This window comes from Rhizobium sp. NPDC090275 (assembly GCF_044772225.1).
GTDB lineage: Bacteria > Pseudomonadota > Alphaproteobacteria > Rhizobiales > Rhizobiaceae > Rhizobium.
This window is the reverse complement of record NZ_JBIVYL010000003.1, coordinates 1-56938: the sequence shown is the minus strand read 5'-3', so window position 1 is coordinate 56938 and position 56938 is coordinate 1. Positions and strand designations below refer to the sequence as shown.

At 61.6% G+C, this 56938-nt stretch carries 52 protein-coding genes and 1 pseudogene (1 of these 53 cut by a window edge); 35 read left to right on the top strand and 18 right to left on the bottom strand.

Annotation, left to right across the window (positions count from 1 at the left end; translation table 11 throughout):
• Window positions 1-2984: the 3' portion of a PAS domain-containing hybrid sensor histidine kinase/response regulator gene (locus ACIQUB_RS08135; RefSeq protein WP_113239673.1), read on the top strand. It extends 520 nt beyond the left edge of the window; the window shows 2984 of its 3504 coding nt (coding positions 521-3504); the start codon falls outside the window, past its left edge; the stop codon is at window positions 2982-2984.
• Here ACIQUB_RS08135 and ACIQUB_RS08130 read toward each other — a convergent pair.
• Entirely contained in the window at window positions 2941-3537 is a 597-nt protein-coding gene (locus ACIQUB_RS08130; protein ID WP_113239672.1) for a TetR/AcrR family transcriptional regulator, read from the bottom strand. The two genes, ACIQUB_RS08135 and ACIQUB_RS08130, sit on opposite strands and share 44 nt — an antisense overlap.
• A gap of 139 nt (window positions 3538-3676) precedes the next feature.
• On the opposite strand from ACIQUB_RS08130, the pseudogene ACIQUB_RS08125 reads away from it, so the two are divergent.
• A pseudogene (locus tag ACIQUB_RS08125) lies at window positions 3677-4875 on the top strand (MFS transporter).
• Between the two features lie 84 nt (window positions 4876-4959).
• Here ACIQUB_RS08125 and ACIQUB_RS08120 read toward each other — a convergent pair.
• The 4 genes from ACIQUB_RS08120 to ACIQUB_RS08105 form a co-directional block, all read right to left on the bottom strand.
• A complete protein-coding gene (locus ACIQUB_RS08120) occupies window positions 4960-5169 on the bottom strand; it encodes a cold-shock protein (RefSeq protein ID WP_018898356.1) in 210 nt (69 codons plus the stop codon).
• 278 nt (window positions 5170-5447) lie between these two features.
• Window positions 5448-7664, bottom strand: coding sequence for an FAD-dependent oxidoreductase (locus ACIQUB_RS08115; protein WP_402929168.1), 2217 nt, complete (start codon window positions 7662-7664; stop codon window positions 5448-5450).
• 147 nt (window positions 7665-7811) lie between these two features.
• The gene (locus ACIQUB_RS08110; protein WP_113239563.1) at window positions 7812-9020 is read right to left on the bottom strand and encodes an acetyl-CoA C-acetyltransferase; all 1209 of its coding nucleotides are present in this window, start codon (window positions 9018-9020) and stop codon (window positions 7812-7814) included.
• A gap of 37 nt (window positions 9021-9057) precedes the next feature.
• A complete protein-coding gene (locus ACIQUB_RS08105; protein WP_113239564.1) occupies window positions 9058-10854 on the bottom strand; it encodes an acyl-CoA dehydrogenase C-terminal domain-containing protein in 1797 nt (598 codons plus the stop codon).
• A 233-nt stretch (window positions 10855-11087) separates the two neighbouring features.
• On the opposite strand from ACIQUB_RS08105, the gene ACIQUB_RS08100 reads away from it, so the two are divergent.
• From ACIQUB_RS08100 to ACIQUB_RS08085, 4 genes are all read left to right on the top strand, one after another.
• The gene (locus ACIQUB_RS08100) at window positions 11088-12581 is read left to right on the top strand and encodes a CHASE3 domain-containing protein (protein ID WP_113239565.1); all 1494 of its coding nucleotides are present in this window, start codon (window positions 11088-11090) and stop codon (window positions 12579-12581) included.
• Window positions 12578-13015 (top strand): response regulator, encoded by a 438-nt coding sequence (locus tag ACIQUB_RS08095; protein WP_047507275.1) that lies wholly within the window; start codon window positions 12578-12580, stop codon window positions 13013-13015. Before ACIQUB_RS08100 ends, ACIQUB_RS08095 begins: the two co-directional genes overlap by 4 nt.
• A gap of 16 nt (window positions 13016-13031) precedes the next feature.
• Complete coding sequence (locus ACIQUB_RS08090; RefSeq protein ID WP_113239566.1) at window positions 13032-14054, top strand: histidine kinase dimerization/phosphoacceptor domain -containing protein; 1023 nt, start codon at window positions 13032-13034, stop codon at window positions 14052-14054.
• A 130-nt stretch (window positions 14055-14184) separates the two neighbouring features.
• The gene (locus ACIQUB_RS08085) at window positions 14185-14556 is read left to right on the top strand and encodes a hypothetical protein (RefSeq protein WP_081619891.1); all 372 of its coding nucleotides are present in this window, start codon (window positions 14185-14187) and stop codon (window positions 14554-14556) included.
• 28 nt (window positions 14557-14584) lie between these two features.
• On the opposite strand, the gene ACIQUB_RS08080 is transcribed toward ACIQUB_RS08085, so the two are convergent.
• Window positions 14585-15868, bottom strand: coding sequence for a cystathionine gamma-synthase family protein (locus ACIQUB_RS08080; protein WP_112979817.1), 1284 nt, complete (start codon window positions 15866-15868; stop codon window positions 14585-14587).
• Window positions 15869-16015: 147 nt separating this feature from the next.
• Here ACIQUB_RS08080 and ACIQUB_RS08075 point away from each other — a divergent pair, with 147 nt between their 5' ends.
• The gene (locus tag ACIQUB_RS08075) at window positions 16016-16450 is read left to right on the top strand and encodes an Lrp/AsnC family transcriptional regulator (protein WP_018898347.1); all 435 of its coding nucleotides are present in this window, start codon (window positions 16016-16018) and stop codon (window positions 16448-16450) included.
• A gap of 372 nt (window positions 16451-16822) precedes the next feature.
• Window positions 16823-20632, top strand: a complete 3810-nt coding sequence (locus ACIQUB_RS08070) for a peptidoglycan-binding protein (RefSeq protein ID WP_402929163.1) — start codon at window positions 16823-16825, stop codon at window positions 20630-20632.
• 99 nt (window positions 20633-20731) lie between these two features.
• Here ACIQUB_RS08070 and ACIQUB_RS08065 read toward each other — a convergent pair whose 3' ends face one another.
• Window positions 20732-21631: an NAD(P)/FAD-dependent oxidoreductase gene (locus tag ACIQUB_RS08065; protein ID WP_113239569.1), complete on the bottom strand. Its 900-nt coding sequence runs from the start codon at window positions 21629-21631 to the stop codon at window positions 20732-20734.
• A gap of 118 nt (window positions 21632-21749) precedes the next feature.
• On the opposite strand from ACIQUB_RS08065, the gene ACIQUB_RS08060 reads away from it, so the two are divergent.
• Window positions 21750-22226 (top strand): Rrf2 family transcriptional regulator, encoded by a 477-nt coding sequence (locus ACIQUB_RS08060; protein WP_113239570.1) that lies wholly within the window; start codon window positions 21750-21752, stop codon window positions 22224-22226.
• A 125-nt stretch (window positions 22227-22351) separates the two neighbouring features.
• A complete protein-coding gene (locus ACIQUB_RS08055; RefSeq protein WP_113239571.1) occupies window positions 22352-22981 on the top strand; it encodes a TerC family protein in 630 nt (209 codons plus the stop codon).
• 18 nt (window positions 22982-22999) lie between these two features.
• Here the strand turns inward: ACIQUB_RS08055 and ACIQUB_RS08050 are convergent, their stop codons facing one another.
• Complete coding sequence (locus tag ACIQUB_RS08050; RefSeq protein ID WP_113239572.1) at window positions 23000-23584, bottom strand: DUF922 domain-containing protein; 585 nt, start codon at window positions 23582-23584, stop codon at window positions 23000-23002.
• Window positions 23585-23879: 295 nt separating this feature from the next.
• Here ACIQUB_RS08050 and ACIQUB_RS08045 point away from each other — a divergent pair, with 295 nt between their 5' ends.
• From ACIQUB_RS08045 to ACIQUB_RS08035, 3 genes are all read left to right on the top strand, one after another.
• The gene (locus tag ACIQUB_RS08045; RefSeq protein ID WP_018898341.1) at window positions 23880-24800 is read left to right on the top strand and encodes a sulfite exporter TauE/SafE family protein; all 921 of its coding nucleotides are present in this window, start codon (window positions 23880-23882) and stop codon (window positions 24798-24800) included.
• On the top strand, window positions 24800-25606 hold the full coding sequence (locus tag ACIQUB_RS08040) for a TIGR02186 family protein (protein WP_113239573.1): 807 nt from the start codon (window positions 24800-24802) through the stop codon (window positions 25604-25606). The genes ACIQUB_RS08045 and ACIQUB_RS08040 overlap by 1 nt, the downstream gene beginning before the upstream one ends.
• A gap of 130 nt (window positions 25607-25736) precedes the next feature.
• Window positions 25737-26321, top strand: coding sequence for a transglycosylase SLT domain-containing protein (locus tag ACIQUB_RS08035; protein WP_113239574.1), 585 nt, complete (start codon window positions 25737-25739; stop codon window positions 26319-26321).
• A 60-nt stretch (window positions 26322-26381) separates the two neighbouring features.
• Here ACIQUB_RS08035 and ACIQUB_RS08030 read toward each other — a convergent pair whose 3' ends face one another.
• The gene (locus ACIQUB_RS08030) at window positions 26382-26843 is read right to left on the bottom strand and encodes a carboxymuconolactone decarboxylase family protein (protein ID WP_018898338.1); all 462 of its coding nucleotides are present in this window, start codon (window positions 26841-26843) and stop codon (window positions 26382-26384) included.
• Between the two features lie 21 nt (window positions 26844-26864).
• Window positions 26865-27365, bottom strand: a complete 501-nt coding sequence (locus ACIQUB_RS08025; protein ID WP_113239575.1) for an Rrf2 family transcriptional regulator — start codon at window positions 27363-27365, stop codon at window positions 26865-26867.
• A gap of 181 nt (window positions 27366-27546) precedes the next feature.
• Between ACIQUB_RS08025 and ACIQUB_RS08020 the strand changes: the two genes are divergently transcribed.
• Window positions 27547-28302 carry an ABC transporter substrate-binding protein gene (locus ACIQUB_RS08020; protein WP_113239576.1) on the top strand — a complete coding sequence of 252 codons (756 nt, stop codon included), beginning with the start codon at window positions 27547-27549 and terminating at the stop codon, window positions 28300-28302.
• Here the strand turns inward: ACIQUB_RS08020 and ACIQUB_RS08015 are convergent.
• Window positions 28296-29270, bottom strand: coding sequence for an alpha/beta hydrolase (locus ACIQUB_RS08015; RefSeq protein WP_402929157.1), 975 nt, complete (start codon window positions 29268-29270; stop codon window positions 28296-28298). The genes ACIQUB_RS08020 and ACIQUB_RS08015 overlap by 7 nt on opposite strands.
• 127 nt (window positions 29271-29397) lie before the next feature.
• Between ACIQUB_RS08015 and ACIQUB_RS08010 the strand changes: the two genes are divergently transcribed.
• Together ACIQUB_RS08010 and pdeM are read left to right on the top strand one after the other, a co-directional pair.
• A complete protein-coding gene (locus ACIQUB_RS08010; protein WP_402929452.1) occupies window positions 29398-31908 on the top strand; it encodes a ligase-associated DNA damage response DEXH box helicase in 2511 nt (836 codons plus the stop codon).
• 179 nt (window positions 31909-32087) lie between these two features.
• A complete protein-coding gene (pdeM, locus tag ACIQUB_RS08005; RefSeq protein ID WP_111561657.1) occupies window positions 32088-32813 on the top strand; it encodes a ligase-associated DNA damage response endonuclease PdeM in 726 nt (241 codons plus the stop codon).
• 3 nt (window positions 32814-32816) lie between these two features.
• On the opposite strand, the gene ACIQUB_RS08000 is transcribed toward pdeM, so the two are convergent.
• Both ACIQUB_RS08000 and ACIQUB_RS07995 read right to left on the bottom strand, forming a co-directional pair.
• Window positions 32817-33452: a YitT family protein gene (locus tag ACIQUB_RS08000; RefSeq protein WP_018898332.1), complete on the bottom strand. Its 636-nt coding sequence runs from the start codon at window positions 33450-33452 to the stop codon at window positions 32817-32819.
• A gap of 195 nt (window positions 33453-33647) precedes the next feature.
• A complete protein-coding gene (locus ACIQUB_RS07995) occupies window positions 33648-34580 on the bottom strand; it encodes a methyltransferase (protein WP_113239147.1) in 933 nt (310 codons plus the stop codon).
• 143 nt (window positions 34581-34723) lie between these two features.
• On the opposite strand from ACIQUB_RS07995, the gene ACIQUB_RS07990 reads away from it, so the two are divergent.
• From ACIQUB_RS07990 to ACIQUB_RS07980, 3 genes are all read left to right on the top strand, one after another.
• Window positions 34724-34990, top strand: coding sequence for a DUF6460 domain-containing protein (locus tag ACIQUB_RS07990; protein WP_018898330.1), 267 nt, complete (start codon window positions 34724-34726; stop codon window positions 34988-34990).
• A 1-nt stretch (window position 34991) separates the two neighbouring features.
• Window positions 34992-35489: a CAP domain-containing protein gene (locus tag ACIQUB_RS07985; RefSeq protein ID WP_047507248.1), complete on the top strand. Its 498-nt coding sequence runs from the start codon at window positions 34992-34994 to the stop codon at window positions 35487-35489.
• A 95-nt stretch (window positions 35490-35584) separates the two neighbouring features.
• Entirely contained in the window at window positions 35585-36880 is a 1296-nt protein-coding gene (locus ACIQUB_RS07980; RefSeq protein ID WP_113239146.1) for an MATE family efflux transporter, read from the top strand.
• Here the strand turns inward: ACIQUB_RS07980 and ACIQUB_RS07975 are convergent.
• The gene (locus tag ACIQUB_RS07975) at window positions 36856-37944 is read right to left on the bottom strand and encodes a quinone-dependent dihydroorotate dehydrogenase (protein ID WP_113239141.1); all 1089 of its coding nucleotides are present in this window, start codon (window positions 37942-37944) and stop codon (window positions 36856-36858) included. The genes ACIQUB_RS07980 and ACIQUB_RS07975 overlap by 25 nt on opposite strands.
• On the bottom strand, window positions 37941-38294 hold the full coding sequence (locus tag ACIQUB_RS07970; protein ID WP_402929154.1) for a DUF952 domain-containing protein: 354 nt from the start codon (window positions 38292-38294) through the stop codon (window positions 37941-37943). The genes ACIQUB_RS07975 and ACIQUB_RS07970 overlap by 4 nt, the downstream gene beginning before the upstream one ends.
• Window positions 38295-38404: 110 nt before the next feature.
• On the opposite strand from ACIQUB_RS07970, the gene ACIQUB_RS07965 reads away from it, so the two are divergent.
• The 5 genes from ACIQUB_RS07965 to ACIQUB_RS07945 all read left to right on the top strand — a co-directional run bounded on the left by ACIQUB_RS07965 (window position 38405) and on the right by ACIQUB_RS07945 (window position 41531).
• A complete protein-coding gene (locus ACIQUB_RS07965; RefSeq protein WP_402929153.1) occupies window positions 38405-38803 on the top strand; it encodes a hypothetical protein in 399 nt (132 codons plus the stop codon).
• A gap of 91 nt (window positions 38804-38894) precedes the next feature.
• On the top strand, window positions 38895-39542 hold the full coding sequence (locus tag ACIQUB_RS07960; protein WP_113239139.1) for a response regulator transcription factor: 648 nt from the start codon (window positions 38895-38897) through the stop codon (window positions 39540-39542).
• A gap of 104 nt (window positions 39543-39646) precedes the next feature.
• Window positions 39647-40312, top strand: coding sequence for a helix-turn-helix transcriptional regulator (locus tag ACIQUB_RS07955; RefSeq protein WP_018898323.1), 666 nt, complete (start codon window positions 39647-39649; stop codon window positions 40310-40312).
• 11 nt (window positions 40313-40323) lie between these two features.
• Window positions 40324-41064, top strand: a complete 741-nt coding sequence (locus ACIQUB_RS07950; protein ID WP_113239138.1) for a thermonuclease family protein — start codon at window positions 40324-40326, stop codon at window positions 41062-41064.
• A 53-nt stretch (window positions 41065-41117) separates the two neighbouring features.
• Window positions 41118-41531, top strand: coding sequence for a tellurite resistance TerB family protein (locus ACIQUB_RS07945; protein WP_047507238.1), 414 nt, complete (start codon window positions 41118-41120; stop codon window positions 41529-41531).
• 5 nt (window positions 41532-41536) lie between these two features.
• Here ACIQUB_RS07945 and ACIQUB_RS07940 read toward each other — a convergent pair whose 3' ends face one another.
• Window positions 41537-42412, bottom strand: coding sequence for a transporter substrate-binding domain-containing protein (locus tag ACIQUB_RS07940; RefSeq protein ID WP_047507236.1), 876 nt, complete (start codon window positions 42410-42412; stop codon window positions 41537-41539).
• A gap of 53 nt (window positions 42413-42465) precedes the next feature.
• On the opposite strand from ACIQUB_RS07940, the gene ACIQUB_RS07935 reads away from it, so the two are divergent.
• Both ACIQUB_RS07935 and ACIQUB_RS07930 read left to right on the top strand, forming a co-directional pair.
• Entirely contained in the window at window positions 42466-44400 is a 1935-nt protein-coding gene (locus ACIQUB_RS07935; protein WP_402929151.1) for a glycosyltransferase family 2 protein, read from the top strand.
• Between the two features lie 233 nt (window positions 44401-44633).
• Window positions 44634-46646 carry a methyl-accepting chemotaxis protein gene (locus ACIQUB_RS07930; protein ID WP_113239143.1) on the top strand — a complete coding sequence of 671 codons (2013 nt, stop codon included), beginning with the start codon at window positions 44634-44636 and terminating at the stop codon, window positions 46644-46646.
• Window positions 46647-46743: 97 nt separating this feature from the next.
• On the opposite strand, the gene ACIQUB_RS07925 is transcribed toward ACIQUB_RS07930, so the two are convergent.
• Complete coding sequence (locus ACIQUB_RS07925; protein ID WP_018898317.1) at window positions 46744-46932, bottom strand: hypothetical protein; 189 nt, start codon at window positions 46930-46932, stop codon at window positions 46744-46746.
• Window positions 46933-47376: 444 nt separating this feature from the next.
• Here ACIQUB_RS07925 and ACIQUB_RS07920 point away from each other — a divergent pair, with 444 nt between their 5' ends.
• From ACIQUB_RS07920 to ACIQUB_RS07895, 6 genes are all read left to right on the top strand, one after another.
• Window positions 47377-48159 (top strand): hypothetical protein, encoded by a 783-nt coding sequence (locus ACIQUB_RS07920; protein ID WP_113239137.1) that lies wholly within the window; start codon window positions 47377-47379, stop codon window positions 48157-48159.
• Window positions 48160-48713: 554 nt separating this feature from the next.
• Window positions 48714-49667, top strand: coding sequence for a hypothetical protein (locus ACIQUB_RS07915; protein WP_402929149.1), 954 nt, complete (start codon window positions 48714-48716; stop codon window positions 49665-49667).
• A 368-nt stretch (window positions 49668-50035) separates the two neighbouring features.
• Window positions 50036-50755, top strand: a complete 720-nt coding sequence (locus tag ACIQUB_RS07910; RefSeq protein ID WP_402929148.1) for a hypothetical protein — start codon at window positions 50036-50038, stop codon at window positions 50753-50755.
• A gap of 214 nt (window positions 50756-50969) precedes the next feature.
• Window positions 50970-51746, top strand: coding sequence for a hypothetical protein (locus ACIQUB_RS07905; protein ID WP_402929146.1), 777 nt, complete (start codon window positions 50970-50972; stop codon window positions 51744-51746).
• Between the two features lie 126 nt (window positions 51747-51872).
• Window positions 51873-52454 carry a hypothetical protein gene (locus ACIQUB_RS07900; protein WP_402929145.1) on the top strand — a complete coding sequence of 194 codons (582 nt, stop codon included), beginning with the start codon at window positions 51873-51875 and terminating at the stop codon, window positions 52452-52454.
• A 14-nt stretch (window positions 52455-52468) separates the two neighbouring features.
• Complete coding sequence (locus ACIQUB_RS07895) at window positions 52469-52837, top strand: DUF3768 domain-containing protein (protein WP_402929143.1); 369 nt, start codon at window positions 52469-52471, stop codon at window positions 52835-52837.
• A 24-nt stretch (window positions 52838-52861) separates the two neighbouring features.
• On the opposite strand, the gene ACIQUB_RS07890 is transcribed toward ACIQUB_RS07895, so the two are convergent.
• Window positions 52862-53131, bottom strand: a complete 270-nt coding sequence (locus ACIQUB_RS07890) for a helix-turn-helix domain-containing protein (protein ID WP_402929449.1) — start codon at window positions 53129-53131, stop codon at window positions 52862-52864.
• Window positions 53132-53265: 134 nt separating this feature from the next.
• Between ACIQUB_RS07890 and ACIQUB_RS07885 the strand changes: the two genes are divergently transcribed.
• The 3 genes from ACIQUB_RS07885 (at window position 53266) to ACIQUB_RS07875 (ending at window position 56805) form a co-directional block, all read left to right on the top strand.
• Window positions 53266-53607 (top strand): hypothetical protein, encoded by a 342-nt coding sequence (locus tag ACIQUB_RS07885; RefSeq protein ID WP_402929141.1) that lies wholly within the window; start codon window positions 53266-53268, stop codon window positions 53605-53607.
• Complete coding sequence (locus tag ACIQUB_RS07880; protein WP_402929139.1) at window positions 53607-54809, top strand: hypothetical protein; 1203 nt, start codon at window positions 53607-53609, stop codon at window positions 54807-54809. Before ACIQUB_RS07885 ends, ACIQUB_RS07880 begins: the two co-directional genes overlap by 1 nt.
• A gap of 496 nt (window positions 54810-55305) precedes the next feature.
• Window positions 55306-56805 (top strand): hypothetical protein, encoded by a 1500-nt coding sequence (locus ACIQUB_RS07875; protein WP_402929137.1) that lies wholly within the window; start codon window positions 55306-55308, stop codon window positions 56803-56805.
• Window positions 56806-56938: the final 133 nt, after the last annotated feature.

The window sequence follows — 56938 nt, the reverse complement described above, 5'->3', positions numbered from 1 at the left end:
CCTGCTTCGCCATCATGTTCGGCACCCGCCACACCGATGCGACCGAGCATCAGGACGGATTGATCCTCGCAGTGGCGATGGAATCGGTGGTGAAGCTGTTTGCGTTTCTGACGGCAGGGGTCTGCGTCGTCTGGTTTTTGTTCGACGGGCCGGCCGACCTCTGGCGGAAGGCGGCGGAGAACGAGCTTGTGCTGTCGGCGCTGCATTATCAGACGCCGATCAGCCGCTGGCTGACGCTGACCGTTCTTTCGGCCTTCGCGATCGTCATGCTGCCGCGGCAGTTTCATGTGACCGTGGTCGAGAACCGGACGGCGAAGGAGCTGCGGCTGGCCGGGTTCCTGTTCCCGCTTTACCTCATCGCCATCAATCTCTTCGTGCTGCCGATGGCGATCGCGGGCCTGCTGACCTTCGGCGGCAACGGCAATGCCGATCTCTACATGCTGTCGTTGCCGATTGTCGGGCAGATGCCCGTGATGTCGCTGATCACCTTCATCGGCGGCTTTTCGGCGGCGACGGCGATGGTGATCGTCGCCTCGGTGGCGCTGTCGATCATGGTTTCCAACGACATCGTCATGCCGATCTTCCTGCGCCGTCGGCTTGCCGGGCGCGGCGGCCAGCGCGACGATTTCGCCAAGACGCTGCTCAACATCCGCCGCAGCGCCATCTTCGCCGTGCTGCTGCTCGGTTATGCCTATTACCGCTCGACGGACAGCACGACGGGCCTGGCCTCGATCGGCCTGCTATCGTTTGCCGCCATCGCGCAGATGGCGCCGTCACTCTTGGGCGGGCTGATCTGGCGGCGGGCGAATGCGCGCGGTGCGATCCTCGGCCTTTCGTCCGGATTCGTGATCTGGATCTACCTGCTGTTCTTGCCCTCGCTTGGCGGGCCGGATTATTCGGCGGTGGCGAGCGCCGTCTTGGGCTTCGTATTTCCAGGGGTCACCGTCTTCACCGACAATGCCGACCCGCTGGTCAACGCCACGGTCATGAGCCTGCTCGTCAACACCGGTTTCTTCGTGATCGGCTCGATGACGCGCAATGCGCGGCCGCTCGAGCGCATCCAGGCGGGCATCTTCGTCAAGCGGCAGTCGCGCTCGCAATTTGCCACGCGCGGCTGGAAAACGCGGATCAGCGTCGGCGACCTGAAGGCGACGATCTCGCGCTATCTCGGCGAAGAGCGGATGGAGCGGTCGTTCCAGACCTATCAGCAGAACTCCGGCCGCAAGCTGGAGGACGACCAGCCGGCCGATATGGCGCTCATCCATTTCACCGAGCAGCTGCTCGGCAGCGCCATCGGCTCGTCTTCGGCGCGGCTGGTGCTGTCGCTGATCCTGCAGAAGGTGGAGGATGCCTCGGCCGACACCGCCTGGCTGCTCGACCAGGCGAGCGAGGCGCTGCAATATAACCAGGACATGCTGCAGACGGCGCTGTCGCAGATGGATCAGGGCATCGCCGTGTTCGACAGCTCGAACCACCTGACGATCTGGAACCGGCGCTTCCGGCAGTTGCTGGATCTGCCGGAGACATCGGGACAGGTCGGGTTTCCGCTTGCCGATATCGTCGCCATTCTCAGCCAGCGCGGCGATATCCCCGTCTCCGAAGTCAGCCAGACGGTTCGGCATTTCCTGACGCTCGATAAGCCTTTCGCGCTGGTGCTCGGGCGCGGGGAACGCATCATCGAAGTGCGCTCCAACGCCATGCCCGACAAGGGCATCGTCGCGACTTTCACCGACATCACCCAGCGCGTGGCCGCCGACCAGGCGCTGAAGCAGGCCAACGAAACGCTCGAGCAGCGGGTGGCGGAGCGCACGGCGGAGCTTACCCGCGTCAACCACGAGCTCGGCGAAGCACGCGCCTCGGCCGACGAGGCGAACCTTGGGAAGACGCGCTTCTTTGCCGCCGCCGGACACGACATCCTGCAGCCGCTCAACGCCGCCAGGCTCTATTCCTCGGCGCTGGTCGAACGGATGGGACAATCGGAGAGCAGCGCCATCGTGCGCAATATCGATTCGGCGCTGGAATCGGTGGAGAGCATTCTCGGCGCCGTGCTCGACATTTCCAGGCTCGACACCGGGGCGATGCGCCCTCGCCTTGCCTCGGTTCCGCTTGCCGATCTGCTGGAGCGCATCCAGACCGACTTCGCGCCGATCGCACGCGAGAAGGAGCTGAAGCTGGTGGTGATGCCGACGTCTCTGCGCGTGCGGTCCGACCCCAATCTGCTGCGGCGGCTGGTGCAAAACCTGGTGTCGAACGCGATCAAATATACGCTGACGGGCAAGGTGCTGGTGGGTGCGCGCCGGCGCGGCAATCAGGTGGTGATCCAGGTGATGGATTCCGGCATCGGCATTCCGCCATCGAAATTCCGCACCGTGTTCAAGGAGTTCGCGCGGCTGGACGAAGGCGCGAAGACCGCATCGGGCCTCGGGCTTGGGCTGTCGATCGTCGATCGCATCGCGCGCGTGCTGAGCCACCCGGTGGAGCTGCATTCGACACATGGAAAGGGGACCGATTTCCGCATCGTCATGCCGCGCGATATCTCGCCGGTGGCCGAAGCGCCGATCACAGCTGCGCCAGCCGAGCGCTCGGCGCAAAACCTGAAGGGGCTGAAGGTGCTCTGCATCGACAACGAGCCGCATATTCTCGAAGGGATGCAGCTGCTGCTGAGCGGCTGGGGCTGCGCGGTGCAATCGGCGGATTCGCTGTCGGGTGTCGCGGCGCTCGACGTGCGGGAGGGTGCGCCCGATCTCGTCATCGCCGACTACCATCTTGGAGACGGGACCGGCGTGGCCGCGATCCTCTCCGTGCGCGAGCGCTTCGCCAGCTATGTTCCAGGTCTCTGCATCACCGCCGACCGGACGCTGGAGGTGCGCGCCGATGCCGAGCGGCATGGGATCGGTATCCAACACAAGCCGGTGCGGCCGGCCGCGCTGCGCGCCTATATCACCCAGATATCGGCGCAGAAGCGGGCTGCCGCGGCCGAGTAGGCGAGGCTGCCAGGACGTTCGTGACGAGGTCGCGCACGCGCTCGATCGAGGGCTGGTCGCCAAAGAGGATGCGGTAGATGATGGGGGCGACGACGCCGTCCATGACCGCATCGATATCGGGAAACGCCTCGCCACGGACATGCGCGCGCTCCGCGATCAACGCGATCTGTTCGCGGGTGAAGGCATCGCACTTGCAGGCGTTGGCGTTGTCTTGGGCCGCCAGCACGTCGCGCATCATGTCGCGGCCGATGCCAGAGGACATTTCCTCGCAATATTGCTCCGTCCACACCTCCAGATCGCCACGGGCGCTACCGGTATCAATCGGCAGCATGTCGGGGCGAAGGCGCTCGACGGCGACATCGGCCAGAAGCTCCTGCAGCTCGCCCCAGCGGCGGTAGATCGTCGATGGCGTCACGCCTGCCTCGGCCGCGATCAGCGGGATGGTGACGTCGGCGCGGTCCATCGTCTTCAGAAGCGAGCGGACGGCACTGTGGACGGAGGCCTGAACGCGGGCGCTGCGCCCGCCGGGGCGGAGATTTTCTTTTGCTGGCATTGACTAACCGACCTTTGGCCTCCCGAGCGCGCCATGGTTCAAAAACTTTGAGCGATCCATTAACGCAAATTATTTGCTTTTAGCGCGCGCCTGCCCTACATCAGACTAACGCAACGACTTAGCTTTAAGGAGCTTATATATGCCCGCGCCCGGCAAATCCATAGAGACGAGGTCAAACCCCATCCGTTTTCACGCGGTGACGCTTGCCACCTTCTTCGGCGCCTCGGCGGCGCCGACGCCGCTTTACCGGATCTACCAGGAGAACTTTGCCGTCTCTCCCGTGCTGATCACGGTCATCTTCGCGGTCTATGCCTTCGCGCTGCTGCTTGCGCTATTGATCGCCGGCTCGATCTCCGACCATCTCGGCCGCAAGCCGGTGATCTTTTCGGCGCTGGTGCTCGAGATCATCGCCATGGCGCTGTTTGCCGCCGCCAGCGGGCCTGCGTGGCTGATCGCGGCGCGGATCATGCAGGGCTTGGCGACGGGCATCGCCGGCGCTTCGATCGGCGCCGCGCTCGTCGATGTCGATAAGGCCAAGGGGCAGCTGGTGAATTCGATCGCGCCGCTATCCGGCATGGCGATCGGCGCTTTCGGAACCAGCGCGCTATCCAGTATGGGCCGTTTCCGCTGCATCTCGTCTACGCGATCCTGCTCGTCGCCTTCGTCATCCAGGCCGGCGCGATCTGGGCAACCAGCGAGACGGCATCCACCCGCCCAGGTGTCTGGGCTTCGCTGAAGCCGCGCGTCGCCATCCCGCCGCAGGTGCGGCGGCCGCTGACGCTGGTCACGCCGATCAACATCGCCAACTGGACACTTGGAGGCTTCTATCTCTCGCTCGTGCCGTCTCTGGTGGTGAGCACGACCGGCAGCCACGCGCCGCTGACGGGCGGATCGGTGGTGACGGCGCTGATGGTCTCGGGGGCGGTCGCCGTCTATCTGAGGCGCACCAAATCGGCCAACGGCAACCTCGCCTTCGGCACGATGGCAACCACGCTCGGCGTGCTGACTGTCGTTGCGGGCGTGCACCTTGCCAGCGTGCCGCTGCTGCTTGTCGGCACCGTGCTGACCGGCGTCGGCTTCGGCACGAATTTTCTGGGCGCGATGGGCACGATCATGCCGCTCGCCAAGCCGGACGAGCGCGCCGAACTCTTGTCGGCCTTCTATATCCAGAGCTATCTCGCCTTCAGCCTGCCGGCCATTCTCGCCGGTTTCCTGGCAAAGTCGCTCGGCTACCAGCTGACCACGGATATCTACGCGACGGCGATCATTCTGGTCACCTGGATCGGCTTTCTCGGCCTGCGGGCGGATCGCGCGAAGGCGGAGCGGATCGCCGCCTGAACCGCAAAAGCGGGCAACAAAAAAGGCCGGGCGAACCCGGCCTTTCGTTCGTCCCGGCGAACCGGAGACAATATATTCGAAAACTTAAGCAGCCTGCAGACGGTCTGCGGACATCTTGCCCGAACGCTTGTCGGCAACGAGCTCGTAAGACAGCTTCTGGCCGTCCTTGAGTTCGCGCATGCCGGCGCGCTCAACAGCAGAGATGTGAACGAAAACGTCGGCAGAACCGTCGTCCGGCTGAATGAAGCCGTAGCCCTTGGTTGCGTTGAACCACTTAACAGTACCTGTGCTCATGACGATATCCTTTTATAAATCGTACATAGATGGTGCACACCGAACAAAGCCAGCATGCGATGGAAACCGATTTTGGAGGAAGTTCGCGAGCAACAGCACGAGCGGCCGTAACAAAGTTCATCTAGCAAGATCGATGCGAGGCTTTTACGTGGTAATTGTGTCTCTGGCAAGGCAACTTTAGCGACCAGAGATGCCCGGATCGATGAATTCATCGATGAATTCTGGGGGCGACCGGGCAGGCTGAAAAGCCAGCCCGATCATACGCATGGAAAGGCCGGTCAGGCCGCAGCCTTCGCGCCTGCATAGGGGTCGAATCGGCCGTAGAAAGTCTCGCCCTTCGCCGCCATGTCCTTGAGCAGCGCGGTCGGCGCGAAGTGGGATCCGTAAGAGGCGGCTAACCTCTCGCAGAGCGCCACGAAATTTTTCACGCCCATGCCGTCGATGTAGGAGAGCACGCCGCCGGTATAGGGCGCAAAACCGAAGCCGAGGATGGAGCCGACATCGGCCTCGCGCGGATCGGTGACGATGCCTTCTTCAATCGTGCGCGCGGCCTCGAGCGCGATGGTGACGAGGAAGCGCTGTTTCAGCCCCTCGACATCGATCTCGTCGGCCTTCTTCTGCGGATAGAAGGTCTTCAGTTCCGGCCAGAGCGACTTCTTGGCCGGCTTGGCCGGATAGTCGTAGAAGCCCTTGCCGTTCTTGCGGCCGCGGCGATCGAGTTCGTCGACCATCTTGTTGATCAGCGCCAGGTGCCTCGGATCGACGGCTGCCTCGCCGAGATCGGCAACGGTTGCCTTCAGGATCTTCTGGCTGAGATCGATTGCCACCTCGTCGTTGAGCGACAGCGGACCTACCGGCATGCCGGCCATCTTGGCGGCGTTTTCGATCATCGCCGGCGGCACGCCTTCGATCAGCATGTCATAGGCTTCGTGGATGTAGCGGAAGACGCAGCGGTTGACGAAGAAGCCGCGCGTGTCGTTGACCACGATTGGCGTCTTCTTGATCGCGGCGACGTAATCGAGTGCTACGGCCAGCGCCTTGTCGCCGGTTTCCTTTCCGAGGATGACTTCGGTCAGCATCATCTTTTCAACCGGCGAGAAGAAATGCACACCGATGAAATCGACCGGCCGCTTCGAGTTTTTCGCGAGGCCAGAGATTGGCAGCGTCGAGGTGTTGGAGGCGAAGATCGCGCCTTCGGGCAGCACCGCCTCGACAGCCTCGATCACGGCCTTCTTGACGTCGCGATCCTCGAACACCGCCTCGATAACGAGATTGACGTCGGCGAGATCGGCATAATCCGCCGACGGCGTGATGCGCGCGAGAAGGGCTGCGCCCTCATCCTGCGTCAGGCGACCCTTACCGACCGAGTCCTTAACCAGGCCCTCGGAGACCGACTTGCCCTTGGTCGCGGCTTCCATGTCGCGGTCGATAAGGGTGACGGGAATGCCGGCGGCGGCGGTCACGTAGGCGATCGACGCCCCCATGAAACCGGCGCCGACGACACCCACCTTCTTCAGCTCCGTTTTTGCGATGCCGGCGGGGCGGCGGGCCCCTTTGCCGAGCTCCTGCATGGAGATGAAGAGGGAACGGATCATCGAGAATGCTTCGGTGGTCTGCAGCACCTGCGTGAAATAGCGCTGCTCGATCTTCAGCGCCGTATCGAAGGGAACCTGCAGGCCCTCGTAGACGGATTTCAGGATAGCGAGCGCGCCGGGATAGTTGCCCGCGGTTTCGCGGCGCAGGATCGCGGGTGCAGCCGGCCAGAGCTGGGCTGCCGCCGGCGTCCAGATGCCGCCGCCGGGGGCCTTGAAGCCTTTTTCGTCCCAGGGGGCGATCGGCTTCAGGCCGTCCTTGATCATCTGCTTGGCGGCGGGGATCAGCTGATCCGGCTCGACCACCTTATGGATCAGGTTCATCGCCTTGGCGCGCGAAGCCGTCAGCGACTGGCCCGTCGTCATCATCTGCAGGGCCGACTGGGCATCCGCCAGGCGCGCGACACGCTGCGTGCCGCCGGCACCCGGGAAGATGCCGACCTTGACCTCGGGAAGCGCGATCTTGACCGACTTGGCATTGGAGGCGACGCGGCCGTGGCAGGCGAGCGACATCTCCAGCGCGCCGCCCATGCAGGTGCCGTTGATCGCCGAGACCCAGGGCTTGCCGGATGTTTCCAGCTTGCGGAACAGACCGGTCATGCGGCCGACGAGATCGAAGAGCTTTTGCGCGGCGGTCGACGGATCCTTGACCTTCTCCTCGTTGTAGAAGGTGAACATCGCCTTGATCATCGAGAGGTCGGCGCCGCCGGAGAAGCTCGACTTGCCCGAGGTGATGACCACGCCCTTGACGGCGCTATCGGCGACCGTCTGGTCGATGATCGCATTCAGTTCGTCCATCACCTCGGAGGTGAAGACGTTCATCGACTTGCCGGGCATGTCCCAGGTGACGAGGGCAATGCCATCGGCGTCGGTCTCGACGGTGAAATTGGTGTAGGTGGTCATGATGGGATTCCTCTTCCCGTGGAATTCTCTGTTGTGCGCGGGTTAGCCCCTCCCCCTTGTGGGGAGGGGTTGGGGAGGGGAATTTGCCGCAAAGACCCCTCCCGCCTGCCGGCCACCCTCCCCACAAGGGGGGAGGGTTGAACCCGATCACACCCTCTCGATCACAGTCGCAGTACCCATGCCGGCGCCGATGCAGAGCGTCACCAGCGCGGTGTTGAGATCGCGGCGTTCCAGCTCGTCCAGCACTGTGCCGAGGATCATCGCGCCGGTGGCGCCGAGCGGGTGGCCCATGGCAATCGCGCCGCCGTTGACGTTGATCTTGTCGTGGCCGATGTCGAAGGCCTGCATGTAGCGCAGCACGACGGCGGCGAAGGCTTCGTTGAGCTCGAAAAGATCGATATCGGCGAGCGTCATGCCCGAACGCTTCAAGAGCTTTTCGGTGACGTCGACCGGGCCGGTCAGCATCAGCGCCGGGTCGGAGCCGATATTGGCGAAGGCCTTGATGCGGCCGCGCGGCTTCAGCCCCATGCTCTCTCCACCCGCCTGGGAGCCGAGCAGCACGGCGGCGGCGCCGTCGACGATGCCCGACGAGTTGCCGGCGTGGTGGACGTAGTTGATCCGCTCGATCTCCGGATGTGCCTGGATACCGACAGCTTCGAAGCCGCCCATCTCGCCCGGCATCTGGAAGGACGGGTTGAGCGATGCCAGCGCCTGCATGTCGGTGCCGGGGCGCATGTGCTCGTCGCGGTCGAGGATCACGAGGCCGTTCTGGTCCTTCACAGGGATGACGGAGTTCTTGAAGTAGCCTTTCTCCCAGGAATTGGCAGCGCGCTTCTGGCTTTCGACGGCATAGGCGTCGACGTCATCGCGGCTGAAGCCGTACTTGGTGGCGATGAGATCGGCCGAGACGCCCTGCGGCATGAAATAAGCAGGGAAGTTGACAGACGGGTCCATGAACCATGCGCCGCCGGACATGCCGAGACCGACGCGCGACATGCTCTCGACGCCACCGGCAATCACGATGTCATCGGCGCCCTGGGCGATCTTGGCGGCAGCGAAATTCACTGCGTCGAGGCCGGACGCGCAGAAACGGGAGATCTGCATGCCCGGCGCCTTGATGGAATAGCCCGCCTCGAAGGCCGCGCCACGCGGGATGACGGCGCCGGCTTCCATGACGGGATCGACGCAGCCCATGATGATGTCATCGACCGTTTCGGTGTTCAGCCCGTTGCGGTCGCGCAGCGCTTCCAGCGTTTTCGCCGCAAGGCGCACCGACGGCACCTCGTGCAGCGAGCCATCCTTCTTGCCGCGGCCGCGCGGCGTGCGGACGTGATCGTAAATGAAAACTTCGGTCATCCTGTCTCGTCTCCCTGGCGGCTGTTGGCCGCGAACCTCAAAACGCCTCGGCGCTCAATGCCATCATCGTTTCCGCGCCGGTCTCGATGCGCGCCTTGCGCAGCGTCGTTTCCGGCATGATCCGCTCCATGAAGAAGCGGGCCGTGATCAGCTTGTTGCGCAGGAAAGCCTCGCGATCGGTTTCTCCCGCGGCCAGTCCGTCATTGGCGGCCTTGGCCATCTTCGCCCACATATAGCCGAGAATGACGAGGCCGAAGAGATGCATGTAGTCGGTCGAGCCGGCGCCGGCATTGTCGGGCTTTGCCATCGCATGCTGCATGAACCACATGGTCGACGCCTGCACGTCGTTCAAGCCCTTCTTCAGGTTCTTGGTGAAGAAGGACATCTGCTCGTCGCTGCGGTTTTCCTCGCAGAAATCGCCGATCTCCTTGAACAGCGCCATGACCGCGCGGCCGCCATTCTGGCCGAGCTTGCGGCCGACGAGATCGAGCGCCTGGATGCCGTTGGCGCCTTCATAGATCATGGCGATACGGGCATCGCGGACATACTGGCTCATGCCCTGCTCTTCGATATAGCCGTGGCCGCCGAAGACCTGCTGGGCCATGACGGCATGGTCGAAGCCCTTGTCGGTCATCACACCCTTCAGGATCGGGGTGACGAGACCGAGAATATCGTCGGCCGTCTGGCGTTCCTTCTCGTCGGTGGCGCGGTGGGCGATGTCGGATTTCAGCGCGGTCCAGAGCAGGAAGGCGCGGCCGGCTTCGTTGAACGAGCGGATGGTCATCAGCGCGCGGCGAACATCGGGATGGACGATAATCGGATCGGCCTTCTTGTCCGGCGCTTTCGCGCCAGAGAGCGCCCGGCCCTGGATGCGCTCGCGGGCATATTCGGCGGCGTTCTGATAGGCGATCTCGGCGATCGCCAGCCCCTGCAGGCCGACGCTGAGGCGCGCTTCGTTCATCATCACGAACATGGCGGCCAAGCCCTTGTTCTCGGCGCCGATCAGGAAGCCGGTCGCCTCGTCGTAGTTCATCACGCAGGTGGCGTTACCGTGGATGCCCATCTTGTGCTCCAGCGCGCCGCAGGACACGCCGTTGCGTTCTCCAGCCGTACCATCGGCACCGACCATGAACTTCGGCACGATGAAGAGCGAGATGCCCTTGGTGCCCTCGGGCGCGCCTTCGATGCGGGCGAGAACGAGGTGGACGATGTTGCCGGACATGTCGTGTTCGCCGGCGGAGATGAAGATTTTCTGGCCTGATATCTTGTAGCTGCCATCGGCTTGCGGAACGGCCTTGGTGCGCAACAGGCCGAGATCGGTGCCGCAATGCGGCTCGGTCAGGTTCATGGTGCCGGACCATTCGCCGGAGACCATCTTCGGCAGATAGGTCTTCTTCTGCTCGTCGGATCCGTGAACGATGATGGCAGCGATGGCGCCCTGGGTTAGACCCGGATACATCATCAGCGACATGTTGGCGGCCGAGGTGTATTCGCCGACGGCGGCGTGCAGCGTGTAGGGCAGCCCCTGGCCGCCGAACTCCTCCGGCACGGCAAGCCCCGTCCAGCCGCCCTCGCAATAGGCGTCATAGGCCTGTTTGAAGCCCTGCGGCGTCGAAACCGAGCCGTCTTCCTTGCGCGTGCAGCCTTCCTGGTCGCCGGAGTAATTCAGCGGGAAAAGCACTTCCTCGGCGACCTTGGCGGATTCACCGAGAATCGCCTCGATCATATCAGGCGTGGCGTCGGCGAAGCCCGGCAGGTTGTTGTGGCGCTCCAGACCCAGCACATCGTTCAGCACGAAAAGCGTGTCGTTTACCGGGGCCTTGTAGACTGGCATCGTTCGAATTCCTCCAATTCGTCAGCCGGGCGGACCGGCCTGTGCATGTGTCTTACAAAATATTGACGTTTGCGTAAACGTCAAATTTTATTGCATCGCAAATTTGTGAGCCGAGAGGGCCGCGTACGAGACCTGTGCGCCACGGGAACCGCCGCAGGAACACACTGTAAGGGTGCTATCTTTCGCACACAGCTGTGTGTACATGTCTAAAATCTGATCCAAACGGATGCCGTATGACCTCCACAGCCGCTTTCTTCCGCTCCAGCCTGATCATGCTTGCCGTGGGTGTCCTCATCCTGCTCGGCATCGTCGGCTCGTCGCTCTGGCTTGTCCAGGCGAACCGCGAATATTCCGACGAGACGGCCTCGCTGCGCCGCGTGCGCAGTTCCATCGTCGGTGTGCTCACCACCGTGCAGGACGCGGAGACGGGCCAGCGCGGATACCTGCTGGCGAACGACATCGTTTACCTCGCGCCGTACACGTCCGCGCTGGAGAGCCTGCCGAAGCGCCGCCAAGCGCTGGTCGACAACGTCAAGGCGCTGCCGAGCTACGCGATGCAGCTCGATGCGCTGAACGCGGCGATCGACGGAAAGATGAACGAACTCGCCAAGACGGTCGCGCTGACGCGCGAAGGCAAGACGGCGGAAGCGGTGGCGATCGTTCGCGACGATGCCGGGCTTGTCTACATGGACAAGATCCGCGCGATCATCGGCGACTTCCTCGACCAGACCGACAACCGCCTGAGGGTTCTGGTGGAAAAGCAGCTTTCAGCGGCCAGCACGCTGCAACTGGTAACGATCGGTGGCGCGCTGGCGATCCTCGTCGTGCTCGGCGGAGCCATCCTGATCATCGTGCAACACGTGCGCGACCTTTCGCTCGCCACCAAGGAGGTCGAGGTCCTCAATGTCGGGCTTGAGGCGCGCGTCAACGAGCGCACCGAAGACCTGATGCGCGCCAACCAGGAAATCCAGCGCTTCGCCTATATCGTCACCCACGACCTGAGGGCACCGCTGGTCAACATCATGGGCTTCCTGAGCGAGCTCGATACCGCGATGAAGTCGGTCTCGACCTATGTGCTCGCCGACAACAAGACGCTAAGCGAGCAGGATATCCAGGATGCGCGGCTGGCGGTCGAGGAAGACTTGCCGGAAGCGCTCGGCTTCATCCGCTCGTCGACCCGCAAGATGGATGCGCTGATCAACGCGATCCTGAAGATCTCGCGTGACGGACGCCGCAAGCTGCAGCCTGAACGGATCGACCTGAAGGCGATGATCGATACGGTTGCCGCCAACGTTCACCACCAGCTGGTGGAGACGGGCGGGACGACCGAGACCCGCGTTCGCATCGGCAACATCGTCAACGACCGCTTCTCGCTCGACCAGATCTTCGGCAACCTGTTCGACAATGCGGTGAAGTATCAAATGCCGGGACGGCCGCTTAAAATCGATGTCGACGCCTATCCCGATGGGCCCGGGCGTGTCAGGATCGATGTGAAAGACAATGGCCGCGGCATCGCCAGCAACGATCTCGAACGGGTTTTCGAGCTGTTTCGCCGGGCCGGCGAACAGGATCAGCGCGGCGAAGGTATCGGCCTTGCGCATGTGCGTTCGTTAATCCGAAATTTGGGCGGAGACATTACGGTCCAATCCGAACTGGGACAGGGCAGTACGTTCATTCTGACGCTACCCGCGGACCTCACGAAAATCGTACGGAGTATGGAACTATGAAAGCGACCGGTCAGGAAGTCACGATCGTGATGATCGAGGATGACGAGGGCCATGCCCGCCTCATCGAAAAGAACGTGCGCCGCGCCGGCGTCAACAACGAGATCGTGCCCTTCACGCTCGGCAAGGGCGCGCTCGACTATATCCTCGGACCGGATCGCGACGGGTTGGTCAGCAAGGATCGCTATCTGCTGATCCTGCTCGATCTCAACCTGCCTGACATGTCCGGCCTCGACATTCTTGAGAAGATCAAGACCAACGAACACACGCGCCGCATGCCAGTCGTCGTGCTGACCACGACCGACGACGAGCGCGAGATCCAGAAGTGCTACGATCTGGGCGCCAACGTCTATATTACCAAGCCGGTGGACTATGACGGCTTCTCTACCGCGATCCGCAATCTCGGCCTGTTCTTCTCCGTCATCCAAGTCCCCTAACGAGTAGCCAAAATCTGTGCGCATCCTTTATGTCGATGATGATCCGGCCCTAGCCCGCCTCGCAACGCGGGTGCTTGCGCGCAGTGATTTCACGGTCGTTCATGCTCCGTCCATCGAAATCGGGCTTGAGCTTTTCGCGGCCGAGACCTTCGAGGCCGTCGTTCTCGACCACTATTTCGAGAACCAGACGGGCCTGAACTTCCTCGAGGCTATCGCCGAGATCGGCAAGCCGACGCCGGTGCTCTACGTCACCGGATCGAGCGACGCCGATGTCGCCATCCGGGCGCTGAAGGGCGGAGCGGCGGATTACGTCGTGAAGACAGCGACGGACGATTTCTTCCCGTTGCTGATCAGCGCCCTCAATCAGGCGATGGAAAACTCGCGACTGCGCAGCGAAAAGGAAGAGGCCGACCGGCAGCTCGTTGTCGCCAAGGAACGCGCCGAGCTGCTGCTGGCGGAAATGAACCACCGGATCGCCAACAGCCTGTCGCTGGTTTCGGCGATGATCCGCATGCAGATGCAGATCGCCGGCAGCGAAGAGACGAAGACAGCGCTCAACGAGACGCAGAACCGCATCACGGCAATCGCCGGCGTGCATCGCAGCCTCTACACCTCGGAGATCATCGGTGAGGTCGAGCTCGACGTCTATCTCGGACCGCTGCTGGCCGAACTGCATGGCAGCAGCACGATCGCCCGCGGCATCACGCTGAAATCGCAGCTGTGTCGGATCTCGACCACGGCCGACAAGGCCGTCGCGCTGGGTGTCATCCTGATCGAGCTCGTCACCAACGCAACGAAATACGCCTATACGGCTGGCACCGGCGAAGTGCGCGTCGTGCTTGATGCCACCGACGATGGCTTCGCGGTGCTTTCGGTCGAGGACGACGGGATCGGCTATGACCGCACTGTCGGCCCGAAGGGAACCGGCCTCGGGACACGGTTGATCAACGCCATGGGCACCACGCTGGGCGCCGAGATAAGCTACGGGCGTGACGGCAAGGCTGATGGCACCTATGTCGCCGTGCGCTGGCAGCAATAAGACATCCCACTCCTGAAACAGCTTGCGGCCGGCCGTCGATGGGACGCGCTGCAGGTATCGTTTGCTTCCTGCCGAAGACGCGCTAAACTTCGTTGGCTAACCGACGAAAAAGCTTAGGAGGAGCGATTTCATGAGACGGATGTGGCCCGAAGAGTTCAACTTCGTTCTGGACAACGCAGAAGAAGTAACACTCGATCTTCCCGCGATAGAACATGAGGACGGCTCGCGCAGCGAGGCAATCAGCCGGCAGGCGTTGAAAGTCCGCATTCCGATGGAGGATTACGAGCGCATCTGGCCGCTGGCGGAAGCGCGCTATCGGCTCGACGGCAGAAACCTCGGCAAGGCGGTGACGCTGATCACCACCAATCCGCACTACCACGCCTGGCACCCCGCCGATGGCGGCTCGGTCGACAACGTCACCGAAGGCGGACGCCATTTCACCACCAAATATGTCGTCGTGCACTTCCTGCTCGACGATGTGAGGGAGACGGCGGCGGCCTGAGCCGCCACCCTTTCCTCGCCCGCGGTGATCAGGCCGCGTCCAGCGCCTGGGTCAGATCGGCAATGAGATCGTCTGGATGCTCAATGCCGATCGACAGGCGAATGGTGGAATCCAGAACGCCGATCCTTTGACGCACATCGGCCGGAACGCCGGAGTGCGTCATCGTCGCCGGATGGCTGGCGAGCGATTCCGTACCGCCCAAGCTGACGGCGAGCTTGAAGATTTGCAGCGCGTTGAGGAACTTGAACGAGGCCGGCTGGCCGCCTTCGATATCGAAGGAGAAGGTCGATCCGGCGCCGGTGCACTGCGCGGCGAAGGTGCGGCCGAGCGGCGATGACGGCTCGTGATACGGAAGATAGTGGATCTTCTTCACCTTCGGATGCGCGCGCAGGAAGTCGGCCACCGCGAGCGCGTTGTTGTTGGCGCGCTCCATGCGGATCTGCAGCGTTTCCAGCGAGCGGCCGAGCATCCAGCAGGAATGCGGATCGAGCTGCGTGCCGATCGCGCCTCTCAGCGCCTTGACCTGCTTCATCACTGCCTTGCTGCCCAACGCCGCGCCGGCGATCAGGTCGGAATGCCCGCCCACATATTTGGTCAGCGAATAGAGCGAGATATCGGCGCCATGCTCGATCGGGCGCTGGAAGACGGGACCGAGCAGCGTGTTGTCGCAGGCGACGATCGGCGTGTGGCCCTGCTTTCTACCGATCTCATCGGCAATCCGGCGCATCATCGCGACGTCGACGAGGCTGTTGGTCGGGTTCGCCGGCGTTTCCACGAGGATCATCGACACACGGCCCTTGGCCATCGCCTGTTCGGCGGCGGCGCGCACCGAGTTCTCGTCGACACCATCGGCAAAGCCGACGGCTGCGACGCCGAGATTGAGGAAGGTCTTGGCGAGCAGGGTTTCCGTACCGCCATAAAGCGGCTGTGAATGCAGCACCGCATCACCGGGACGCACGAAGGCGAGCAGCGTCGTGGCGATGGCCGACATGCCCGACGAGAACAGCGCGCAGCTTTCCGTGCGCTCGTAGACGGCAAGGCGATCCTCGACGATCTCGCTGTTGGGATGATTGAAGCGCGAATAGACGAGGCCGGCGCCCTGCCCTGCCGGCGGCTCACGACGGCCGGAGACATAGTCGAAGAAATCGCGGCCATCCTCGGCGGACTTGAACACGAAAGTCGAGGTCAGGAAGACCGGCGGCTTGACCGCGCCCTCGGACAGTTCGGGATCGTAGCCATAGTTCAGCATCTGCGTTTCGGGATGCAGGGCGTGATTGCCGATATGGGTCTTGGAGGGATGCGGCGCGGTCATGGTCGTCTCCTGCTTCAACGATGGATTGATGACGGCAAATTATATCGAAATGCGCTTGGTGTTATTGCTATTTGGAGCGCGGCTGCGATGTTGGAAGCAACATCATGCGAGAGCGGAGAAGATTTCGTGCAGAAAGTTGCGGATGAGATGGATCGGCGGATTCTCAAAGAGTTGGCCGGCGACGCGCGGCTTGCCAACAACGAACTCGCAGAACGCGTCGGCCTCTCCGCTTCCGCCTGTCTGCGTCGCCTGCGGCGGCTGGAAGAGGCCGAGATCATCCAGGGATACACCGCGCTGATCGATCCCGCCGTCAACGGCTGGACGATGACGGCGCTCGCCTCGATCCGCCTCAGCCGGCAGCACGAGGACGAGATCCAGATGTTCGAGAATGCCGTGCGGGAGTGGGACGAGGTGCTGGAATGTCATCTCGTCACTGGATCGCGCGATTACGTGCTGAAGGTGATGAGCTCCGGGCTCGACGATTACGAGCGCTTCATCAAGGAGAAGATCGCGCGGCTGAAATGCGTCGACACGATCGAGACGAGCTTCGTGATGAACACAATCAAGGCGCGCCGGATCTGACGTTTCGCGTCTTCCTGCCGGCCTACATAGACCTCGCGGCAGCGGCGCTATCCGCCTGCGCCCACTTGTACATTAGAAGACCGATTTCGGCACGAAATCCGTCTCGACAGCCACAAAAGTTAAAAAATCGCCACACCGGTTAACGGGTTGTTTACCACGTTCCGTGAAAGGTGACGTTTGAGCATTGGTGTCCTGCATTCCTTCTTTCAAGTCTCGCGTTTTATGGGATGCGCGCCACACGTACAGCTTGAGGAAAGCCTAATTGACTATCCTCTCATGGACGATGCTCTCTGATCCGCATTCGTTGCGGCTCTGACGGACAAGCCAATGATCGGCCCTGACGAGGGTGCGAACAGATAAGCGAGCAAGAAGATGAACGGATCGCGATCACATTCTCCCCGGCCTTCCGACAGGGCGTCGCTTGACGCGCTGAACCGCACGATCGAGGGATTGGAAGCACGGATCGAAGGCCTGATCGGCAGCGGAGTGCGCGAGCAGCGCAATCGCCAGCCGGCGCCCGAGCGCGAACCCGCCCCCGCCACTTACACGCCGCGCGCGCCCTACGCCGCCGACGAGCCGCGTCCCGATCCGCTCGCCGAGATTCGCCAGCGCCAGCGCATGCTCGACGCCAGCCGCGAGCGCGCCGCCCGCGAGACCACCCCTTACGCACCCCGCGAGCAGGCGACGGCCTACGCGGCGCAGCCGGCTCCCGCACACACGCCAGCGCCGCAGCCGCGCGCGGCCGTTCAGCAGCCACAGGCACCCGTCGCCAATCCGCGTGGGGCAGAAGACACGATGACGGAAATCGCCCAGGCGCTCGTCAGCCTGCGCCAGGACCTCAAGCGCGATATCTCCGAGGGCGTTGCCCGCGAAATGGACGCGCTGCGCGGCGAACTGCGCGAGATCAAGGCAACCGCCGCCGATCGTCCCTTCGCCGAAGACATTCATGCCGACATGAGCCGGCTTGCCGACAGCATCAACCATCTGGCCGCCCGTTCCGAGACCTCGGAGGCCCATGGCCTGCGCGGCGAATTCGAAGATCTGCGCTCACTGATGGACGGGTTGGCGCGCGAGGATTCGCTGCGCCACATGGACCAGCGCTGGGACGGCTTCGAAAACCAGCTGCACGCGCTCGACACATCCGGCCTGCAGGAAGAGCTGGTGGCGCTTGCCTACCGCCTCGACGACATCAAGCGCCATATCGGCGGCATGGGCGAAAGCCCGGCCGTCAAGGCGCTCGAAGACAAGCTCATTTCCATCGCAACGGCGATGGAGCAGTTCGGCAGCATGATCCAGCCGCATGACCGGGCGATGTCCGAGCAGTTCGCGTCGATGGACAGCCGTCTCGATGAGATCAGCCGCGCGATCGCCGCGACCGGCCGCGCCGCGACATCCAGCGATCCGGCTGCCATGCACCGCCTCGAGGGACGGCTGAGCGGCCTTGCCGACCAGATCGAGTTGATGGGCCAGAGCGTTGCAAGCCGCGCCAACCCGGCCGATGGGCTTGCCGAACGGCTCGAAGCGCTGACGGCTCGCGTCGAGGAAGTCGCCAATGCCGAGGCCACGTCGCGCCTCGACGAGCGGCTCGAACATCTGGCCTTCCTGCTCGAAAAGAGCCAGCGGGCCGCACCGCAGCCCGAACTGACCGGCGCGCTCGCCGATATCTCGCGCAAGATCGACGCGCTTGAGAACGGCGCCGTCAACGACGCCCTGGCGCAGCGCCTCGATTATCTCGCCCGCCGCATCGACGAGATGGAATTCCAGCCGCAGCAGGCAATCCAGACCCCCGTCGACGACGCAGCCTTCCTGCGCATCGAGGACCGGCTGAGCGATATCGCCGCCCGTCTCGACGAGAGCTCGGCGGCACCGGCGACCGACGCGAATGCGCTGCGCAATCTGGAAGACCAGATCGCCAATCTTTCCGCGCTGATGAGCGAGCCGCGTCCGAGCACCGAGATCGCCATCGATTTCGACCGCCGCATGGGCGCGATCGAAGATTACATGGCGACCAGCGACGAATATATCGTCGAAGCGGCCCGCCAGGCCGCCGAGGCGGTTGTCGAGGCCTATTCGCGCAACGGCGCCCTGCAGGGTGGTGGCGCCGGCGTCGACATGTCCGCACTCAATGCGCTTGCTGCCGATCTCCGCCATCTCGAGGATCTGAGCCGCAGCGGCGAGGAACGCACGCACAAGACCTTCCAGGCGCTGCACGAGACGCTGGTGCATATCGCCGACCGGCTCGACGACATGGAAAGCCGCACGGCCCGGCCGCCGGCACGGATGCCGGCCGCCGACGTCGATTTCAACGTCGATCCTTACGCGATGGCTGAGGCTGGCGCCGAGGAAGCCGAGAAGCCCGCCGTGTTCGGCACACGTGTCCCGGAAGCGGTACGCAAGGCCGAGCCCGCGCCTGAGCCGGCCGCACCGGCGATCGCCGCATCCGACACCAGCGCCATTGCCATCGAGGCCGCCAGCAAGCCTACCGCGGCCGCGGCAAAGGGAAGCCTGCTCGTCAGCCTCGGCAAGCGCCTGCTGCCGTCGAAGAAGGCCAAGACCGGCGAACGCGCCGTCATCGACCCGTCGCCGTCGATCGATCCTGTTGACGTCATGCCGCCGGAAGCCGCCAACGAGCCGCTGGAGCCGGGCTCCGGTGCGCCTGACGTCAAGAAGATCCTGGAGCGCGTGCGCGCCAGCCAGAACGCGGCCCGCACCAACCCGAAGCCGGCAAGCGATACGGATCGCGCCGACTACATCGCGGCTGCCCGCCGCGCCGCCCAGGCAGCAGCGCTTGAAGTCGATCCCAGCGGCAAGGCTGGATCGGTGAAGGGCGAGAAGAAGGCGAAGATCAAGGACCCGGCCAAGGACTCAGGCAAGGGCAGCGCATTCTCGCGCTTCCGCCGTCCGATCCTTCTTGCCGTCGGCGCCGTGCTTCTGGCGATCATGGCCTTCCCGCTCGCCCGTACGCTGACCTCGGGCGCGCCCGCGCCGACCGCCGAAGTGGCAACGATCACCGACGGGCAGAACGCAACGCTGCCCGCCGATAGCGAAACCGCGCCCGAAACGTCCGCACCCGTCGCGGCAGCGCCTGAGGCACCCGCTGTCTCGACGCCGGCACCGCCCGTGACGGCCAATGTCGCACCAGCGTCAACGGAGCCGGCAGCGCCTGAGCGGCTGACCGAAGCCGCGCCGCTTGGCGGCAATGGCGCGCTTGCACCTTCGGGCGCACCGCAGGATACGTCCGCCTTCACCGCCAACAACGCGGCACCATCGGCGGCCGAAACCGCACCAGCCGCAGCGGCACCCGAGATCGCCGTTCCCGACACGATCCAGCCGAAGTCGCTTGCGGATGCCGCGAAATCCGGCGATGCGCTGGCGCTGTTTGAAATCGGCGCGCGCTACAGCGATGGCCGTGCCGGCGTGACAGCCGACCCGAACCAGGCGCTGAACTGGTACCAGATGGCGGCCGACAAGGGCTTTGCGCCGGCGCAGTACCGCCTCGGCAGCATGTATGAGAAGGGCACCGGCGTTGCCCGCGACGCGAACAAGGCCAAGCAGTTCTACGAAGAGGCCGCCAACCAGGGCAACGCGAACGCGATGCACAATCTCGCCGTGCTTTACGCCTCCGGCGCGCTTGGACAGCAGGATTATTCGGCCGCCGCCAACTGGTTCACCAAGGCCGCCAACCTCGGCATCACCGACAGCCAGTTCAACCTGGCGATCCTGTGCGCCCGTGGCAACGGCGTGCCGCAGGATCTGACGGAATCCTACAAGTGGTTCGCGATCGCGGCCAAGGGCGGCGACAAGGACGCTTCGCAGAAGCGTGACGAAGTCGCCAATGCCATGAAGCCGGATCAGCTGGAGAAGGCCCGCGCCAAGGCGGACCTCTGGAAGGCCGAGCCGCTCGACAACAAGTCGAACGGCATCGAGGTTCCGGATGAATGGGCCGGCACCGCCACCAAGACCTCGAGCGTCGACATGAAGCGGGCGATCCGCAACATCCAGGCGATCCTGAACAATAACGGCTTCGACGCCGGCCAGCCGGATGGCGAACTGGGCACCAAGACGGTTGCCGCGATCAAGAGCTTCCAGAAGTCGATCGGCCAGGAGCCGAGCGGCAAGATCAACGACGCGACGGTCAAGGCGCTGCTGGAACGCAACAAGGCGCCGTCGACCAAGGCTTGATCAAGCAATGGCTCAAACAAAAATCCCCGCAAACCGGTGTTTGCGGGGATTTTTGTTTGATGAAGGCGGTGCTTGCCAGCGCCCTCGTCTGAAGCGTGCTCAGTCCGGCATGATCAGCGAGCGGTGGGCGGCAACGCCGGCCATGACGCCCGCTGCGGATGCCATGGTCGCATTGGCCATCGCAACAGCAGCATCGCCTGCGGCGTAGACGCCCTTCACCGTGGTCTGCTGAAAGCCGTCGACGCGGATAAAGGGGCCGGTGGGGCCGGTCTCCAGCGCGCAGCCGAGCTGTTCGGCAAGTGGGCTCGTCAGATGCGTCTTCGGCGCGACGAACAGGCCACCGAGTGGTAGAACACGGCCGTCCTTGAGGCGGACGGCTTCCAGGTCGGTCCCCTCTCCCAGCAATTCGACGACCGGGCTGCGAACAATCACGACGCCGCGCGCATCGAGCAAGGCCGCCTGCTCGGGATCGGGCTCCCATTGGCCTTGCGTAAAATAGGTGGTCGGCCCCCAATCCGGGATCATCTGCGCCTGATGCACCGACATCGGATTGCCGGCGAGTACGCCGAGCGGCCGGTCGGCGACTTCGTAGCCGTGGCAATAGGGGCAATGGATCACCGTCTTGCCCCAACGCTGCTGCAGCCCCTCGATGTCAGGCAGTTCGTCGCGGACACCGGTGGCGAGCACGATGCGGGTGGCGCGCTGCGTGGTGCCGTCGGCAAGCGTGAGGGCGAAGATATCGCCTTCCCTGCCGATCTCGGTTGCTTCGCCCTCCAGCTGCGTCACCGTCTTGTAGAGGCCGAGCTGGCGGGATGCCTCGGCGATGATCGCCGCCGGCGCCTTGCCGTCCTGGCCGAGGAAGCCGTGAGAGGCTTCCGCGAAACGGTTGCGCGGCTTGCGCCCATCGATCACCAGCACCTTTCGACGCGCGCGGGCAAGCTGCATGGCAGCGGACTGGCCGGCGAAGCTGCCGCCGACAACGATCACATCGTAGGTCATGACGTTCTCCTATCTTTCGCATCTTCATATGTTACATGAAAGCTTGCCGTCAAGACACGTAACCTATCTTGTTACAGATCGGCACTGGCGCTAGATTGATCGCAACAGGAGTAAGCGAATGAGACGCGACAGCCGCCTTTCGCGCATGCTGCACGTGCTGATCCATATGGACCGGCACTACAAGCGCGCGACATCGGAAACCATTTCGAAAATGCTCGGCACCAATGCCGTGGTCGTCAGGCGCACCATGGCGGGGTTGCGCGACTTTGGCTACGTCCGCTCCGAACAAGGGCATGGCGGCGGCTGGGAATTGGCGCGCGGTCTCGACCAGATCACGCTCCTCGACATCTACGAGGCGATCGGCAAGCCGCCGCTGTTTGCCATCGGCCCTTCGGTCGATCAGCCGGAGTGCCTGGTGGAACAGGCCGTCGATGCCAAGCTCGGCGATGCGCTGAAGGAGGCAGAGGCGCTTCTGCTGGAACGCTTCCGCACTGTCACCATCGCCGACATCGCCGCCGATTTCGACCGGCGCATGCCCGAAGGACAGTGCAACATCCACGGTAACATTCACGCGGAACAATCGGCATCCAGCTGAATTTACGCGAAAGGCGCGGATCTTTTGCCGAAGCTGGCCGACAGCACTTGATCCATTGCCGACCGATCCTTTAAGCCTTGGCGACGCCGGGGAGAGGCTTAGCGCAGCGCAGGGATAATTGCATCATGGAAATATTCACATCCGCCGGCTTGCTGGCGCTTCTGCAGGTCATTGTCATCGACCTGGTTCTGGCCGGCGACAATGCCGTCGTTATCGGGCTCGCGGCAGCAGGCCTTGCGCCCGATCAGCGCAAGAAGGCCATTCTGGTTGGTATTCTGGCCGCCACCGTGCTGCGCATCGCGCTTGCCAGCGTCACCGTGCAATTGCTCGAGATCATTGGCCTGCTGCTGGCAGGTGGCATCCTGCTGCTCTGGGTCTGCTGGAAGATGTGGCGGGAAATCCGCGCCAACAATGCCCAGGACGGCGAAGGCGAGCATGCCGAGGGCGCGCAGGCGCCGCGCAAGACCTTCTTCCAGGCGGCGACGCAGATCGTCATCGCCGACGTCTCGATGTCGCTCGACAACGTGCTTGCCGTGGCGGGTGCCGCCCGCGAGCATCCGACCGTGCTTGTCATCGGCCTGATCCTTTCGATCGCGATGATGGGTATCGCCGCGAACTTCATCGCGCGCCTGCTCAACCGCTATCACTGGATCGCCTATATCGGCCTGGCGATCATCGTCTATGTCGCCCTGCACATGATCTATCGCGGCGGCCTGGAAGTCTGGCCGCATGTCGCGGCTGCAACTGGCGGCTGACCTCGAACGGACGGCCCGTCAGGGGCCGTTGACCAGCTTCAGGATGAGCGCCTGCACATTGCCGCCGTCGCTCATCTCCACCCGGTCGAAATCGCGGCCGCGCTGGCGCTGCCTGCCGGATATCTCACCGAGCCTTTCTGTGAGATTGGCGCGGATCTTGCGGCAGTCGGGATCATCCGGCGCGGAAAAGCCAAGGCTCAGTGTCTCGATCTCATGCACCATGTCGATGATCGTGTCGCCATGCACGCGCTCATGCTTGCGGATCGCCTCGATGAAGCTGTTCCAGCTGGCTTGCACCGATGGCGAGAGCTTGGCGGACGGTTTGGGCAGCGTGTAGATGATCGTCAGCTTCGGCTTGGCGACCGTCAGCTTGCAGGCACTATCCGGCTGCCGCTCGTATTTGCGCGTCCATGTCAGCTTGAACGTGGTGTGGGCGATCACCCTGGACTGGCCGCCGACCTCGGGGCCGCGCTCGCCGATAGAGCCATAAAGTTCAGCCCCGGTCGTGCCTGATATGGCGTAGTTGCGCACCTCCTCGGTCGGCTTCCACTGCGCGAGCGCCGCAACCGGCACCGATGCGATCAGCGCACCCAGCGTCAACATTCGAATGGCTGATCCCACATCGTTCCCCGTGCTTTGTTCCGCGCGGCCAATCTAGGGAGCCGCCACCTGGCGTTCAATCGCACTGCTGGGGGATCGGCCGCTTCCGCGCACAAGTGTGCCGTGATTGTCACAAAACCTGAAAAAAGCCTGATTAATCAGAATTCTTCGCGTATTGAGGAGACGCGGTGTCGCTGATCGAAAGCCTATCGCAACGATTTCAAGCTACGGTGTCTCATTCGCATAAAACGTGGGGAACGCAACGGCCCGTCGGGTCGTCCGCAAATCGGGGTCGGCTGTGACAATCTATCTGCCCATCGCAGAATTGTCGGTGAACATTTTCATCATCCTCGGCATGGGTGCGGCCGTCGGCTTCCTGTCCGGCATGTTCGGCGTTGGCGGCGGCTTTCTCATCACGCCGCTTCTCATCTTCTACAACATCCCGCCCGTCGTCGCCGTCGCCACCGGCGCAAACCAGGTGGTGGCCTCGTCGATCTCGGGCGCGCTGACCCACTTCAGGCGCGGGACGCTGGATGTGAAGCTCGGTTCGGTGCTTTTGGCGGGTGGTCTCGCGGGTGCCACCGTCGGCATCTGGGTGTTTTCGCTGCTGCGCCGGCTCGGTCAGCTCGATCTGATCATCTCCTTGATGTACGTGCTCTTTCTCGGCACGGTCGGCGGGCTGATGCTGCTTGAAAGCGTCAACGCGATGCGGCGCGCATCGAAGAACATTCCGGCAGCGCCACGCCGGCCGGGACATCATCACTGGGTTCACCGCCTGCCGCTGAAGATGCGGTTCAAGAAATCGAAGATCTTCCTTAGCGTCATCCCGATCGTGGCACTCGGCTTCGGCATCGGCATCCTGACCTCGGTCATGGGCGTCGGCGGCGGCTTCATCATGGTGCCGGCGATGATCTATCTGCTGCGCATTCCGACCAACGTCGTCGTGGGGACGTCGCTGTTCCAGATCATCTTCGTCACCGCCTATACGACGGTCGTGCAGGCCGCGACCAACTTCTCGGTCGATATCGTGCTGGCCTTCATCCTGATGATCGCGGGCGTGATCGGCGCGCAATATGGCGTTCGCGTCGGGCAGAAGCTGCGCGGCGAACAGCTGCGTGCGCTGCTTGGCCTGCTCGTTCTCGCCGTCGGTCTTCGCCTTGCCGTGGCGCTCGTCGTCACGCCGAGCGATATCTATTCGGTCGTGATGGGTGCCAACTGATGCGTCACCTGCTCAGGACCCTGCTCGTCTCCCTCATGCTGCTGCCGACGACGGCCGGCGCGCAGACGCTGCTGCCCGGCCAGGCGCCGCAGCCGGTTGCCGAGGGACTGGAGATCGGCACTTCGACCAGCGAGATCGCCATCACCTCCGACTTTCACGGCGCGGATCTGACGATCTTCGGGGCCGTGACCAACACCGACAGCCTGCTGCTCGCGATCGGCCAATATGACGTGGTCGTGGTGCTGGAAGGCCCGCGTGACAATGCCACGGTGCGCAAGAAGGAGCGGGTGTTCGGGATCTGGGTCAACACGCATTCGATGACCTTCGAGACTGTGCCGCATTCCTATTCGATGTCGAGTTCGCGCATGCTCGACGACGTGACGACGCCGCTCGATCTCACCGATCGCGGCATCGGCATCGATCATATTCCGCTGACGCCGATGGGCTTTCTGGGCAATGCCAGCAATGTCGGCGAGTTCCGCGACGCCTATCGCCGGCTGCAGGAGCGCAGCGGCCTTTATGTCCGCGATCCGAGCGGCGTGCGCTTCGTCAGCTCCAACCTGTTCAAGGCCAGCCTGCGGCTGCCGGCCAACATCCCGAACGGCGTGCACACGGTTCGCGCCTATCTGTTCAAGAGTGGCAAGTTCGTCACCGAGAAATCCGCCCCCTTGCGGGTGATCAAGACCGGCATCGAGCAGACGATCACCGATGCGGCACACGAGCAGCCGATCATCTACGGCCTGTTTGCCGTGTTCCTGGCCGTCGTGACCGGCTGGGGCGCCAGCGTGGTGTTCCGCAAGGAGTGATCGATCGCCGTTTCGGCTGGATGGGCCTGCCCCGGTCTCGCCACGAGATGATCACGGCATCGTCATTGTCTAAAAACCGACCATTAACGTTTACCAGTTAGTAATCTCTCCGACGTCGAGAGGTTTAGTCATGCGTATCCGTACTCTCCTTGCCGTCGTGGTGCTGGCTGTTCTTGCTGGCTGCGCGACTGCTCCCAAACAGACCCGGAACATCTGCGCGGTGTTCGACCAGCGCGACGGGATCTTCACCAGCTGGCAGCGCTCGGCGGAGAAGGCCGAGAAGAAATACGGCGTGCCGGTGCCGATCCTGATGGCGACGATGTATACGGAATCGGGCTTCCAGCCGAATGCGCGGCCGCCCCGCACCAAGCTGTTCGGCTTCATACCGTGGAAGCGGCAGTCGACTGCCTACGGCTATTCGCAGGCGCTTAACGGCACCTGGGATCACTACCAATCGGCTACCGGAAACTGGAGCGCGAGCCGCACCAACTTTTCCGACGCGATCGACTTTATCGGCTGGTATCACTGGCAGAACAGCCAGACGACGGGCATCCAGCTCAACGACGCCTACAGCCTCTACCTCGCCTATTATTCCGGTCCGAAGGGATATATGCGCGGCGACTGGCGCTCGAATGCGCAGCTGCAAAAGACCGCGCAGCGTTTCGCGGGCATGGCTGCGACCTATCAGCAGCAGTTGCAGGGCGGCTGCAGCTGATTTGAACGAAAACGGGCCGGCGGTATCGCCGCCAGCCCGGTCTAAGTGTTCGTGATGAGATCAGGCGGCCTTGGCCGGCTTGTCGATCGGGTGCTGGGCGCGGAAGCCGACGGCCAGGCGGTTCCAGACATTGATGGCACCGATCGCAACCGTGATGTTCATCATTTCGGCTTCGCTGAAATGCGCCTTGAGCGCTTCATAATCGGCATCGGGTGCGCCCGTCTGGGCAACCTTGGTGACGGCATCGACCCAGCCGAGCAGTGCGCGTTCGCGTTCGTCATAGACGGGCGATTCATGCCAGACGCACATGAGGTTGATCCACTGCTCGCTCAGGCCGTCGTGGCGGGCTTCCTTTACGTGCATGTCGACGCAATAGGCGCAGCCGTTGATCTGCGATGCGCGCAGCTTGATCAAGTGGATGAAGCGGCGTTCGAGGCCGGACTTCTGGACGTAGTCCTCAAGCGCGAGCACAGCCTTGTAGGCATCTGGTGCGGCCTTGGCGAAATTGAAACGCGGTTGCATGGCACTTTCTCCTTTGATGGCTCAGCGAGCCGTTCGACGTTCATGCAGTTCCAGGAACGCGCAGCTTCTGGCTGCGATCGTCCCGTCGTCGATCTCCGCCAGTTCGGCGCCGAGATCGGCAATGGTGGTCTTGGCAAGCTCGGCGCGATAGACGCGCTCGGCCTTCAGCATCGCCGCCGAGATGTTGCACGGCTTGGCGAAGAAACGATCCGGCGCCGGGTTCGGCCCGCGCTGGCGGATCTCGTTGCAGCGAAAAGCAGGCGCCGGGCCTTCGACGGCAAGCACGATGTCGAGCAGCGTGACCTTCTCCGCCGGCCTTGCGAGGCGATAGCCACCCTTGGGGCCGGGCACGGTGTGAAGGATGCCAGCGCCTGACAACGCCTGCAGATGCTTCAGGAGATAGCTCGTCGAGACCCCGTGAAACTCCGCGAGTGCGGCCGCCGAAAGTACCCCGCCCTCGGAAAGACCCGAAAGCATTGCCACGCTGTGAATGGCCTGTTCGACACCGTCTCCGAGTTTCATGTGACCAGCTCCTCAATTCATGGATAAAATATATCCATGATTATGCTGCCTGTCAATCTTCTTTCCGAGGCGCCACGATTGCGTCCGGGGCGGTAGACTTTCGGCTTATTCAGCAAAGGCTTGTGAAGCGATTGGGATCAGCTAAGGTTGCAGTGTCAAAACACTCCAAAAGGGAACATCAATGAAAAAGACGATCTTGCTGACCGCCGCGGCACTTCTCGCCACGGCGCATCTGGCCTCCGCCGAAGACACCATCCGGATCGCCACCGAGGGCGCCTATCCTCCCTTCAACTACGTGGAATCGGACGGCAGCCTGAAGGGGCTCGATGTCGATATGGCCAAGGCGCTCTGCGAGGAAATGAAGGCCAAGTGCACGATCGTCGCCCAGGATTGGGACGGTATCATTCCCGGTCTACTCGCCAAGAAATACGACGCGATCATCGCCTCGATGAGCATCACCGAGGAGCGCAAGCAGCAGATCGACTTCACCAACAAATACTACACGACGCCGCTCGCCGTCGCCGTGCCCAAGGACAGCCCGATCAAGGGCGTTACGGTCGAGGACATGAAGGGCAAGGTCGTCGGCGCGCAGGCATCGACGACGCAGGCAAACTACACCAGCGACGTCTACGCCAAAGGCGGCGCCGAGGCGAAGCTCTATCCGACGCAGGACGAGGCGGTGGCCGACCTGCAGAACGGCCGCACCGACGCGCTGGTCTCCGACAAGTTCGTGGTCGTCGACTGGCTGAACAAGGCCGGCAAGGATTGCTGCAAGCTGCTCGGCGACGTGCCCGGAACAGAGACGCAAGCCGGCATCGGCATCCGCAAGGGCGAGACGGAACTGAAGGAGCGCTTCAACAAGGCGATCGACGCGCTTGTTGCTAACGGCACCTACCAGAAGATCACCAAGCAGTATTTCCCCTTCGATATCTATTGATCACCCGATAATAGGATCGGCCGGTTGATGCACGCCAGCCATGGCGCAAAGTCAGCCGGCCAATCCGCCGACGCCTTGCCGCTTCGCCCCATGCCGAAGCCGTGGCCGCCATTTTCCAGCTGGTGCAACTCCACCGGCACGCCGGCCTTCAGGCAGGCCTGCTGCAGGATAACGGTGTTTTCAGGATTGGAGATCGGATCGTCCTTTGCCTGCACCAGAAACATGGGCGGGCAGCGGGCTCTGACATGATCCTCGACCGACCATTCGGCGCTAAGGGCCGCGCTCGGATGTCTGCCGACCAGCATGCGGCGGGTCCAGGTGTTGTCGTAGGGCGGCTTCAGCGTGATGACGGGATAGATGAGCGCCGCGAAATCCGGTCGCGCCGATTGCTTGTCCGCGGCATCGACCTCTCGATAGGAAGCGAATGCGGAGCGGGTCGCCGCAAGGCCGAGCAGGTGACCGCCGGCCGAAAAGCCCAGCACGCCGAGATGGCCGGGATCGATACCGAAATGCGCGGCATTGGCCCGGATCAGCAGGATCGCGCGCTGCGCGTCCTGCAACGGCGCCAGCGGGCCGGCCGCCCAACCCTCTCCGGGCAAACGATAGGACAGTACGAAGGCGGTGATGCCGTGACTGTTCAGCCAGCGCGCCGCCGGCCTCGCCTCGTTGCGCATCGAGATCCGCCGGTATCCGCCACCGCCGGCGATCAGCACGGCAATGCCGTTGGGTTTTGCCGGGGCATAAACCGCGATATCGGGCATGGCGATGTTGCTGATCGCGCCTCTGGCATTTTCGACGATCGCGCCGGATGGGCCGCCTCCACCCGGCGGCTCGTCTGGCCACAGCGGCAGGATTTCGCTCGGCGCATCCGCCGGGTTGCCGGCGGCCCGGGCCCTGCCCGGCAGCAACATGTTCGGCATCACGGTTGCGGCGCTCAGGGCGGTCAGCAAAGATCGGCGCGTCAACATCTGTCGTTCCATCGATTTGCGTTGCTGATTGCAAGGCGCACCAGCAATGCGGCGGAATTACCGGCCGCATCGACGATCGGCTAACACGACGCCTTCTCATCGGCGCGGTTTGAACTACATTCAGGCGGTGGACCAGATCGATAGCGAGCGCCTGATATCCCTGCCTGCCCCCTTTACCCGCTGGTTCGCGGAGAAGGGCTGGCAGCCGCGCAGGCATCAGCTGGAGCTTCTGGCGCGCGCCGAGGCCGGCGAAAGCACGCTCTTGATCGCGCCGACCGGGGCCGGCAAGACGCTCGCCGGCTTTCTGCCATCGCTCACCGATCTCACCCGTCGCGGCAAGATACCGCCCGGATCGGCCTTTACCGGCATCCACACGCTCTACGTGTCTCCGCTGAAGGCGCTGGCGGTCGATATCGAGCGTAATCTGATGAAGCCGGTGCAGGAAATGGGGCTTCCCGTTACCGTCGAGAACCGCACCGGCGACACGCCGGTTTCCAAACGACAGCGCCAGAAGCTCAGCCCGCCCGACATCCTCTTGACGACGCCGGAGCAGGTGGCGCTTTTGCTTGCCAATGGCGAGGCCGAGCGCTTCTTCAAGGATTTGAGATACATCATCTTCGACGAACTGCATTCGCTGGTCACCTCGAAGCGCGGCCACATGCTGTCGCTGGGGCTGGCGCGGCTCAGGCGGCTTGCGCCGAAGCTGCAGACGATCGGCCTTTCGGCCACTGTCGCCGAGCCGCTGGAGCTGCAGAAGTGGCTGGTGGCGCAGCCGGAAGGTGGCGAGCGGCATGCCGGGATCGTCACGGTGGAAGGTGGGGCCAAGCCCGATATCTCGATCCTGTCCACGGAAGAGCGCATTCCCTGGTCCGGCCACTCCGCGAAATACGCGATCCCCGATGTCTACAAGCAACTGCTCGAGCACCAGACGACGCTGCTCTTCGTCAACACCCGCAGCCAGGCGGAGATGCTGTTTCAGGAGCTCTGGACCGCCAACGACGACAATCTGCCGATTGCGCTGCATCACGGCTCGCTCGACGTCGGCCAGCGGCGCAAGGTGGAGGCGGCGATGGCGGCGAACCGGCTGCGCGCCGTGGTCGCCACCTCGACACTCGACCTCGGCATCGACTGGGGCGATGTCGATCTGGTCATCCATGTCGGCGCGCCGAAGGGCGCCTCGCGACTGGCGCAGCGTATCGGCCGCGCCAACCACCGGATGGACGAGCCCTCCAAGGCGATCCTCGTTCCCGCCAACCGCTTCGAGGTGATGGAGTGCCAGGCAGCACTCGACGCCAACTATATCGGCGCGCAGGACACGCCGCCGGTCGGGCGCGGCGCGCTCGACGTGCTCGCCCAGCATGTTCTCGGCATGGCCTGCGCCGAGCCATTCGACATGCTGGAGCTCTATGACGAGATCATCAGCGCATCGCCCTATGCCGACCTTAGCTGGGAGACCTTCGAGCGGATCGTCGATTTCGTCGCCACTGGTGGCTATGCGTTGCGCACCTATGAGCGTTATGCCCGCATCCGCAAGACCAGGGAAGGCCGCTGGCGTGTCTCCAATCCGCAGGTGGCGCAGCAGTACCGCCTGAACCTCGGCACCATCGTCGAGAGCCCGATGCTGAACCTGAAGATGGTGAAGCGCGGCGAAGGCGGCCGCATCGGGCGCGGCGGGGCGACGCTCGGCAAGATGGAGGAGTATTTCTTCGAGCAGCTTTCGCCTGGCGACACCTTCATCTTCTCCGGCAAGGTGCTGCGCTTCGAGGGTATCCGCGAGAACGAGGCGCTGGCAAGCCAGGCCTATTCCAACGATCCGAAGATACCATCTTATGCCGGCGGCAAGTTTCCGCTCTCCACCTATCTCGCCGACCAGGTGCGCTTGATGCTCGATGATCCCGACCGCTGGCACCGGCTGCCGGACCAGGTGCGCGACTGGCTGGCGATCCAGAAAGAGAAATCGATCCTGCCGAAACGCGACGAGCTGCTGATCGAGACCTTCCCGCGCGGCAGCCGCTGCTACATGGTGGCCTACCCGTTCGAGGGGCGGCTGGCGCATCAGACGCTCGGCATGCTTTTGACCCGCCGGCTGGAGCGCGCTGGCGCCAAGCCGCTCGGATTCGTCGCCACCGATTATTCGCTCGGCATCTGGGGGCTGGAGGACATGGGGCGGATGATATCAAACGGTAGGCTCAGCCTATCCGACCTCTTCGACGAGGACATGCTGGGCGACGATCTCGAAAGCTGGCTCGACGAATCCTTTCTTTTGAAGCGCACCTTCCGCAATTGCGCCGTGATTGCAGGCTTGATCGAGCGCCGGCACCCGGGCAAGGAAAAGAGCGGCCGGCAGGTGACGGTGTCCGCCGATCTGATCTACGACGTGCTCCGAACCCACGAGCCCGACCACATCCTGCTGCAGGCGACGCGACAGGATGCGGCGACCGGGCTTTTGGACATCGGCCGTCTTGGCGATATGCTGAAGCGAATCAAGGGGCACATTACCCACCGCCCGCTGGAGCACATCTCGCCGCTCGCCGTGCCTGTGATGCTGGAGATCGGCAAGGAGCATGTGCATGGCGAGGCGCAGGATGTTCTGCTGGCGGAAGCCGCGGACGATCTGATTGCCGAGGCTTTGGAGTAAAGTCCCCTCCCCAACCCCTCCCAACAAGGGGGCGGGACTTACCCGCCGTACCGCCGAGGTCATGATCATGGCAGAGCGTCGCCACAAGTTTTCTCCCCCTCGTGGGGGAGATGCCCGGCAGGGCAGAGAGGGCCTTCTGGCCATCCTCCCCGCCTAGATACTGGAAAGAAACGAACGTGATGAACCGGCTGGCGCTGGCGCGGGAATTGAACGGGATTGCGGCGATGCCGGGCGTGGAAACGTCCGTGCATGGCGTCGCTGCCGTGTGCGATCCGCTGGGCGGGCTTTATCTGCCGGACACCGGCGTTCTCGTCGTCTCCGACCTGCATCTCGAAAAAGGTGCGGCCTTTGCCCGACGCGGCATGATGCTGCCGCCTTACGATACGCTGGCAACGCTGACGGTGCTGTCCGCCGTCATCACCCGCTACGATCCGAAGCTGGTGATCTCGCTCGGCGACAATTTTCACGACCGGATCGGCTCGGCGCATATGCCGGAGACATTCCGCACGTTGATTTCGGACATGGCGCGCGGGCGCGAGTGGATCTGGATCAACGGCAATCATGACCCTGACGGCACTGTCGATCTCCCCGGTGCCTGTGCCGATGAGTTGACTTACGGCGGCCTCACCTTCCGGCACGAACCGAAGGACGGGTTGCAGAGCGGCGAGATCGCCGGACACCTGCATCCTTCCGCCACCGTGCGCCGGCGCGAGAAATCCATCCGCCGACCGTGTTTTGCCACCGATGGCGCAAGGCTGCTGATGCCGGCTTTCGGGGTGATGAGCGGCGGGCTCGACCTGCGCCACAAGGCCATGAAGGGGCTGTTCGACCAGCCGTCGCTGATCGCGCACCTGCTCGGCCGCGACCGGATCTATTCGGTCCGGTTCGGCAATCTGCTTGGCTAGCGCTTAGAGCGCGACGTAGCGGTCGGCGCGGTGGTTGATCGTCAAGAAGAGATTGAGCACCACGGCGCCGAGCACGGAATAGAATACGACGGGCGGGGTGGTGACGAAGAAGGCCGCGGCCAGCACGCAGAGATCGACGGCCATCTGCACGAGGCCGGCGCGGATGCCGAAGCGCTCCTGCATGTAGATGCCGAGAATGCCGACGCCGCCGAGGCTCGCGCGGTGGCGATAAAGCGCCAGGAGGCCGAAGCCGAGCAGAAGACCGCCGAGAAGCGCTGCCCAGGCCGGATGGATCGTCGCGATGCTCATTACATTCGGCTGCAGGCTGGTCAGCAGCGAGGTCAGGCCGATGGCGATGAAGGTCTTGATGGTGAAGGACACACCGAGGCGCTTCCACGAGAGATAGAAGAACGGCAGGTTGAGCAGGAAGAATGCGAGGCCGAAATTGATGCCGAAGGCGTAGTGCACGAGGAAGGCGATGCCCGCCGTGCTGCCGGTGAGCAAGCCGGCGCTCGCCAGCACATAAAGGCCAAGGGCGGCGACGAGGCTGCCGGAGAAGATGCCCTGCACGTCCTCGACAGGGGTGTGGCGCGTGGCGCTCGTGTTCCAGAAGCCAAGGGCATTGATGAGCTGAGTCATGTCGCTAATCTCCAACGGCAGACGAGTTCAAGAACGCCCGGGCAGGCCCAGGCGGCAGGGGATGTGAATGATTGGTCGCCGGGCGGCATTCGCGCTCTTCGGCTTCTGAGCGGAATTATCAGGTTCATTCGCCACGTTTTCAAGCGAAATACGTAAGCAATGCTGACCTATTCAAACTTCGCAAGAATAGTTCCGTCAGGCGGTCTTGCGTGCAAGGAAAAGAATGCCGGGAATGATATTGGCGCCATCTTTGCGAATGGTGGTGCGGCCCATCGCGATCACTTGGAAGCCATGGCGGGCGCAGAGCGAGCGGATGTAGCTTTCGGAGTGGGCATAGCGCAGGGAATGGGCGAGCTGAACGCCCTCCTCGTCCTCGGTTTCCTCGACGGAAAAGCCGAAATCGGCACCTTCGGCACAAAGGGCCGCGACCGATGCAAAGGCGATCTCCAGGTTGCCGAGATAGATCAGAACATCGGCCGCCGTGACGAGATCGGCGCGATGCGCGCCGCCATCCGCAAACAGGCCGGACTCGTCTGCGGACAGCGACAGGTCGGCCTGGGCGAGATGGTCGTAGACCTGCTTTTCCTCAGCCTTCGCCAGCATGTTCTGCGAGAGATCGAAGCCTTCCAGCCGACCGGCCATGGCGCGGATTTCCGGTCCCATCAACCCTGTGCCGCAGCCGAGATCGGCGGCCAGCGCATAGTGCCGGCCGGTCGCGGCGATCATGCGGGCGAGCTTTGCCGGCACGTCGTAGCCGAGCTTGTCCACCAGCGAGGTCTCGAAGCGGGCGGCGTAATCGTCGAACAGGCGCTCGACATAGATGCTCGGCGGCTGATCGGGCACGGCGATGTCGCCGAGGAAGGCGAGCTTCAGCGTGGCTCCGAAGATATCGTCTTCGGTGAGCTCGCGGGTTCGCCGGTAGGCCTCGATCGCTCCGGCGACATTGCCTGATTTTTCGCGGTAGGTGGCGAGCCAGTACCAGCCGACCGCCCAATCCGGCACCAGCTCCAGCGCCTGCTCCATCAGCTCGGCGGCAGCATCCGGTTCGCCGCCCTTGTCCAGCATCCTGGCATAGTCGGCACGGCGGTCGGCGATGGCATCGCCTGATGTCTGGAGATGGGGCGGCATGATGGTGACCTGTTGCGCGGCCCGCATTTGGCGATGGCCACAAAAAAACTCAAGTCCTATTTCAGAGGCTGACGCGACAGCCCTGAAAAAGCTTGCGGGCAACGATTCGCGCCCGTATCTCAGGGGTGAACAGGAGATGATGCATGTCCGATCAGGTGAACAAGTTTCTGGGCGACTCGCTCGGCCGTACATTGATTAAGCTATTGGTGGTGTCGCTGATCGTCGGCTTCATCATGGCCGTCTTCGGGCTGGCACCGCTGGATTTCATCTACGGCATCCGCAATTTCATCCTCGAGGTCTGGCATCGCGGCTTCTCCGCGCTCGGCCGCGTCGGCGACTATCTGATGCTCGGCGCCACCATCGTCATTCCGATCTTCCTCATCATCCGTCTCTTCAGCTATCGCCGGTAACATGACCTCCATCGATCTTTCTCGGCGCAGCCTGCTGCGCTTTTCCGCGCTTGCTCTTGCAGCCGGCGTCGCCAGCTGCGCCACCGGGCCGAAAGAGCCCTCGACGCCCTCCAACGGCGAAGACCAGACAGCGGCATCGCTGCCGCTCGTCAACCAGCTGCGCGCCAAGAACGGCCTGCCGCCGCTAACGGTCGATCCCGCCGCGACGGCGGCCGCCCTCTTCCAGGCCAAGCGCATGGCAGCGGCCGGCAAGATGAAGCACGTGATGGGCATCGCCGACGGTTTTGGCCCGCGCGTGAAGGCGAGCGGCGTGCAACTGCCGGCGGCGGAAAACATTGCGACCGGGCAGCAGACGGTTCCCGCCGTCGTCACCGCATGGATCAACTCACCGCATCATCTGGAAAACATGCTCGGCCGCTACAGCGGGCTTGGCGTGGCGGTGGCCTATAATCCCGCTTCCCGCAACGTGCCCTATTGGGCCATGGTGCTTTCCAACTGAGGTGATTCCGCCTCTTTGCCGGGAGGCGGGTTTTGGACGCAGGCGTAAACAGCAGCGATAGCCGCAGCGGCCTCGCCTTTGAGGTCACGCACCGGATGGTGCTGTCGATCGCCATTCCGATGACGCTTGGCTTCATAACCACGCCGCTGCTCGGCCTTGTCGGCACCGGCGTCGTCGGCCATATGGGCGATCCCGATGCGCTTGCGGGCCTGGCGATAGGGGCAATGCTCTTCGATCTCATTCTCGGCAGCTTCAACTTCCTGCGCGCCTCGACCACGGGATTGACAGCCCAGGCTTATGGGCGGCGCGACCGGCATGCCGAACAGGGCGTGTTCTGGCGGGCGATCATTTCGGCATTCGGCTGCGGCGTGGCCCTGCTCTGTCTGTCACCGCTGCTTCTGGCAGCGGGTTTGACGCTGATGGGGCCTGACAACGCGGTAGCGCAGGCGACCAGCACCTATTTCTCCATCCGCATTCTCGCAGGGCCAGCAGCGCTCGCCAATTACGCGATCCTCGGCTTCGTGCTCGGGCGTGGACAGGGGAGCATCGGCCTGCTGCTGCAGACGATCATCAACGGCATCAACATCGTGCTGGCGATGGCGCTTGGCCTCTGGCTCGACTGGGGGATCGCAGGTGTTGCCTGGGCGACGACCGTCGGCGAGACCATCGGCGCGCTGGCCGGCCTGTTCATCGTGCTGAGGAGTTTCGACCGTTCCGACCGGCCGACGCGCGCAGATCTCTTTGCGCGGCACGCTCTGGCAGCGCTTTTCACGCTCAACCGCGACATACTGATCCGCACCTTCGTGCTGCTTGGCGCCTTCGCGCTGATGACGCGGATCGGCACCGGTTTCGGCGCCGTGACGCTAGCGGCAAACGCGGTGCTGATGAACTTCCTGATGCTGTCAGGCTTTTATCTGGATGGCCTGGCCAACGCCGCCGAGCAGATCACCGGCCGCGCCGTCGGGGCGCGCTACCGCCCGGCCTTCGATCGCGGCTTGAAACTGACGACGATCTGGTCGTTCGCACTTGCCGGCATCATCTCACTGTTTTTCTTCGTGGCCGGCGAGCGGCTGATCGCGGCGCTGACGACATCACCTGACGTGCGTGAGGCTGCAAACCTTTATCTGCCATGGGCGGCGATCACGGGGCTGACGGGTGCACTCGCCTTTCTGATGGACGGCGTCTTCATCGGCGCCACATGGTCGAGCGACATGCGCAACCGTATGCTGATGTCGTTCGTCGTCTATCTGGCGGCACTCGCGATCTTTGTGCCGTTCTTTGCCAACCACGGCCTGTGGCTGGCGATCAACCTGTTCCTGCTCTCGCGCGGCGTCTTCCTGGTGCTCAGGGTCAAACAGCGGGCCGATCAGACGTTCCGGCCGGCCCAGTAATCCACCTTGCTGTCACGCAGTTCGCGGATCGAGGCCACTTTCTCGCGATCCATCAGCTTCGACAGGCCACGAACGATATCTCCAGCAAGGCCAGGGCCTTCATAGACCATGCAGGAGTAGAGCTGCACGAGATCGGCGCCCGCCTTGATCTTCTCCAGCGCCGTTTCGGCCGAGGAGACACCGCCAGCGCCGATGATCGGCAGCTCGGGGCCGACGCGCTTGCGCATCTTGGCCAGCACAACGGTCGACTTTTCGAAGAGCGGCTTGCCGGAGAGGCCGCCCTGCTCTTTCGCCTGGCGCTGATCCTTCAGACCATCGCGCGACAGCGTGGTGTTGGAGACGATCAGGCCATCGAGCGCATGCGAGAGCGCTTCGGCGGCGATGTCGTCGATGCCTTCTTCCGTCAGATCCGGCGCGACCTTGAGGAAGACTGGGATCTTGCGGCCGGATTTTGCGGCTTCCTCGTCGCGCGCGGCAAGCACGGCCGACAGCAGCGCCGACAGGCTCTCGCGCGCCTGCAGATCGCGCAGGCCCGGCGTATTGGGCGAGGAGATGTTGGCGGTGAAATAGCCCGCCTGCGAATAGAAGCGGCGGATGCCCTTCACGTAGTCGTCGATGCGATCGGCGCTATCCTTGTTGGCGCCGATATTGACGCCAATAATGCCCTTGCCCCTGACGGACGACAGGCGCGCGAAGGCGGCGTCGTGGCCCTCATTGTTGAAGCCGAGGCGGTTGATCACCCCTTCGTCCTCGACAAGGCGAAAGATGCGCGGGCGCGGATTGCCGGATTGCGGCTTGGGCGTGACCGTGCCGATCTCGGTGAAGCCGAAGCCGATCTTCAGCAGCGCTTCCGGCACCTCGGCGTTCTTGTCGTAGCCGGCGGCCATGCCGATCGGATTGGCGAACTCAAGCCCGGCGACCGTCTGGCGCAGGCGCGGATCCGCGGGTGCGGCGCAGGCCGGCACGAGGCCTGATTTCAGCGCCGCGATCGACATGCCGTGCGCCGTTTCCGGATCGAAGAGGAAGAGACCCTTGCGGGCGGCGTGCTTGAAGAGATCGATCATGGCTGCAGGTCCGGAAAGATGTGTTTGCCTTCGGCATCAAGCGGCAATGGTTTTTCCCAGAGCACGGCCGAAAGCGGGAGGTCCGCATAGAGATGCGGGAAGAGATCGCCGCCGCGCGACGGTTCGAAAATCAGCTTGTCGCCAAGGACTGAACCATCGACGGCGACCAGCAGCAGGCCGGTCTGGCCGGCGAAGTGCAGGGCCGCTGTCTGCACCGCCTGGCTTGCCGTCGAGAAATGGATGAAGCCGTCTTTCAGATCGATGGCGGCGCCGCGGAAAACGCCGGCCGCCCGGGCGTCCTGCCAGAGCGTTTCCGTCACGATCTTGTAAAGCGTGGGTGTCAGGGTCATGATGGCCTCATGAATGGCTGGTCTTTCCCGGGCTTTGCCGCAGTTGAGCGGCGATGTCCACGCGCTCACCGCAAAAAATGCGGTGGCCATCGAGATTTCCGGAGGAAACCATGAAAAATATCACGCTCAGCCTCGCCGCCATCCTCATTCCGCTTGCCGCTTCCGCCGCGGAGCCGGATGCGAGCCGCTTCCAACTGGAGCGCAGCGGCGACCATTTCGTGCGGCTCGATCGCCAGACCGGGGCGATGTCGCTCTGCGAGGAGAAGGACGGGGCGCTCGTCTGCCGCATGGCCGCCGACGAACGCGCGGCTTACGAAAGCGAACTCGACCGGCTGTCGGACCGGGTGACCGCCCTGGAGAACAAGAGCGTCATCAACAAGGCGCTGCCATCGGACGCGGAGATCGACCGCTCGATCGGCATCATGGAGCGCTGGATGCGCAGCTTCATGGGGATCGTCAAGGAATTCCAGAGCGAGGACCAGGGCAACGCCCTTCCGCAAAAGACATGATTTGCTATAGTCTGCTTTAGCAGGAAGGCATGAACCGTGGAGGAAGGCGGTGCATGGACTTCATGATCGGGCTCTTGGGAGGGAGTTTTCGATGCATGAGCAGACAATCATTATTGCCGATGACCATCCGCTGTTTCGCGATGCGCTTCGTCAGGCCGTGACCGGGATGGAGGGACATCCCGATATCGTCGAGGCCGGCGATTTCGCCGCCGCGCGAAAGTCGGTCGGCGAGCATCCGGATGCCGATCTGATGCTTCTCGACCTCGCCATGCCCGGGGTGAGCGGTTTCTCCGGGCTGATGGCGTTGCGCTCGGAATTTGCGGGCCTGCCGATCGTCATCGTTTCGGCGTCCGACGATACAACGACGATCCGTCGCTCGCTAGAGCTCGGCGCCTCGGGCTTCATCTCGAAATCCGCCGGGATCGACGATATCCGCCACGGCATACAGACGGTGCTTGCGGGCGATATTGCAACGCCTGACAGCTATCGCGACGGGCAGGAACAGGATCCCGATGTGGCCGACATCATCCACCGGCTGCACACGCTGACGCCGCAGCAAAGCCGGGTGCTGACGATGCTGGCCGAAGGCCTGCTCAACAAGCAGATCGCCTATGAACTCGGCGTCTCCGAGGCGACGATCAAGGCGCATGTCTCGGCCATTCTCCTCAAGCTCAATGTCGACAGCCGCACCCAGGCGGTGATCCAGCTCGGCAAGATCAACATGGCGATGGTCGCCTGACGGGATAGAGGATTTTATTCCTCTTGTCTCTTTACTCCTGTTCGGCTTGCGGTTAATCTTTCAGCCGATTAAGGAGCGCCGTTGCGCGCACGGGATCAGGCGACATGCTGTCACACGAGCAGATCTGGGGAGCGCTCGACAGGCTTGCCGAACGGCACGACCTGACACCCTCGGGGCTTGCCCGCCGCGCCGGCCTCGACCCGACCTCGTTCAACAAATCCAAACGTCTTTCCGCCGATGGGCGCCTGCGCTGGCCATCGACGGAATCGATCGCCAAGGTGTTGGAGGCAACCCGATCCAGCATGGAGGAGTTTTTATCCTTCATGCGGCCGCAGGGCAGTTTCTCGACGCTGCCTGACGGTGCGTTTCCGCCGCAGGGGAGCTCCATTCCACTGCTCGGCTTCGCACAGGCGGGCGCTGGCGGCTTTTTCGATGATGGCGGCTTTCCGGCCGGACAGGGCTGGGATGTGGTGGAATTTCCGGCCGCACCGTCACAAAAGGCCGGTGTCTATGCGCTCGAGGTTCAGGGCGAAAGCATGATGCCGCTCTATCGCGATGGCGACGTTCTGATCGTCGAGCCGGGCGCGCAGGTGCGCCGCAACGACCGCGTCGTCGTGAAGACACGCGAGGGCGAGGTGATGGCCAAGGTGCTGATGCGTCAGAGCCCGCGCTCGATCGAACTCATGTCGCTCAATCCCGAACATCCCAACCGGACGATCGAACTCACCGACGTGGATTGGATCGCCCGGATCATCTGGGCCAGCCAGTAGGAAAATCTTCCATGAAGCCTGCGGCACTTGTGACAGCGACTGCGGGAATAGCGATCGTCATCGGCCTGATCGCCGCCGGCGAGCATCGGTTGAGCGGTGCTTCGGACGCGAGCGAGATCGCGGCATCTGCGCAAGGGGTGGCCGAGCAGCAAACGCCCTCGCCCGCGCAGCCGACGACGAACCCGGATGCCAGCATGATGGCCCGGCCGGTAGATGACGCCAGCCAATTCTACCCGGCCTCGGTCGACGGCAAACCATTGGAGCGCGAACAGGCGCCGGAGCCCGAGAAAAAGCCTGTCTTGGTGGCCGAGAAGGGTATCGACCTGCCGCGCCCGGTGGCCGAAAGCGCCGGCGTGCTCGGCTTCGGCGAAAGGCGGCTGCAATTGGCGGGGCTGACGCCGACGCCGGTCGACAAGAGCTGCGCCGGTGCCGGGGGCACGGTGTGGCCATGCGGGATGCTGGCGAAGACCAATTTCCGGCTTTTCCTGCGGCTTCGCACAGTCAACTGCGATCTCAGCGATGCCAACTGGAGCGGCACCGCGACGGCCAACTGCAAGATCGGCGCGCAGGATCTTTCCGAATGGCTGATCGAGAACGGCTGGGCAGAGGCCGAAGCGGGCTCGGCCTTCGCGGATGCCGGAGCCAAGGCCAAGCAAGATGGAAACGGCATCTACGGGCAGGATCCCCGCCAGGCCGGCGCAATCGAAACACCCGACCTGACGCAGCCTCAAGATATGAGCGATCCCTTGTAATGGGCGTGGCCAGTTCCTAAACTCTGCAGACATCGCAGAGGAACCATGCAGACATGAACAAGCCGCTTTCCGCCCACGACGCGTTGATCTACGTGATGGTCATGGCATCCGCCGTCGACAGCACGATGAATGATCGGGAGCTGGAACGTATCGGACAGTTGATCGGGTTCCTGCCGGTGTTTCGCGGCTTCGACGACGACAAGCTGATCTCGGTTGCCCGCGACTGCGCGGCACTTCTGTCCGGTCCCGAAGGGCTCGATGTCGTTCTCGAGACGGTCAAGGACACGCTATCGCCGAAGCTTTACGACACGGCCTATGCGCTGGCCGTCGAGGTCGCGTCGGCCGATCTTTCGGTGAAAGCGGAAGAGCTGCGACTGCTCAGCCTGCTGCGCGACCGGCTGGGTCTCGACAAGCTGACCTGCGCCGCGATCGAGCGCAGCGCTATTGCCCGTTTCCGCAAGGGTTAACCCGTCTAGTATAGTCCGTAGGGGAAGTAGCGCAGGTAGATTTCCTGCAGGCGGCCGCTGCGCGAGAGGGCGGCCAGCGCGTGGTCGAAGGCCGAGCGCAGGACTTCGTCCTTTTGCCGCAGCATGATCGTCATGCCCTCGCCCAGAAACTCTTCCGACATATAGGGACCGTCGAACAGGGCGCAGCATTTCTCCGATGCCTGCGACGACACCCAGAAGGAGAGTTGCAGCGAATCGGCGAAGACAGCGTCGACCTTGCCGTCCTTCAACGCTGCCAGCAGCGCTTCCTTGCTGTCGAACGGCACCGCCTTGACCTTGGGGAAATAGGCGGCGAGCATCGCGGCGTGCGCGGTTTCCTTGACGACGCCGACAGAGCGATCGGCAAGGCTTGCGGCATTCTCGCCCTTGATCGGCGCCTTCAGATTGCGGGCGAAACGGGCGGGCAGCATCAGATATGGGCGCGAGAAGGAGAACTGCCGGCGCAGTTCGCTGCCGACGGCCAGCCCCGCGATCACGGCATCGCCCTGCGAGGCGGCCAGGGCATCCTTGAGGTCGCCGAAGGGCAGGGCCTGGATCTGGCACTTGTCCGATATCTCCAGCTCGGCGCAGATTTCGCGGGCGAGATCGACATTGAAGCCCGAGAGCTTGCCGTTCTGATCCATGAAATTGAACGGCGGAAAATCGACCGAGGTCAGGAAACGCAGGCGCACGAGGCTCGTCAGATCGGGCTTGGCGAGGCGCTCGCGGCTGTCGAACAACAGCGGCAAGGAGGGCGCTGCCTGCTGCGCCGCAGCCGAAAGAGGTAGCCAAAATGCGGCCAGAAACAGCCATAGGCTGCAAAACCCCTTAGGATTGAGAGATGCCAGCTTAAATCGCACCATTATGATCTGCCCCGGGGACTGCACTGCCAATTCAACGACGGTGTATCAGAGTCATGCGTATCGGGGAATATGCGTCGGGCGGGATCAGCACCCGTAACACGACGCTTCAAGAGCGACCGAAACCTCCGCTCTCGCCGGCCGTGCCGGCGGGTGTTGTCAGTGATGCGCAACAGATCGAGATCGAAGCGCTGCTGAGGCTCGGCATCGGCAAGCCGACGATCGCGCGTGCAGCGACCATGGCCCGCCATAACGGCACGTCGATCGAGCGCGAACTGCTGGCCAACCGGTGGGTGGACGCCGAGAGCTATTATGCGGGTCTTGCCCGCACGCTTCGCCTGCCATTCCTCTTGCAACTCGATCCGGCCCTGATCCATGACGACCAAGCGCTCGACACGCAGCTGGCGGACACGCGATCCGTGCGGCTGAACTATGCAGACAAGGCGATGATCGCCATCATTCCCGAGGCCGGTCGCCTGCTGGCGCTGGCGCGGACGATCGAGGCGCGGCCGGGGCTTGCAGAGCGGATCATCGTCACCACGCCCACCGCGATGCGCGACGCCATCTGGCGTGTCGGCGCCAAGCGGCGGGTGAAGGAATGCATCGGGACGCTGTTCGAGGACAAGGGGCGGTTCAGCGCTCGCATCGTGCTGTCCGGCAAGCAGGGGTTCATTGCCGGCGCGGCACTCTGCGCGCTTATCTTCGCGGCGTTTTCCGAGCTGCCATTGATCGCGATCGTTCATCTCGCGCTGTCGCTGATCTACATGGCGGCGATCCTGCTCAGGGCCTGCGCGCTCCACCACCGTCGCGGCCCGCAGCCAACACCGCAGCCGACGGAGCGGCTGCCGGTCTATTCCGTGTTCGTCGCGCTCTACAAGGAGGCGGAGGTCGCCGGCCAGCTGGTGGCGGCGCTGAAGCAGCTCAACTGGCCGATCGCCAAGCTCGATATCAAGCTGATATGCGAGGCCGACGACCATGCGACGATCGCAGCGCTCGAAAAACAGGACCTCGGCCCACAGTTCGAAATCGTCGCGGTGCCGGTCTCCCATCCGCGAACGAAACCGAAGGCGCTGAACTATGCGCTGAGCGCCGCGCGCGGCGAGTTCCTCGTGATCTACGACGCCGAGGACAGGCCGCATCCGGACCAGCTGCGCGCGGCCTATGCGAGCTTTGTCGCCGGCCGCGATGACGTCGCCTGCCTGCAGGCGCCGCTGATCATCTCCAATGTCGGCAGCTCATGGATCAGCGCGGCTTTCGCGCTCGAATATGCGGCGCTGTTTCGGCTGCTGCTTCCGATGCTGGCAAAGCACCGGTTGCCGATGCCGCTCGGCGGCACGTCCAACCACCTGCGCGTCGCCGATCTCAAGGCGTGCGGCGGTTGGGACCCCTATAACGTAACGGAAGATGCCGATCTCGGCCTGCGGCTCTACAGGCTCGGCTACCGATGCGGCGTGATCGACTGCCCGACCTACGAGGATGCGCCGACCAAGCGCGACGTCTGGCTGAACCAGCGCACACGGTGGTTCAAGGGCTGGCTGCAGACATGGCTGGTGATGATGCGTGCGCCCGGCACGCTCGTGCGCGAGATGGGGATCTGGCCGTTCCTCGTTTTCCAGGTGCTTGTTGGCGGCATGCTCGTCGCCTCGCTGACGCATCCGTGGATGGTCATGCTGATCCTCACTACCGCGAGCTACATGATGCTCGGCTTCCCTGAAACCGCTACCCTTGATGCGTTGCTGTTTCTGATCGACGTCGCCAACATGCTGGGAAGCTATGTCATCCTGCTGGTGCTTGGCCGGCGCGCCATGCTGCGCGACGAGAAGCGCAAGGTCGGCTGGCGCTGGGTTGCCCTGCCCGTCTACTGGATGATGATATCGGGTGCCGCGTGGCGCGCGGTCTTCCAGCTGCATTTCAAGCCGTTCTTCTGGGACAAGACCCCGCACCTGCCGACTTCGCAACCGGTGCGCGCAGCCTCCATGCCTTTACAGTGAGCCAGTCCACTTAAATTCTGTGGACCCCTGGATGTGTTAGTTTCGTCTTAAGCAATATGGATTCTAGTCGCGTTAGACGACACCGGTTCCTGACCGAATGCATGATGCGCCTGTCGAGCCTTAGCGGGCATCTCCCCACGGCGCCACAAGCGCCAGCTCTGCCTTCGAAACCGCCTGTTCTTGAAAACGATCGTATCCGGCCATCCCCCTGGCCGCAGCCCATGGGCCCATTCATGCTGAAAAACTTCAAAATCCGCACCAAGATCATCTCGGTCGTTGCGCTTCTCGGCGTCATCGCGATCGGCGGTCTTGTCTATGTCGTCGAGGAATTCCGTGGCGCCGATGCCGCCTACAGCGCCTTCATCGACCACGAAGCGCTTGCGGCGATGCAGGCCTCGCGCGCCAGTGCCTCTGCCACCGCAGCCGTTCTGCAGGCAACCGTCGTCTCCGACCTTACCCCCGGCACGCCCGACTTCGACGCCGCGATCGCCGCTCCCAGCAAGATGCCGCAAGCGCGCGAGCGCCTGCAGCAGGCAGCCGACCTCGTGGCGAACCGCAAGCCCGCGATCGACGAGATCATCGCCGGCATCGACGAGATGGATGCACTCGCGAAAAAGGTGATCGAACAGGCCAAAGCCGGCGATCGCACCGGCGCACGCGCCACGGCAGCCGAGCTCAACGCCAAGCTCTCGATCGTCACGCCGAAGATGATCGCCAACAATGACGCGCTGATGGTGCAGCTCAACGATGGCGGCGACGCGCTTTCTGCCACGGTCAACAACCGTATCCTTTACTGTTTCGCGCTGATCGGGTTCGCCGTGCTTACCGCGATCGGCCTCAGCATCTGGATCGCGCAGGCCGGCATCGCAGCGCCGATGGCCAGGCTTCGCCAGCGCATGACGCGGCTTGCCGAGGGCGAGACGGCAAGCGCCGTCGACGGCATGGACCGGCTCGACGAAGTGGGGGAGATGGCGGCTGCCGTCTCGATCTTCCGCGACAACGCCATCGAGCGCGTGCGCCTCGAGCGCGAGGCGGAGCGCAACCGCAATCTCACCGACAGCGAGCGGCGCGAAATCGAAGCGCAGCGCGCCACCGAGGCGGCCGATCTCTCGCGCACCGTCAGCGCGCTCGGCGACGGCCTGCGCAAGCTTGCCGCCGGAGACCTGATCTCGCAGATCAACACGCCGTTCGAAGGCAGCCTGGACAGCCTGCGCCAGGACTTCAACAACTCGATCTTCAAGCTCAACGAAACGATGCAGACCGTGGGCGACAATGCCCGCGCGATCACGGCCGGCGCCGGCGAGATCCGCTCCTCGGCCGACCAGCTCTCGCGTCGCACCGAGCAGCAGGCAGCCTCCGTCGAAGAGACGGCGGCCGCGCTGGAAGAGATAACCACCACCGTGAAGGACGCCGCGCGGCGGGCGGAAGAAGCGCGCACGCTGGTGTCGAAAACCCGACACAGCGCCGAGCGGTCCGGCGAAGTGGTGCGCAAGGCGGTCAATGCCATGCAGCAGATCGAACAGTCCTCCGCATCGATCGGCAACATCATCGGCGTGATCGACGACATTGCCTTCCAGACCAACCTGCTGGCGCTGAACGCCGGTGTGGAAGCGGCACGCGCCGGGGAAGCTGGCAAGGGTTTTGCTGTCGTCGCCCAGGAAGTGCGCGAACTCGCGCAGCGCTCCGCCAATGCCGCACGCGAAATCCAGTCTCTGATCCTGACCTCGGGCAACCAGGTGAAATCGGGCGTGTCGCTTGTCGGCGAGACCGGCAAGGCCCTCGAAGAGATCGTCCACGAGGTGCAGGAGATCAACCAGCACGTCAACGCGATCGCCGAAGCCGCGCGAGAACAATCGATCGGGCTGCAGGAGATCAACACGGCGGTCAACACGATGGATCAGGGCACGCAGCAGAACGCCGCGATGGTGGAAGAAAGCACCGCCGCCAGCCACAAGCTGGCGACCGAGGCAGCCGCACTCAACACCCTGCTCGACCAGTTCAAGCTGACCGGCACCGGCGGCGGCACCGTGGCGTTCACGCCGAGGGTGGTTCCAGACGCCAATGAGCCCCTGGCGCCGCGCCCGGCCAAGCCTGTCTTGACCCGCAAGGCGCCAGTGCGGATCGCCACCTCGGGTGTCACGCGACCGACTTCCTCGCCGGCGCTCGCCCTCGGCCAGAAGCTCGCCAACGCCTTCGGCGGCACGTCTTCCGCCGACAAGAAGGATGACGACTGGACGGAGTTCTGAGCCTCGACAACGCTCTCGCAAACATGAAATGGGCGGCTCAAGGCCGCCCATTTTCATTTCGGCAGATGCCGACTTTATCCGCCATGTGATCGATCTTTTAGACGAGACCGAGCGAAATCTCTTCAACCTTGCGACCACGACCATAATCGCGCTCGTAGGAGGAGCGACGGTCGCTGCGCTTGTATGCGGCAACGTCGAGTTCCGGCATATGGTACCCATCCGCGTAGGTGCCGGTGTCATCGGCGTCGACGACATCACGCTTTGCGGTGAAAATCTTCAAGAGCATTTCGCTATTCCTCCTCGTGTGCGCCAGTAACGGCCAGAGCGCCGTCCAAGTTCCATGTACCGGAGAATAGTTAAAAATTAACCACGTTCATTAGGGATTCGTCAAGTACGCGGAAAGCGTTAGGGTGTGGGGGTGTTCAGCGGTGATGCGGGTCTTGACGCACGGGTGCCGGACGCGAACAAGCGCCGAAGATCACGTATTTTTTGACGGGAATGGAGCGCGTGAAAGGGAATCGAACCCTCGTATTCAGCTTAGGAAGCTTGAACACCCTGAGCAAACTCAAAGCGGCGTTTTACTGATGCCAGTCCGTGCCAAGCGCTGCCAGGCAGGGCTTTGAAACGTCATCTCCGACGTTTAACGACATCTAGGCCGATGCTCCAATTGCTGCCCGCCTCTTCAGCCCCTATTACCGTCTGAAGGCACGAACTAAAACTGGAGCCACGCATGCCTCAGCCTCTCAGCAATAGCATCACCAAAGAGTCCCCTTACAACCTGGCATTTAATGCAGATGAGCTTCGGACACGGCCACTCTTAGCGGCGAAGGTGTCTGAATTCATCGCAAGAGCGTCAGCGCTCGACCATGGGATGGCGATGGTCTTAGTGAGCCTGCTTCACGCCAGCCCAGAACCAGCTTTCGCTATGTTTAGCGAGGTACTAGATGCTGGAAACAGGCGAGCGATGATTTTAGCTGCAGCCAGGTCGACACTTGATGCCGAACACTTTGAGATGCTGGAAGTCGTATCGAACGCCGTTCGGATGCAGATCGACGTTAGGAACAAGTTCGCCCACTGGCTGTGGGGCGGATGCGAACAGCTCCCAGATGCCTTGTTGCTTGTTGACCCCAGGTACTTACTAGGGCACGCCCGGCATTTTCAGAAAGTTTGGACCGATGACCCGCTTGTCGAGCAAGACGTTGAGCGAGCTCATGAGGAGCGCATGGCTGCCATCAGATTCGATTTTGACAAAATCTATGTTTACCGTGCGACCGACCTCGATCAATCACTTCGCGATATGACTGAGACACAGGGTATGCTGGATGACTTCGGCTATATGTTCAATCCGCAAGCCCGCTCTTTGGATGAGCGCATGTCTGACGCGTTCCCTAATTCACCGCGCGAAAGCTTTCTGAAACTGGCGAAAGACCGCTTGATCAATAGGGTAATGTTTATTGACGGGCTCACCCGTCTGCGAACGAAGAGAGGAAGAAATTCGGCTTCGGCAGGGTAAGGTTCGCCTCCATGCCGGAGTACGGTAAGCGGACCAACAGAACGCCTAGGGCGTCGTGACACCGGGAAGCAATATTGGGAAAATCGCTACGCGACCAAATTCAGGACGCTTCGCGATGCGGCAGGAGTTCCAGATCACATCTGGTCTATGGATACCCGAGCAGGTGCCGTTTCCGAGACGGTGGAAGCAACGGGCTCTATCGAATTGGCCAGCGATCTTGCTAACCACACGACGACAAAGATGGCAAAAAAGTACAGCCGTGGCGACGGTCTAGAGACCAGCCGCAAGATTGCCGAAGCACGTATCGCCAAGCGCTAGTGACACGACAGTGAAACGCCGCTATACTTAAGTTATTGAATTTGCTGGAGCGGGTGAAGGGAACCGAAACAACGCCTCAACATATTGTAAACATATGTCTTATTTTATAAAACACGCAAAATACCGATTTTTTTACCGTCGCGCTGCGCGGATGTCGCTGGACCATAATAGCCAACCTGATAACTAAGACACGGGACAGCCGAACGTTCACGCAAAACAAGTCGTCGGAAAATTACATGGCAGTTAGAGACTCATCCATCAGACCCGAGCTAAGCTCGAAACTTGCTGAGATCGAACACATGATAATGCAGGACGCTGTCCAGCGAAAGCCAAGAGATCAGCCGTCATTCGCCTCAATTGCCCTAGTGAAAGAGTTTCGAGCAGATAAAGCCATACCAATAATCGCCGTCGCGGACCCTAGTTATGTAGGAATAGCAGAAGTTTTGTTTCTCGGCCTCTGCGGTTGGGTAGTATCGCCAAATGATGATGTTATCGAGCTTGCTCTAATGCATCATGGAGTAATAGATCACATGGCTGCGGCAGAACAACAGGCTGGCCTGCACACGTCTTTTCAGGTTCGGAGCGATTTATTTGCTAGGTACATCTTGGTTGGACCGGATTTTCTAAGCGACGTTTATTACGAAATGAGTGGCCATTTTGGCTTCAGTTCCGTCCCCGACCGCATCACGATCGGCGAATGGTTGTCCTCAGAGGCGCGTGCGCTGCGCACTTTAGTCAAGGCGTGCCAGATCATGCACTATGCCACCGATCACCTCGATGACCCTTCCAAATATCACCGTTTGAGCCTCACCCGGATAATCGAAGTGCTAAGTGCAATGAGGGATGACAGCTTGGTCGAGCGAACGATTTTCTATCAAATTTGGGGAACGAATAAACGGACACTGTCCCTGCTTTATGCTGCATCAACAATCAGTCGTGGCCACGACACGCTCCTTGATCGCATTCTTTCAGGTGAAGTGAGATCAAAGGAGTTTCAGCCAGAGTTCGACCTTTGGGTTGGTCGGGCTAAATATTTCGCTACCCATGTTCTTTCGAACCTCCGCATCGCGGGGCTGGTCGCGACGAACATGAAGGGCCTCAAGTCTTGCAAAGAAAAGGCATTTTTGTCTCCGGATTTCAGCCCGAAAGAAGCGCAATTCCTAGAGAGAAAGATGTCAAAAAAACAATAACTTGCTGGTGAATAGTTCGCCGCCGCGCGTACCGGTCCAGCGCTGGGTGTCACTTCTCCGAACACGGCTTCCGGTCCATCTTTGCGATGTCCAACAACGTCCAAGGAGAGACAAAATGGCAACCGATAAACCTCTCAACCCATCTGCAAACCAAAAGACCGGCTCTAACCTACCTTCAACTGGCTATGTCCGATTAAATCAAATACTGGGTCCTGACGGGCCTCTGCCAATCAGCAAATCGTCATTCTGGGCAGGAGTGAAGCTCGGTAAATTCCCCAGTCCTCGAAAGATATCCACTCGGGTGACCGTCTGGAGGGCCGAAGACATTCATATGCTTCTCAACAAAATCGAAGACGGGGAGATGTGAGATGAAAAGGAAACCACCGCACCTAAACCCCGTAACCGAAGCCAAAAATTCAGAGAGTGAACTCCTGGCACTTGGAGCTAGCTCCTATTTGCTGTCGCTACGGTCGGAGATTTCGCAACTTCTGGCGAACACCGATGAAGGTCTGCGTCAGAAGCTAGGGAAGGTATACAAAGCCGCTGTCTACCTTCGCGAAGATAAAGACCAATGGCAATCGTTTTGCGAGCGGGACGAATGGCAGAGCTTCAAAGGCCGCCCAAAAATCAACGACGTGGATCGGAGCGACGCCCTTAGGTATGCAATTCGATTCGCTGTAGGTTTCGATGGCGCTAAGTCCAACAGCACTGTCCATCGATACAATCGAGCACTTGGAACATTGTGGAAGTCCAAGGTGCCCGCACAGGATGTTCCTCGGCTTTTAGCTGAAGAGGGTGGCGTAGAGAAAATGAAGCGGACGTCGGCTAAGGCCACAATTTCTCTCCGGTTGTTGAAAAATCGCGTGGGTGATCAGCTAGATACTGCAAATTACCCGTTTGAGGCGTTTGTCTACATTCGTTTTTCGGCCAAAGATGGCCGTTCGCGCAACGCCGAGATTTTGGCAGGCACTGCTAGACGGAGCCGGCGCCCCTCTTTCGAGGCATTCAACAACGAGGTCCTCACCTGGCAAAAGAAGGAAGAGAAAAGGCTTAAGGCAGCCGAGAGGCAGCCGCCTAAGCCCTTGTAATACCCTTTTAGCCACCCCGAAAATTAACACACATAGCGACAGGCAACCTGCCTGAATGGGTAGTCGTGCCTGTCGCCGAGGTGAAGTCATGCGAGAGCCGATAGTGTCAGTTGCCCAATATGAGGCGATACACAGAGAACTTGACCTTAGACTAAGACGATATCGCGTTTCGAAAAGAGGCTGGGATTTCTTTCAGCCCGCTATAAAACTCTGGTTGTCTGAGGACCATGCAAAATCGCTTAAAGCGATTAATCCAGTTTCGAGAATTGCGTTTACAAGAGCGCTTTACCAGCAAGTCGGACGTTGGATCGAACGGTGTGAGCGGGTCTACTTTGTTACGTTGATCTCGCGTGAGCACTCGTTTTCGCTAGAAAACGCTGCCGATTTTGATGTGACAATTCTGAAAGAATGGATTCGAGAAATTATTGGCGCGCGCGATTTTGTGGGGTTCATAGAGCCTGCATATTTCTACAGATCGCCGTTTCTTGAGGACGGCCAACGACCACATGTCTCTTGGCACTCACACCTTTTGGTTTGGAATGTTCCACCATCAGAGATGAGTGCAAAAGCGGCGGCCACGAACAGCGCCTATGAAACTTTCGTACCGGGAGCGAAGCCTTTCCACTACTACACGGTCGATAACCCGACCGCTCTGCAAAAGCTCCTGTATATGTCGAAAGATACCTTGTCGGAGTATGCCGCTAGTCCGCCGGCCCCGGATAAAATAGATGAAACGACCGGCGAGATCATAGTGGAGTCCAACGGCAAGTGGCGAACACAGAAGCGGGAGATTAGGCCGCTTGCGTTGGCAAGGGTGACGACAGTTATTGGTGGCCGGTCACTCAAGAACCTCACAATTGCCAGCGGAGAAGGAAAGCAACTTCGGACGCGCGCACTTCTGGAAGCTCGCCGTAAGCTGCGTCGTTCTCGAAAGATAGCCCAGCGAACGCTCGAAAAGCTTCTGCTTGCCAGCGATCCACAGACGCGATGAAAATCCGAAAAACAACCTGCGATTGACATTCTCATATAGTTCCAATATAACATAACAATCGCTGCGCGCCGTGTGGTAGCTGCGATTGTTGGGGCCTTCGGGCCCCTCTTTTGTTTGGAGAGCTAAATGAACAACACTTCGACGTCGGTTCAATCCGTTTCGCTACCTCACCCGGTTATCGTCCTCGGTCGTGACGATAGCGGAAAAGCCCACGCTTCGTTTTTTCCAGCCGTTGACGCTCACTCTGCGACGCAGGCCGCAAGTCTGATGGGTATGTTGGCACTAAAGGCTGACACAGATCAGACCCGGGCGTACTTGCCGAGGCTTCCCAAGGGCAAGCTGTTCGATAGCGGCAAGGCGTTCGTGCCGTTCGTGAAGCAGGAGCTGTATCAGCAGATTGCCGCCCATCTGCCGGAAGAGCAGCGCGCGCTTGCCGAGCGGGTGCGGGTGGCGCCCGAAGCCGATCCAGGTGAGACGGAGCTGGCCGCCAAGCCCACGAGCCTGCCAGCTGACTGGGACAAACTCACTATCGGCAGTCTTGTGCTGGCAACGGAAGGGCCGCTCGACGGCTGGTATGAAGCCACTGTGATCGCAATCGACGACAAGAACGGGTTGCGCCTTCGCTGGAGAGACTACCTGGATATGCCGGCGTTCCATCGGCGAGCAGAGCAGATCGCCTTGATCCACCCTGCATATGCCGAGAAGTGAGAAAGGCGATCGCTATGCCGACGCGCTCACTAATCACGCCTCCGAACACCGACGCGGCCCACAAGGCCGCTGTCATCCGTCAACTCAACGACGGTTTTCGGCGCAGCTTCACTCGTGGAAACCTTCTGCTGACACCAGCCGTCGATGGCCTGGACACTGGATCGAAAGCAGCTTTGCTGACAGCAGTTCAGCAGTTCGACCGGTTCAACACCGACAACGATCCTTACGGCGAACATGACTTCGGAGCGATCGATCTCGGAGCTGCCTGCTATCTATGGAAGATCGACTATTACGATCCCGACCTTCAGTTCGGCTCGGCTGATCCTGCTGATGAAGCCGTCACCTGCCGGGTCATGACGATCATGCGCGCAGACGAATACTGATGGCGTGGCTAAGCTCGACGCGCCCTATAAGCCCGTTTTGGGCTTTCGCCCCGATCGGAGAGCCGCCGGGCGCTCGGCCTTGGCGTCGATTTGCTCGAACAAGACTGACACATGAACGTTCATGGCGTTCGATAGAGCTTCAAGTGTGGAGACTGTCACGTTCTCAAGCCCGCGCTCGACACGTCCGACATAGGACCGATCGATGTTGGCTTCCAAAGCCAAGCGTTCCTGCGACAGGCCCCTTGCCACGCGCAGCCGCTTCACGTTCCAGCCGATCGTCTGTCGAACATCCATGCACCGAAGCAAGAACATATTCGTCGCTTGACAATCGACGGACTGATAGTCCCATATTAATTCACGCTTTGGCTACCGTGTTGTTTGGGATGCAACTCCAGCCAGAAGTTTTCGAACTCTTTTCTGGAGCAAACATGAAAATCGCAACTGGAATTATTGGTATTTTCTTAGGCCTGATTGTACTGCTTCAGTCTTGCGCGGTCACCGCAGGCAGCGGTTTGATTAAGGATCAGGCAACAGGAGGCTCGGCCGCCGTTGGTATGTTGGTGGGCCTACTTTTCTTCGTTGGCGGAGCATTCGCATTTGGGCTGCCGCTCGTGTCAGCGATCGTTTTTGTCGTCGCTGGCCTACTGGCGTTCCTCGCATCGACGCAGGGCAGCTTTGCCGACATCGTAATCTGGGGCTACGTCGCGCTAGCCTTTGCCGTAATGGCATTTTTCACATGGCGGGCAGGCCGCAAGAAGGCGGTGGCTTAATGATTGCCTATTCCGCCGTTAGAGCCCGCCTCTCCAGCAACGTAGCTAGCATCAACACGATACGCCACAGGGCGAGGTCGGTCGTCGTTGGCGCGGCCTTCGCGTCAGCCTTCTCGAATTATACCTTAGCGAATGACGTGAGCTACTATCGGGGAGCATCCTGGCAGGTAGCCTTGGTAACGGAAAGCGAGAACAGATTCGATAAGGTGCCATACTGCGAGATCAGGACCGTTGCTCTCGAGCCGATGTTAATCGCGCTCAGATTCCTGCCTTCACTTGAAGCGGGAAAGTTCAATTTCAACGTCAAACTTCGGAAAACCGGCTGGTCGCTTCCCGTCGGTCAAACAACAACGGCCAGGATCGCACAGCCCGGCAAATTGGATCCCCAAAAGGGAATGGTCATGGGGCCAGATCCGTCCTTCACTGCGGTATCGAATAATACGCTGATAAGCGATCTGAGCAGTCTCGATGAGGATTGGTATCTGCTGCAAACCGAATCGATTTTCAATCGTGTTTTCGCGCCTACCAAGTACAGATTTCCACTGACTGTAGAGTTTCCCAGCGGCAACGAGGCCTCTTGGTCGGTAAAGCCCTTCGAACGATATGAGCAGGGAATTGCCAACGATGCCCAGCGACAATGTCTGTCCGACCTGAGCAAAGCCATCGGATTAGACGGAGTCAATGTTGCGGGCGGCAAGCCCAGCAGCAGCACCTCTCCTTTTTCTAATCAGGCAGGCAGTGCGGAAGCGGCGAACCCACCAGCCGCATCGCTTGAAACTCAGTCAGAAAAATCGCCGAAAATGACCGATACAGCTTCCAACTCGTGGAAGTTCCGGTCGGATGAACAAGATTGGGGCAAGACGTGCTACGCCGAAACGAAGGTCGGTGACGTTAAAGTCGGCTTCATGGCCTCTCCGCAAAAGGATCTAGTTGTCTTTGTTGAAAACTTGTTTGACGGAGACACCAAGACGACTTGGCAGGTTGATGCGGGCACCGCACATCCGTCTGAGGGAAGTGTAGATGATTATTTCGGCTGGCATACCTTCGCCGATTTGGGGGATAACTTTGTCGAAGAGGTCATGACAGGCAGCGAACTTGTAATCGCGGACGACAAGGGCAAGCAACTGACTGTTAGCCTGCTCGGAGCACGGCAAGCTCTGCCGTTGTTCGCATACTGCGCGCAACGCAAGATTCCCGGCTGACGTAGAATGCAGAAGCTCAACGTCGCGATGGTCGGAGTCTGGTCATTGGGGAAGTTCAACACAGAACGCTGCCCAAATTCAGTGCGGAGGCGCCCCCAGCCAAAACCTTACCGCGCGTAGTCACGTTACTCTAATGGATTATTGGCGTCTTTAGCGCCCCCTGATAAGATTGGAAAGCGCCCTGAGTGCGCCATTGCATCAGGAGCGCAACTTGTTCCGGACGTTTCAGACTCGTTTGCACACAAGTGAGGAGCAGGCTGCAGCGCTTGACCAATACTCATGCCTTTTCAACCAGAGCGAACGACTAATCTACAAAGGTCTGAAGCAGGGAAGGCCTTGGCAGAAAGACCTCCAAAGATCGATATTTCGAGAAGTGGGACTTCACTCGGCGTTGGTTGGCATGGCTCACAGACAGCTTCAGGCGCGCTTGAGTTCGCTTCGTGCTTTGTCCAAATCGAGATGCGAAGAGCTAAACCGTCGACTTTGGCGTGAGTGCATGCGGTTGCAAGTCAAAAAGTCTCGCCTGCAAAAAATTTCAGACACGATCAACGCATTAAGGTCGAAAGTTGTGCGGGCCGAGATTCGATTGTCCGGGGAGCGATCACTCGCGTCTTTGCATCCCACGGGTACGGCAATCGCTCGGGTTAAGAAGACGCTGAACCGTAATTTTCATCTACTTCAACGGCTAAGAATACTTCGCTCGCGGAAGCACACCTCTTTGCGTGCCATTCATTTTCTCAAGCGCTCCATACAACGCATCGCTTCCAAGCTCAAAGACGCCCAAAAACTGCGTAGCGAGCCGGTGCCTTTTTTTGGGCCAAGGAAGCTATTTCGCGCGCAGTTTCATCTTGATAAGACCGACTTTTCCTCGAAAGAGGCATGGCTAGGGGCTTGGCGGGAAGCGAGATCCAATTGCCTCTTCATCGAAGGCGACAAGTCAGCTCCCTGCGGCAACCGTTTCGCGAGAGTTCAAGATGCTGGTCACGACTTCGACCTTGAACTGCGCCTTCCAGAGCGGTTGGCAGCTGTCGCGACCAGCAGCTACCCTTGCAAGGGCCGTCAGATTCACGCTCTCAAGTTCAAGGGACTCAATTTCCATCATGGTCGTCCAGCGATCCTTGCAGCGCTCGCGAGCGGCTTACCGATCAGTGTGCGGTTTCACCGCGACCATACTTCTTGGAAGGTGTCTGTAACGATCTTCCAGGAAACAGAAGTCGCTGCCCTCGATTGGGGAAACGGTTCGCTGGGAGTCGATTGGAATGCCGGTAAGATCGTTGCCGCTCATATTGACCGTCATGGCAATTTCGTCCGGAGCTTCACCTTCCCTTGCAGCACCAAGGGAAACACCGCCAATCAGACTGCAGACACTATGCGCAAAGTTGCTTGCCGCATTGTCTCACTCGCACACAGTCTGCGGGTTCCCCTCGTCAATGAGCAGCTCGATTTTTCAGAGGCCAAAACTTCCAGGCGCGCACTTGGTGATTCGCGGTTTGCGAAGATGGTCACCGCCTTTCCATATTCTAGTTTCACACGGGCGATCCGGTCGGCTTGCGAGCGGCGTGGTGTCGCCCTGGAAACCGTTTCCTCTTCCCACACTACCCGGGTTGGAAGAATTAAGTTTGCTCGTCGCTACGGGTTGTCTGGCCACCAAGCCGCTGCAATGGTTATAGCGCGACGAGCCATGAAGTTCTCCGAGCAACTGAGCCCTAGAAAACCGTCACACGCGGATTTCAGTATCGGTTTGAGGCACCCGACCGTCACCCGTGAGGAAAGGAAGGCATGCGCAACCGGTAGGACGGGCCAGATCAACGGAGAAGAAGAAGGTGCCACTGGCACAAGGGTTGTCCCCACCAATGACGTGGAGACCATGCTGCGTGCATGCCGTCGAACATGGTGGAGCAATCAACCACTCCATGACCTTTCGGGACTTTCAGGACGTTCCTTGAGATACCGCTTCAGCCGTGGCTCTGAGGGCTGGGAGCCGCGCCGGGAATGATCGCCCGCGTTCAGCCGAATTATGAGGTCTACCGCCGAACGCGCAACTATGTGCAGCGGGTGATTGAGAACTATGAGGTGTACAAGGCCCGGTTGGGTCAGCCCGTCAGCATCCAGAAGGACCTGATTGGCGG

Coding starts and splice junctions, on each gene's coding strand:
- ACIQUB_RS08000 (WP_018898332.1), bottom strand. CDS start 33,452: ATGACTCAGCTCATCAATGCCCTTGGCTTCTGGAACACGAGCGCCACG.
- ACIQUB_RS07890 (WP_402929449.1), bottom strand. CDS start 53,131: ATGGATGTTCGACAGACGATCGGCTGGAACGTGAAGCGGCTGCGCGTG.
- ACIQUB_RS08030 (WP_018898338.1), bottom strand. CDS start 26,843: ATGCAACCGCGTTTCAATTTCGCCAAGGCCGCACCAGATGCCTACAAG.
- ACIQUB_RS08020 (WP_113239576.1), top strand. CDS start 27,547: ATGAAAAAGACGATCTTGCTGACCGCCGCGGCACTTCTCGCCACGGCG.
- ACIQUB_RS07960 (WP_113239139.1), top strand. CDS start 38,895: ATGCATGAGCAGACAATCATTATTGCCGATGACCATCCGCTGTTTCGC.
- ACIQUB_RS08100 (WP_113239565.1), top strand. CDS start 11,088: ATGACCTCCACAGCCGCTTTCTTCCGCTCCAGCCTGATCATGCTTGCC.
- ACIQUB_RS08115 (WP_402929168.1), bottom strand. CDS start 7,664: ATGACCACCTACACCAATTTCACCGTCGAGACCGACGCCGATGGCATT.
- ACIQUB_RS07895 (WP_402929143.1), top strand. CDS start 52,469: ATGCCGACGCGCTCACTAATCACGCCTCCGAACACCGACGCGGCCCAC.
- ACIQUB_RS08105 (WP_113239564.1), bottom strand. CDS start 10,854: ATGCCAGTCTACAAGGCCCCGGTAAACGACACGCTTTTCGTGCTGAAC.
- ACIQUB_RS08025 (WP_113239575.1), bottom strand. CDS start 27,365: ATGAAACTCGGAGACGGTGTCGAACAGGCCATTCACAGCGTGGCAATG.
- ACIQUB_RS07945 (WP_047507238.1), top strand. CDS start 41,118: ATGAACAAGCCGCTTTCCGCCCACGACGCGTTGATCTACGTGATGGTC.
- ACIQUB_RS08070 (WP_402929163.1), top strand. CDS start 16,823: ATGAACGGATCGCGATCACATTCTCCCCGGCCTTCCGACAGGGCGTCG.
- ACIQUB_RS07925 (WP_018898317.1), bottom strand. CDS start 46,932: ATGCTCTTGAAGATTTTCACCGCAAAGCGTGATGTCGTCGACGCCGAT.
- pdeM (WP_111561657.1), top strand. CDS start 32,088: ATGAACCGGCTGGCGCTGGCGCGGGAATTGAACGGGATTGCGGCGATG.
- ACIQUB_RS08065 (WP_113239569.1), bottom strand. CDS start 21,631: ATGACCTACGATGTGATCGTTGTCGGCGGCAGCTTCGCCGGCCAGTCC.
- ACIQUB_RS08075 (WP_018898347.1), top strand. CDS start 16,016: ATGGATCGGCGGATTCTCAAAGAGTTGGCCGGCGACGCGCGGCTTGCC.
- ACIQUB_RS08035 (WP_113239574.1), top strand. CDS start 25,737: ATGCGTATCCGTACTCTCCTTGCCGTCGTGGTGCTGGCTGTTCTTGCT.
- ACIQUB_RS07995 (WP_113239147.1), bottom strand. CDS start 34,580: ATGCCGCCCCATCTCCAGACATCAGGCGATGCCATCGCCGACCGCCGT.
- ACIQUB_RS07940 (WP_047507236.1), bottom strand. CDS start 42,412: ATGGTGCGATTTAAGCTGGCATCTCTCAATCCTAAGGGGTTTTGCAGC.
- ACIQUB_RS07875 (WP_402929137.1), top strand. CDS start 55,306: ATGCGGTTGCAAGTCAAAAAGTCTCGCCTGCAAAAAATTTCAGACACG.
- ACIQUB_RS07885 (WP_402929141.1), top strand. CDS start 53,266: ATGAAAATCGCAACTGGAATTATTGGTATTTTCTTAGGCCTGATTGTA.
- ACIQUB_RS08060 (WP_113239570.1), top strand. CDS start 21,750: ATGAGACGCGACAGCCGCCTTTCGCGCATGCTGCACGTGCTGATCCAT.
- ACIQUB_RS07880 (WP_402929139.1), top strand. CDS start 53,607: ATGATTGCCTATTCCGCCGTTAGAGCCCGCCTCTCCAGCAACGTAGCT.
- ACIQUB_RS07950 (WP_113239138.1), top strand. CDS start 40,324: ATGAAGCCTGCGGCACTTGTGACAGCGACTGCGGGAATAGCGATCGTC.
- ACIQUB_RS07915 (WP_402929149.1), top strand. CDS start 48,714: ATGGCAGTTAGAGACTCATCCATCAGACCCGAGCTAAGCTCGAAACTT.
- ACIQUB_RS08080 (WP_112979817.1), bottom strand. CDS start 15,868: ATGACCGCGCCGCATCCCTCCAAGACCCATATCGGCAATCACGCCCTG.
- ACIQUB_RS08040 (WP_113239573.1), top strand. CDS start 24,800: ATGCGTCACCTGCTCAGGACCCTGCTCGTCTCCCTCATGCTGCTGCCG.
- ACIQUB_RS07980 (WP_113239146.1), top strand. CDS start 35,585: ATGGTGCTGTCGATCGCCATTCCGATGACGCTTGGCTTCATAACCACG.
- ACIQUB_RS08050 (WP_113239572.1), bottom strand. CDS start 23,584: ATGTTGACGCTGGGTGCGCTGATCGCATCGGTGCCGGTTGCGGCGCTC.
- ACIQUB_RS07965 (WP_402929153.1), top strand. CDS start 38,405: ATGAAAAATATCACGCTCAGCCTCGCCGCCATCCTCATTCCGCTTGCC.
- ACIQUB_RS08110 (WP_113239563.1), bottom strand. CDS start 9,020: ATGACCGAAGTTTTCATTTACGATCACGTCCGCACGCCGCGCGGCCGC.
- ACIQUB_RS07935 (WP_402929151.1), top strand. CDS start 42,466: ATGCGTATCGGGGAATATGCGTCGGGCGGGATCAGCACCCGTAACACG.
- ACIQUB_RS08120 (WP_018898356.1), bottom strand. CDS start 5,169: ATGAGCACAGGTACTGTTAAGTGGTTCAACGCAACCAAGGGCTACGGC.
- ACIQUB_RS08015 (WP_402929157.1), bottom strand. CDS start 29,270: ATGTTGACGCGCCGATCTTTGCTGACCGCCCTGAGCGCCGCAACCGTG.
- ACIQUB_RS08055 (WP_113239571.1), top strand. CDS start 22,352: ATGGAAATATTCACATCCGCCGGCTTGCTGGCGCTTCTGCAGGTCATT.
- ACIQUB_RS08095 (WP_047507275.1), top strand. CDS start 12,578: ATGAAAGCGACCGGTCAGGAAGTCACGATCGTGATGATCGAGGATGAC.
- ACIQUB_RS07910 (WP_402929148.1), top strand. CDS start 50,036: ATGAAAAGGAAACCACCGCACCTAAACCCCGTAACCGAAGCCAAAAAT.
- ACIQUB_RS08085 (WP_081619891.1), top strand. CDS start 14,185: ATGAGACGGATGTGGCCCGAAGAGTTCAACTTCGTTCTGGACAACGCA.
- ACIQUB_RS08130 (WP_113239672.1), bottom strand. CDS start 3,537: ATGCCAGCAAAAGAAAATCTCCGCCCCGGCGGGCGCAGCGCCCGCGTT.
- ACIQUB_RS07975 (WP_113239141.1), bottom strand. CDS start 37,944: ATGATCGATCTCTTCAAGCACGCCGCCCGCAAGGGTCTCTTCCTCTTC.
- ACIQUB_RS07900 (WP_402929145.1), top strand. CDS start 51,873: ATGAACAACACTTCGACGTCGGTTCAATCCGTTTCGCTACCTCACCCG.
- ACIQUB_RS07990 (WP_018898330.1), top strand. CDS start 34,724: ATGTCCGATCAGGTGAACAAGTTTCTGGGCGACTCGCTCGGCCGTACA.
- ACIQUB_RS07985 (WP_047507248.1), top strand. CDS start 34,992: ATGACCTCCATCGATCTTTCTCGGCGCAGCCTGCTGCGCTTTTCCGCG.
- ACIQUB_RS07955 (WP_018898323.1), top strand. CDS start 39,647: ATGCTGTCACACGAGCAGATCTGGGGAGCGCTCGACAGGCTTGCCGAA.
- ACIQUB_RS07930 (WP_113239143.1), top strand. CDS start 44,634: ATGCTGAAAAACTTCAAAATCCGCACCAAGATCATCTCGGTCGTTGCG.
- ACIQUB_RS07970 (WP_402929154.1), bottom strand. CDS start 38,294: ATGACCCTGACACCCACGCTTTACAAGATCGTGACGGAAACGCTCTGG.
- ACIQUB_RS07920 (WP_113239137.1), top strand. CDS start 47,377: ATGCCTCAGCCTCTCAGCAATAGCATCACCAAAGAGTCCCCTTACAAC.